Origin of the sequence: Streptosporangium sp. NPDC051023, assembly GCF_040689595.1 — a bacterium.
In the GTDB taxonomy this organism is placed as follows: Bacteria; Actinomycetota; Actinomycetes; order Streptosporangiales; family Streptosporangiaceae; genus Streptosporangium.
Window position 1 is genome coordinate 1 of record NZ_JBFBCE010000033.1, and the last position, 55,015, is coordinate 55,015.

The following is a 55,015-nucleotide window of genomic DNA, read 5'->3' on the forward strand; positions in this document are numbered from 1 at the left end:
GAACAGCATCATCGACAGGCTGCGGTCGACCGGCTGTACGGCGCGGACCGGGTCTAACGCGCCGGGTCGAACTCGGCGGGATAGACCGTCGTGCTGATCAGCCTGCCGAACCCGTCAAGCGTGAAATGGGCGAGAACCTGCTGGGACTCGTCGAGCCCGAACAGCACGCCCCGCGAACGGGCGCTGCGGATGTCGCGGTGGTCGGCGACCGTCACCGCCGCGCAGGGGAGCGCCTTCTCCCGCCAGGCGAACAGGAAGATGCCGGGGCGCAGTTCGTAGGCGGTGCACTCGTCGGTGTCCGCGAGCCCTTCCTCCGAACCGGCCAGGCACTGCCAGGTGTACTGTCGCGGCCCGAGGTAGATGTGCTCGTACACGCGGTCGTGGCCGTACTCCCACAGCACACGACGGCCGGTGAGCGCGGTGGACAGCGCGGGTGGAAGCATGGTCGACTCGATGCCTTCGATCCGCGCCGTCGCGAAGCGCTGCCGGACCCGAGGCAGGCCCGGTGCGGGGTCGCCGATCAGGGTGATCACCGACAGTGCGTGCCCGCTCGTGAAGTCGAGCGCGAGGCTTACGGACTCCGTCGGCGTCTGCGTGTGGTGGAACTGCACGTAGAAGAGATTGTCCGCGATCCGGAACGCCTCATAGCGGCCCTTTCCTGAGGCCGAGACGTCGTCTCCGCGCCCCGGGCTACGCGTCCACGTGACGGTGTCCGCGCCGAAACGGTGTGTGATGCGGGTGCCGTGGTCGTCGTAGAGCACGACCACGCGGCCGACGAGGGCGGAGGGCGGATCGGTTCTGGTGAGGCCGATGTCCGCGGCCCCGAGAAGTCCGTGGATGGGTCGACGGATCAAGGCTTCGGAAAGATCGCTAATCATGGTTCTCCTCACCGGAGGAAGACGAGGCGAGGGCAAGCGAGAACGCCACGGGCGCAGATGAGGCAGCGCCTGTGACTCCCGCTCGGCTCATCAAGATTGATTCCGCCCGCAGCGGCGGACTCTGGTCTGTCAGTAAGCGCGCGGCTATACGCCGATCGTTAGGTGCAATGCTGGTCGCGTGGAGCGGGATGAACGAGGCGGAGACGGCGTGGTGGAACTCGGCGAAGTCATGGGCGAACGCCGTGGTGACGTGGCCGATCCGCGTCTCTTGAACAGTATCGTTCAAGACTTACCTCCCTTGCCTCATGGGCAAAGCTTGCCGATCCCATATCGCATCTCGACAGGTTAGGTGCTGTCAAGGTGCCTGGAGCCGACACCGGATCGGGCGATCGCCGCACGTCCGATGATCGACGCCAGGCTTCGAAGCGCGCCGGGCGACCGCTACCGAGGTGGGCGGAGCCGCTCACGGGCGCTGATGTACTCCGCGACGATCTGCTCGATGATCTCGGCCGCCGGGAGCACCGAGTGGATGAGTCCGGCGGACTGGCCCGCCTCGGCCTTGCCCCAGGTGACGTCGCCATGCAGTGCGGCGTCCCTCAGCGTCGCGGTCTGAAACGCCTTGCGGCGCACGTCGAGGTCCGCGTCGGACTCTTCGAGTTCGGTCATGCGGGCGGTGAACTCGTTCGCGAGCGCACGGGTGACGACGAGCCCGCGTCCGACGGCACGGGTGCCGTCGACGGTCGCTGCGAGGACGGCGGCCTTGTAGTTCGGGTGGACGGTCGCCTCGTGGCTGGCGAGGAATCGGGTGCCGAACTGCGCGGCGTCGGCCCCGAGGGCGAGCATCGCGGCGAGGCCCGCGCCGTCGGCGACGCCGCCGGAGGCGATGACGGGGATGTCGGGGACCTCGGTGACGACGGCGCGCACGAGGACCTGCGTGGTGACCATGGCGGGTGGCGGGTGGCCGCCCGCTTCTGCGCCGACGACGATGAGTCCGTCGACGCCCGCCGTCGCGGCCTTGTGGGCGTGCTCGGTGCTGGCGACGACGTGCAGGCACGTGGTGCCGACGTCGCGGAAGCGCTCGAGGTAGCGCTGCGTCCCGCCCTGGGCTGCGATCAGGACCGGAGGTCTGTGCCGGAGGAGGACGTCGATCACCTCGTCGGCACCCTGCCGGTAGAGGGGAAGGTTGACGGCCCACGGCCGGTCGGTCCCGGCGGCCATCTCGTCGAGCGTGCGCGTGAGGTCGACGAGCCGCATCGGGCCCGCGGCGACGACGCCGAGTCCACCGGCCCGGCTCACGGCGAGCGGCAGGGCGGAACTGGACGAGGCCCAGGACATGCCGCCCTGAATGATCGGCAGGTCGATTCCGAGCAGGCGGGTGACCGAGGTGGAGATCACGCTCCCACCTCGCTGCGCTCCTGCTCGAGCAGCTTGCGCGCGTGGGCCGCGAGCTGGTTCTTCTGCACCTTCGAGCTCGCGGTCATCCCGATGTCCTCGAACCCCTCCACGATGCGGAGGTGACGGGGGACCTTGAACCCGGCGAGGTGCGCGCGGGACCAGTCGAGCAACTCCTCCTCGGTGGTGTCACCGGGCTCGGTGAGCACGACGAACGCGAAGGGAACCTCGATCAACCGCTCGTCGGGGACCCCGACCACGGAGGCCTGATGGACGCGGGGATGGCGGTGCAGGGCATCCTCGATGTCGGCGGGTGCGACGTTCTCCCCACCGACTCTGATGATGTCCTTGGTGCGTCCGACGAAGTGCAGGCGCCCGGCCGCGTCGAGGATGCCGATGTCGCCGGTGAACAGCCATCCGTCGGCGTCGATGGTGGCGGCGGTCTGCTCGGCGTCGTCGAGGTAGCCCCGCATGACGTTCCAGCCGCGGACGAGGATCGAGCCAGGCTCGTCGGGGGCGCAGTCACGACTGTCGTCGAGGGCGCGGATCCGGACCTCGACACCCGGCTGGATACGCATCGCGCCGGAGGCCCGTACGGCCTCGTCCTCCCACCAGGCGGACAACGAGACGTTGGGGGAGGCCTCGGACAGGCCGTAGGCGGCGACACACTCGGCGGCGCCGAGTTCGTCGATCACGCGTCGGATCACGGTGGGGGACGCCGCGACCCAGGCTCCCCGCAGGTGCAGCGTCCGCCGGGCGCGGTCGGGGTGGTTGAGCAGCATCAGCGCGATGGTGTCGTTGCCGGAGAAGTGCGTGCACCGTTCCGCCTCGAACAATCGCAGCGCCTCGGCGGGCTCGAAGCGGGGCATGGTCACCAGTGTGGTGGCGTGCTGGATCGATGCGAGCACCGAGAGCGTGCTCCCCGCGACGTGGAAGAACGGCCGCGCACTGTGGTAGCGATCGCCCGGGCGCAGGCCGAGGCGTACCCCGGCGAAGAAGGCGTCGGCGCACATGCCGCGATGGGTGAGCAGCACACCCTTCGGTCGCGAGGTGGTGCCGGACGTGTACTGGACCAGCAGGATGTCGTCCGGACCGGCGGCGGGCGGCACGGCGCCCACGTCGCTCCCCGCGTCGATGAAGTCCGACCACGCGGTCGCCCAGTCGGGGACGTTGTCGCCGAGCACGACGACCGACGTGAGCTCGGGCAGGGCCGGGCAGGTCGGGGTCCCGGCGTGACCGATGCCGAGCTCACGCAGCATCGTGATGAAATCCACGCGCAGGACCCGGTCCGCCACGAACAGGGTGGAGATGCGGGCGTGGTGCAGCGTGTACTCCACCTCGCCGGCGGTGAACCGGGTGTTCACCGGAACGGTGACGGCCCCGACGCTCCCGAGGGCGACGAACAGGGCGACCCAGCGCGGCTCGTTGCCGAGGCAGACGCCGACCCGGTCACCGTGCCCGATGCCGGCGGCGGTGAGAGCCGCGCGGATGCGGGCGACCTCCCGGGCCAGCTCGGCGTAGGTGATTCGGTCATCGGCGGTGACTATCGCCTCGACATCGGGAGCGAGCAGCGCGGCGCGGTCCAGCGCCTCGTGCGCGGTGACAGGACACGCCGTTCTGAGATCCATCAAGCTTTCTCCGTCCCGGATCCGGTGCGCCGGACCTGTGGTCCGCCCTGGGCGACGTACGCGCAGACCGTGATCGCGTCGGCCATCGAGCCACCTCCTCGTACTGGCTCTAGGAGTACGCAAATCTGTTGACGTTGTCAACACCCTAGAAATTGTTTGTGTGGTCGCGTTCCTGGTGCTCCACGTCCAGTGCGAGGTCGGCGAGCTTGTCGAGCGCGCGCACCAGCACCTCTCGCTCCTCCGGGGACAGGACGGCGAGGAACGTCGCATCGCGCTCGTTCGCCGCGCGTATGAGGCCGCGGTAGACCTCTATGCCCGTCTCGGTGAGCGCCAGCTGGGATGTCCGTCCGGACCCCGCGGTCCGGTTGACCAAGCCCCGTTCTGTCAGCTTGGTCACGACGCGGCTCATCTGCGCTTTGTCGAGGCCCGCGCGCCGGGCCAGCCGGTTCTGGGTGAGCGTCGGATCGGACGCGATCAGGGCGATCGCCCGCCACTCGCCGAGGGTGACATCGAACTCGCGGCGGTAGCGCAGGGCCGCACTGCGGGAGAGGGCCGCCGATGTGCGTGACAGGCGATAGGACAGCAACTCGGCGATGGGGACGAGATCCCCGACGTTCGCGTGCTCGGGCATGGAGAGAGCGTAATGGGCCAGGGGACTGTGTTGCATCATCAACAACTAGCGGATCCGCTGCGATCGCTGGGTGATCGCTACGGACGCGGGCGCGTTGGCGGCTTCCTCTACCGGGCCGCATACAAGCCTTCCCCATTCGCCCGTTTCACCGAAGTCGGTGCCTTCGCCTCGGTCTGCTCCACCTCATCCTGGACGGGAAAGTCTTCGACACCGATGCCGCCAGAAGACCACCAGCATGAAAGGCGAGAAGATCGATGCCTGGTATGCGGGAAAGACCGCTGATTTCGGTGGCAATATTCAAGCTTTGTTCGCCCCAGGAGGGTTGCCGTTGTGGACCTCGGATGTGGAACCCGGGAACGTAGCCGACATCGTCGCCGCTCGCAGGCATGTCCTGCCCGCCGCCTACCCCTATGCCCGCACCATGCCGGTCCTCGCCGATCCCGGCCATGAAGGCGCAGGTCATGGCGTGCACACCCCGTTCAACCTGGCTTCAACAGATCAACATGCCGTCTACCCGTGCTCTGTTAAGTCCGGACGTAGAGATTGAGTGCATGCCCGGCTCCAGTGCTACTGGCGTGCCTGGTCCAACGCGCCCCCGCCCCCTGAACTCCAACGCCTACTCGCCACCGTCGGAGCCGGGCACGCCCTCAACCTCTACATTCAGATTTAATAGACCACCGGTAACCTCAGTCGGTCTTCGCCCGCTCAAGCACCTCTTTCAGCGAGTCGGCCTTGGCCAAGACGTCGATGGCGGTCTCGCGGACCCATCCACCGATCGACATGACGGTGGGGAGGTCTCCGTAGTCGTCGGTCACGCTGTCCCACAGTGGTTCGCGCGGGTCGGATGGGAACTGTCAACGGTCATGAGCGTGTCGGACGGGCGATCGGGACTTCATCGTCCGGATGATCGGCCCACTCGCACGCGCTGCAGATCTTCTCCAATCACGACGGTGCCGTCGTAGTCTCGCCTGATCGTCGACCGCCAGCGCCCGACCGGGAGCTTCGGCGGCGTGGGCGAGGTGATCGAGAGCGGCACGATGTGCGACAGGGCGACGGTGTGCGCTCCGGCCCTCGCGGCGATACCACCGATCTCGGTGATATCGGTGTGACAGCCCCGCAAACCGGTCACCATGAATTCCGCCATGCCGTGGTCCAGCATGCTCTGGCCGTCCATGATCTCGTGCACCAGCACGTCGGTGTTTCGGGCCAGCTCCACGAGGTTGTCGCTCGGCGTGGTGTCGCCCGAGAATGTGACGCTGCCGTGGTCGGTGTCGAACCGGAAGCCGAACGCCGGGAAGGGCCAGTAGTGGGTGACCAGGGTGGCACTCACTCGCACGCGATCGTCCTCGTACACGGTGAAAGGACGCATCCGGGGCGGCGCCGGAAGATCGGCCGACGCGTTCACCCGAAGGTCGTGCGGCACGACGATGTCCCGGATATCCGGCCCGAGCCGGGCCCGGATTCCCTGGCTGTTCGTCGTGGTGGCGAATCCGGACAGCACTCCGTTGTGGACATCGGTCATGCCCGGGTGCGGGTTGTCCGGTTGGATCAGCTCCACCCCCGGCATCGGCACCCCGGGCGGCAGGCCCAGCGACGGCGGACCGTAGACGTGCAGCTGACCGGGATAGCCGTAGTCGTGTCCGGGCAGTGATCGTCCGAACAGGATCAGCGGGAGGTAGTCGGAGAAGTGGTCGGCGTGGAAGTGGGTCACGAACAACGCCCGCAGCATCGCATGGGTCACCCCGGCCGCATACATTTGCCGGACCACGCCGCTACCGCAGTCGACCACGTACGCCGCACCGTCGACCACCACGACCTGGGAGGTCATCTGCCGGTCCGTCATGGGGACCGGACCACCGCCGGTACCCAGCAGCACCACGCTCGTACCGGACCAATCCTGCTTGCCCGGCCCTGGCTTGGCCGAGTCCGCGTTCGCCGCGGCGGGGGTGAGCACGGCACCGGCCAAACCGGCCACACTCGCCCCGCCGAGCGCACCGATGCCCTTGAGCACGCTGCGCCGCGAGCTGCCCGATCCGGACGTCTCGCAGCAGGAGGATATGGGGAGTTTCGTCATGAGACCACTTCCTTCGACAGCGGCACCGATGCCGCCTCTGATACGCGGAAAGGGCACGAGCGATCGTGCTAACGCGCTGGTTGCCGCCGACTCTGCGCCGCGTCGTTGATGGTTTGCCCGTTGGCGTGCACCATGCCGGTGCGCGACCCGGCAGCCGGCTCGAGTTTCCCGTGCCATGGACCCGGTGTGGATGGCCGCGGACAGTCCGTACGCGGTGCGCCGGCCAACTCGACGGCCTCCTCGTCGGTACCGAGGTCTTCACATCCGGCTTGAGTAGTGCGGTGTTACCCGAGCACGAGCGCGGGTGCGACGGAACGCGTCGCGAGCATGAGCGGGGCGTTTGAGCACTCCGGCACGTGTGGTGAACGACGCCCGCACCCAATCCCACTGCGCGGCAGTACGGCGTCCGCACGTCCGACATCGGACGGATCGATCGGGCGGCCGCTCGTACCGAGGCGTTCGCCGGTAGTGACCTCGACGATGGCGGTGCTCCCTGCCGAGTCCTCCCGCCAGCAGCCAGAGTAGAGCCGACCATTCCACACGCTGGGATCTAGAAGCTGCACGTCACACTCCGTTTCCGAACACAGGGCGCCCTCGGACGCCGACTGTGCCCGCCGACGTTACGTGCCACAGACCACGGAGCACCTCACTCGCCGTGTACTAATCTCAGGCCGGATGATGCGACACCGTGTCTGACAAGGAGGAGGGCACGGCGCTGGACGACGCGGTCCAACACCTCGCGAGGCCAACGCCTTTTGCGCCGCGCGAAATCCCACGCCGTGCTTTTGCCGCAGGGGTGTCAACGGCCAAGTGCGCGTCACGGCGGATCGCCGCGTATGGCTCGGCCTTCGACAAGCGAGGCACCGAGACTCCTCGCGCTCCTCAGCGCCTCGATAGTCGCACCGCAACCAGTTGAGCGCTGTCAAAACTCAGCAACATGGCCCAGCGGTCTATGCGATCGCTGCCACAGCTGACCTGCAAACGCTGTCGCACCTCACGTACAGAGCCAGGTGTCCTTTCAGCCAGTGAGAGCAAAAGGGCTGGCCGGAGCTTTCACGGAGAGAAAGCTGTCGGTCAGTGCTGCGAGATCGATCGGATAGACCACCTGGTCGGCGGTTCGCAGGGCCCGTCAGCACCCACCGCTCCCCGGCCGGGATCTATCGCTCTGGGGGCGTGGGCGCAGATGACGTGGGGGCGTCGAGGATCCGATGGCCCGGTCCCGTCGGCCATGCGCACTTCTCTCACCTAGGTGACCGTTTGATGATTCCGGTGCCATTCCCCTTACCAGTTTTCCGCTGTGCCGGGAAGGGGACAGATCACTCACCAAAAGGAAACGAATTTATTATTCCTGACTTTCTGCGGTGATTGTCGATCCGAGGGTGTTTGTCGGTGGCCCGTGTTTATATTTCCCGTAGGCCGACGCGCCGCAAACATCATCGGTTGACCTTCAGGGAGTTGCCATGCCTCCAGGCAAGTATTACCGGCGGGGACATTGGGTAAGTAAACCAAGACCGAAAAGCGCACAGATGTCCGGGTGGGCGATTCTGGCAGTCCTCGCCGCCTTGGTGTGGTTCGCCACCCTGGGATCCGGCGCAGACGAAAACACGCCGCAGAAGCCGTCACAGGTCTCGAAGACCGCGGCCCCAGCCCAGGTCCCGGAAGCCGAGCAGCCCGCGGAACCGGGCGACGAACTCCCTCCAGAGCCGACCGAGGCGCCGTGAGACGCCGGAGACTTCCCGTGCGTCTTTCCCGGCCACGGATGCCGGCCAACTCGATGGAATGGTGCGCCGCCGCGGTGGTCGCGGTGGTCGCGGGATCTTTCGTGGTCCGGGGAATTCAGACCGCCGTCGACCTGATTCTCAGCCGCTGGTACATCGGCGTTCCGGTGGGACTCTGCGCCCTTGTGGCGATCACAGTGTGGGCGTGGTGGGGCGTCACCGCCCTTCGCCGCCGGGCCGATCGCCTGCGTGGGGTGCGGTTGACGCTGTCCACGCTGGACGCGATGTCCCCCATCGCTTTCGAGTGGGCGGTGCGCGACCTCATGGTGCGCGATGGCATCGCCGCCCGGCACGTGGGACAGCGAGGAGACAAGGCGGCCGACGTCATCGGCCGTGACCTCAGCGGATACGTCATCGTCGCGCAGTGCAAACACACCACCACAGCGGCCAAGGTCGGCGCCCGGGTCATCTACGAGGTCAACGGGACGGCCCATCCCGTGCACAAGGCGGACGTCGCGGTGGTGGTCACCAACGGATCCTTCACCCGCGACGCGCGGCGGAGTGCTGACGACTTCCAGATCCACCTGATCGGCAGGGAGGAACTGCACCGCTGGGCCGGTGGAGCAGTGTCCCTGCAGGGGTTGTTGAGGCTGACCACCCCGCTGCGGCGCTGGCGACGCCTGCGCCGTACCCCCTCCCTCCTGATCCGCCACGGCTCCACGCCGGAGCGCACCCCTCGCGCGCAGCGGTAGATCCTCCGAAGCGGTTCAGCACGAGGCGATGCGATCCTGCTGGGTCCCCCGGCGGAACACCCCCGCACGGGGATGTTCCGTGTCGGCTGTGGTGCACCGACCACCACACCAGGTCGGCCCCGCGCCTGCGGGAGTCGCAGGCAGGCGGGTCGTGGTTCCCCGTGAGTCCCCGTGGATGACCGGGGCTCCCCGCCTGATCTGGTTGCTGCTCAAGAGCCTGATCCCGGTCTTGAGCCTGAAGGGCGAGCCCATGGTCACGACAGAATCAAACGAATGATCGACATTGTCGGTCAGGTGGGGTGTTAGGAGGCGAACTCGGCGGCGTGGTCGGCTGCCCATTCGGCGAAGGTCCGGCCGGGATGTCCGGTGAGCTTTTGGACCACGTCGGTCAGGGGCACGGGTTTTCCGTCGGTGGACTTCCAGTAGTCGAGGATGCTGTCGGCGAAGTTGGGCGGGAGGTGTTCGGCCATCGCTTCCTTCCATTCCGCGGGGGTGACCTGTTCGACAGTGATGGGCTGGCCGACGGCTTTTGCGAGTTGGTCGAGTTGCTCGGCGAACGTCAGGGTCTCCGGTCCGGTCAGGTCGTACACTCCGCCGTGGTGCCGGGGCTGAGTGAGGACGGTGTACGCGGCCTCTGCGATGTCCCGTTCGTGGATGGGGTCGTTGTAGGCGCCGGGGTAGGGCAGGCGGACAGGTTTCCCCGTCTTGATCGCCCAGGCCCAGCCGGTGGCGTTGGCGGCGAACGATCCCGGCCGGAGGATGGTCGCGGTGATCGGCGAGGCCTGGACGGCTCGTTCGGCGTCCAGATGGGACTTGGCCATCGCTGAGGTCTCGGCGTCCGGGGAGAGCACGGCGGCGGAGGACAGCAGGACGATGTGCTGCACTCCGGCCCGACCTGCTTCGTCCAGGAATGTGTCGAGGTGGGAAGCCGAGGCGTACAGGAACACCGACCGCACCCCCGCCAGGGCCGACGCGAACGTCGATGGGGCCGTCAGGTCAAGCCTGACGGCAGGGATCCCTTCGGGCAGCGTGAGCTGTGCGGGCTCGGCGGACCCGACCCGGACGGCAAGCCCGGCGTCGGTGACCAGTGAGAGCAGGCGGGTGGCGACCGCGCCGCGGCCTCCGGTGATCAGAATCATGGATTTGTCTCTCCTCAGTGATGGTGCCGAGCGGGCGCGTTGCGTGGCAGCAGCCACACGACGCAGCAGCTCAGCAGAATGGCCCCGGCGATGGTGGCCAGGCTGATGGTCAAGGCGTGAGCCTGGGTGCCGAGGGATGTGAAGTACACGGTCGTGACGGCGGCGGCCCCGATCGCGTTGGCGAGCTGCTGGACGGCGGCGAGTGATCCGCTGCCGCTCCCTGCTTCGTCGAGATCGGTGTCGCCCATGGTGACGTCGTAGACGGTGCCGAAGCAGGTCCCCATCCCGAGCCCGATCACGAAGGCGGTGGGCGCCAGCGCCCAGCCGCTCAGTCCTGTGCCCTGCGCCTGGACCAGGCCGAACAGTAGCCCGGTACCGGCCAGGGTGATCAGCAGCCCGGCGAAGACGAGGTTACGGCCCATGGTGACGATGAGCCGGTAGGAGCTGATGGAGGCGACCACGATTCCCGCCGCGATCGGTGCGATTCCGACGGCTGCGGCACGCATCGGGCTGTAGCCGAGCCCGTCCTGCATGAACAGCGACAACACGTACAGCAGCCCGGACACGGCTGCGAAGAACACCAGGCCGAGCAGCAGCCCAGAGGTGAACCCGCGGTTCTTCAGCAGCGACGGCTGGATGAGCGGCGCGGCGGCGGTGACCTGACGGCGGGCGAACAGAGCGAAGAACAGCACCCCGGCGCCGACGGACAGCAGTGGAAGAAGGGTCCAGCCGCGCCCCGAGCCCTCGATGAGGCCGAACAGCAACCCGAGCATGGCGGCGCCGAGTAGGACCGAGCCGAGTGCGTCCAGACGGGCCGACCGGTCGCCCGCATCGGAGGGCAGTAGCCGGAACGCGGCGACCAGGGCGCCCCCGCCGAGCACGATGTTGATCAGGAACATCGACCGCCAGCCCAGCCCGAACAGGTCGGCGTCGATCAGGAACCCGGCGAGGATCGGCCCGCCGACGGCCGACAGCCCGAGGGCGGGCCCGAAGGTGCTGAAGGCCTTGCCGATCTCGGTGCGCGGGAACACCGCACCGAGAATGCCGAACCCCTGCGGGATCAGCATGGCTCCGAAGGCGCCCTGGAGGAGGCGGAAAAAGATGATCGAGGTCGGGGCGAACGCGAGCCCGCACCCCACCGAGGCGACTGTGAACCCGCAGAGCCCGATGAGGAACAGACGGCGGCGCCCGAACCGGTCCCCGAGGCGTCCGCCGACAACCAGCAGCACACCCAGGGCCAGCGCATAGCCGGTGCCGAGCCACTGCATGAGGGACGCGCCTCCGCGCAGGTCGGCGGCGATGGTCGGGGCGGCGATGTTGGTGATCGTCGCGTCCAGGAGATCGAGGATCGAGGCGGCGAGGATCACGGCCAGGACGGCCCAGCGCCGGGCGGAGGGAGCCCCCACGGCGGTGGGACTGGCATGGGTGGACATGGAGGACAACTTTCCGAAGCAGGAACGAACGTCGCTCGTAACGAACAACGTTCGTTGCGGACGATAGATGTCGAACGTTGTTCGTGTCAAACGTTGTTCGTTATAGGCTGGCCGTATGCGCGCACCAGTGAGCCGCCGGGCCCGCCCCGCCAAGGCCCCCCTGAGCCGGGAAGTGATCGTCCGCACCGGCCTGAAGGTCCTCGACCGTGACGGCCTCGACGCCCTGACCATGCGTCGCGTCGGCCAGGAGCTCGACACCGGTGCCGCCTCGCTCTACGTGTACGTGAAGAACCGCGAAGACCTGATGGACGCGATGCTGGATACAGCCCTCGCCGACGTCCCACTCCCGGCCGAAGGCCCTTGGCAGCAGCAGGTCGAGGAGCTGGTGGTCTCCGCGACCGAGGCAATGAGCCGCCATGAGGGCTTGGCCCTGGTCGCGCTGGGCGGTATCCCCTCCGGGGAGCACGCCCTGCGCATCCTCGACCGGCTGCTGGCCCTGCTCAAGGACGGCGGACTGGACGACATGACCGCCGCCTGGGCCGTCGACCTGCTCTACCTGTACATCACCGCGGGCGCTGCCGAGCAGGGCGCCTACAACACCACCGACCGCACCCAGGGGCAGCACCTCGCGGACGCCGAACGGCTGTACGCCGAGCTGCCCGCCGACCGCTACCCGATGATCACCGCACTGCGCGGCCCGCTCCTGTCCGCAGGCGACCGCGAACGCTGGGGCCTTCAGGTCCTGCTCAACGGCATCCTGAACACCCCGGCCGGCGGCTTCACACCGGCCGACACCTGAACTTCACACCGGCCGACATTCGACACGCTTGATCAGGAGGACCGGGAGACGGCGGCGTTCTACGTCGACCTGCTGGCCGAGCGTGGCGTTCTGCTGGATGAGCCCTACACCCGTCAGCTCCATGGCAAGCCGCGTGAGCTGCGTTTCCATCTCGATAGGGAAGCGGTCCGGATCACCTATTGGATCGCACCGGGTCGGCGGATCGTCATGCTGACGGTGTTCCGCAAGCAGCGGATGCGCGAGTCCGCCGAGATTGAGCGGGCGTGGCGAGCCATGCAGCGGTGTATCGCTGAGGCTCACACGGCAGACGAGGAGTGAGCGGTATGGGCGAGCGCAAGAGCTGGGGCGCCAAGCGGGCTGAGATCATGAACCGTCCGGGGGCCGGAGCGGCGTACGAGGCCGCCCGGATCCGGTTCGAGCTGGGGGAGGCGGTACGGCTGCGCCGTGAGCAGCTCGGTCTGACCCAGAGCGAGCTGGCCGAGCGTACGGGGTTGAAGCAGCCGGCGGTGGCACGGTTTGAGGCAGGCGGGACGATGCCGACCATCCCGATGCTGGAACGGCTCGCGGAGGCCCTGGAGATGCGACTGAGCGTCCAGTTTCAGCCTCTGCGCGAAGCAAGCTGATCGCCAGAGACGCTTCCAGCCTACAGATCGCCGAAGCAAGACCGAAGGACACTGAAAACAATCAAGGCCCAGGTAGGAAAATCGTCCCTGAGCTGGGCCTTCGCTCTTGGAGCGGGTGACGGGAATCGAACCCGCGCTGTCAGCATGGGAAGTCTCTATCGTGCCTGGCTGTTGAGCTAGGAAGCCGCTGACGTGAGGCGGTGGGCGGCCACCGCACAGGTCTCCGCCTCTCGCCCGGCGCAGGCATCCGGGGTGCCGAGGATAGCGACATCCCCGCCGTGTACGGCGTGCTGCTCGCCGAACTCGTCCCCCTCGACCTGGCCTACATCCACCTTGAGGCCACCACCGACGAGGACGTGCCGGTCGAACTGCGCAAGGCCCGGCACGCTCATCGTCAACCCGTCCTCCCCGATGAGCCCGCGGCAAACGGACAAGGCGGCCGCTGATCAATGGCTGGGGCTCGGCGCCGATCTGATCAGCTTCGGCCGCGCCTTCATCGCCAACCCCGACCTCGTGGAACGACTGTGTCAGGAGCTGCCGATCGCGCCTCACGACGAGTCCACGTGATACGAGGGCGGTGGCGCCGGCTATCTCACCTACACCGCCTACCGGCACACAGCCTGAAAACAGCCGGGACGATCCGGCGAAGAACGCGATGCCGGTCGCACTCCTGTCTGGTCGCGCCGGTCACCCGGCTCCAGGGCGTGCTCGAAGACGTTGCGCAGGAACTCCTCGCGGTGCACGTCGCCAGCCGCGGCCTGGAACAGTGCCTTGAAGGTCGCCGGGTCCTCGTGAGGCCAAGGCTGACAGCGGTCGCACACTATGGCGCACCGGGGGGCTTGTGGCAAGACCCGGGTCGTGCTGCAGAATCTCCGACCGAAGCAAGAACCCGCGGAAATGAGGAGAGTCATGATCTCGGCTGAGGAACGATATCGGAAGCGTCGTATTGAGGTCGACGGGCTTGAAATGGCATACGTCGAGGAGGGAGAAGGTGATCCGATCGTCTTTCTTCACGGCAACCCGACTTCGTCGTACGTATGGCGGAATGTAATTCCGTATCTGGCGGATAAAGGGCGCTGCATCGCCCCGGACCTGATCGGGATGGGCGATTCCGCGAAACTTCCGGCCAGCGGGCCGGGCTCATACCGCTTCGTCGAACATCGTCGCTATCTCGATGTGTTCCTTCAGGCCCTCGGCGTACGTGAGCGGGTGGTCATGGTGCTGCAGGACTGGGGTTCGGCCCTGGGTTTCGATTGGGCGTACCGTCAGCCTTCCGCACTCCGGGGTATCGCCTACATGGAGGCGTTCGTGGCCCCGATCCCCTCGTGGAGCGACTGGCCGGAGCCTGCGGTTGCGCTCTTCCAGGCGATTCGCTCCACTGCGGGTGAAGAGATGGTCCTCGACCAAAACTTCTTCGTCGACGACGTTTTGCCTGCACAGATGCTGCGAGGGCTGTCGGAGGCGGAGATGGCCGTCTACCGTCGTCCCTACACGGAACCGGGCGAGTCACGCCGACCGACGCTGACTTGGCCGCGCGAGGTTCCCGTCGCGGGCGAACCACGCGATGTTCACGATGTCATCACGCGTTATGCGGAATGGCTCGCCAAGTCTTCGGTTCCCAAGCTGTTCATCGAGGCGGTTCCAGGAACGATGTTTGAAACACACCGGGCCATCGCCCGGTCGTGGCCGAATCAGGCACACATCACGATCACGGGTGGCCACATGGTTCAAGAAGACGCTCCCGATCAAATCGGGGCGGCCATCGCCTCCTGGCTGCGAGACCTCTCCTGAAAGGGGCGGTGGTGCCCGGGCTCCGAGGCGACCTGGTGCTGGTGGAGGGCGCCCCGATCACGGACATCACCGCTACCCGGTACCGGAAGATGGCAACCTCCAGGTCCGGGGGGACGATGTTCTGGGACAGGGTGACGGCGAACCGTTCGAAGATCCAGTCGTCCTGATCGGCGCCCTTTATCTCGTGAATCTTACGGAACTCGGCCAGCAGCGCGTCGGGGTCGGTCGGCAGTGCGGCCGGCAGGGCATAGGTGTTCTCCGGCGCCTGCCCTCCTGGGGCGGAGGTCTGCAGCCTGCCGTTCACCTTGTAGCCGACCCGCTTGCCGTCGGCTCGCGTCCAGAACTCGTTGACCGTGTTCAGCAGCGGCGTCTGCGGGGTGAGGTGCTTGCCCATGTACTCCTTGCCGAAGCTCTGCGCCCGGTTCTCGGTGTAGATCCACTGATCGTCGCGGGGCGGCGTGAGGGTCTTGTTCTGTACGGTCGTCGCGATTCTGGTGAGCACCACCTGCGCGTTGGCGGCGGGGATCGTGGGCTCCCCCCCGCCTGTCGTCTGTACCAGGGTCGTCACCGTCGCGATCACCAGCGCCGACGCGGCCACGGCCAGCGCCCGCACCGCCCATCTGTGCCTCGGGCGCCGCCTCGTAGCTCGCGCCATGAGGGCGTCCCTGGCCGCCGACCTGGCGGCGGGGCCGGGAGGCTCCGGCCGGTCCCAAGCCTCACGCAGCATCTCCACGTCGTTCATCGCGCGTCCTTTCCCGTGACGGCCTGGATCTTCTTACGGGCCCGGTGCAGTCGCGACCGGGCCGTACCCGCCGGAATGCCCAGCGCCCTGCCCGCCTCCTCCGAGGTGAGCTCGGCCCAGGCGACCAGGAGCAGCACATCCCTGTCACCGTCGGCGATCTCGGCCAGGGCCCGGGCGAGCTGCGGCTTGCGGGCGCCCGCGTCCACCTCTCCCGCGACCCGGTCGGTGTGCTCCTCCGCGGGATCCTCCATGCCGGCCCTGGCCGGCGCCCGGTACTGGCGTACCTCGGCACGGCGGTGCCGGGCGATCACGTTGGACGCTATGCCGTACAGCCAGGGCCGGGCGTCATCGCGTGAGATGTCGTAGCCGGTGCGCTTGTCGAAGGCGATCAGGAACGTCTCCGCGGCCACGTCGTCGGCCAGGCCGGTGCCCAGCCTGCGGGTGGCGTAGCCGTGGATCTCCGTGTAGTAGTGGTCGAAGATGGCGGAGAAGCGCTCGGGCTCCCGCCAGGACTGCTCGATGATCACGGCGTCCGCGGTTTGCGCGGGCAACGCCCGTGTCATCGCGGTCACCTCTCGGTCCTAGGGTTCACGCCTCTCCTTCACCGATGCCCCCGTAAGTTGTTCATAACGGGACATGACCTGGGCGAGGAGGAGGATCGGGTCGTCGTCAACCCGCTGTTGATGCTTGCCGAGGAGCCAGTTTCAGCTGGTCAGATGGCATGCCAAAGAGGATTCAGAAGATCGTTTTCGTGTGGTGTGCCCATGGTATGCCCATGAAGATCGAAAGCCTGAGCGGTGATCAAGGGATCGCCTGGTCAGTCTGGACGAGGGAGGGGAGCGGGTGACAGGAATCGAATCCGCGCTGTCAGCTTGGGAATCGGCTGCTGATATTGGTGGGCTGAGTTGGCAAAAGAGGGGGCGGGTAGACGGGGCATGGTTCCCTGTGAGTCTCCGTGAGTGACCAGGCTTCCCTGCCTGTTCTGGCACGGATCTGGCACGAAACCTCGATGTCGAGAAGTCTCCGACACCGACGGAGGTCGAGATCCGTTCAAACCGTGGAAGTGGAGCGCCGCTGCTTCAAACCGCGTACCTTGATCGTCTTTTGGGCGACGCCTAGGCTTTCATGCCATGGAGATGGGGAGGTCGGACCGTGACCGTCGGCCGTGGCGCGACCGGGTGGTCAGGCGTCGTGCGATCACAGCCCTGCTGATGGGGGCGACGGGGTTGGCCGTTCTGGGCACAGTGCTCGTCGTCTTACCGGGTGGGTTGGTCGACTACGACCTCGCCGGGGCGAGTGTCGCTGCGCAGGACCGGCTGAAAGCGGTGAACGATGTCCGTACGACGCTTGTGCAGGCCGTCGGCGGCATGGTCCTGCTGTTCGGTGCGTACGCCACCTGGCGGCAACTGCGAGTCAGCCAGGACGGCTTGCGCGCCACCCAGGAGGGCTACGTCACCGACAGGTTCAGCCGGGCCGTCGACCAACTCGGCAGTGACAAGCTGGAGACACGCATCGGCGGATTGCACGCGCTGTGGCGGATCGCGGAGCACTCCGCTCGCGACCGTGAGGCCGTCATCTCCATCAAGGCCGCCTACCTGCGTACACACCTGCCGTGGCCGCCCAAAGGGCCGGAAGCGCCGGCGGCGGACACGCCCATCAACGACATCGTGCCACTGGAGGCCCGCGCCGCCGACGCCCAGGTGGCGCTGACCGGCCTCGGCGTGCTGTGCCAGTACCGGGAGCAGCCCTGGGTCAACCTCAGCGTCACCGACTTGCGCCGGGCTGACTGCGACGGGCTCTTGCTACCCGGGGTCAACCTGGATCGCTCCTGCATGGAGGCGGCGGGCCTGTACCATGCCAACCTGACGCAGGCCTCCCTCGTCTCGGTCAACCTGCGGCACGCCGACCTCAAGACCGCGATCCTGCGCCGTGCCCGCTTCGCTCTGGCCGACCTGCGAGGCGCACGGCTGGTCGAAACCAACTTACGCGACGCGGACTTCACCGAGGCTGATCTGCGCGAGGCGAACCTGCGCAAGGCCGACGCGGGCGGCACTGTCTTCCGCCGCGCCGACCTGCGCCTGGCCGACCTGCGTGGCACCGACTTGAGCACGGCCGACCTTCTCCAGGCACGTCTGACCGGCGCGGTGGCCAGCGAGCACACTCGCTGGCCCATCGGCTTCGACCACTTGGCCGCCGGCGTCGTCGTCACCGAGGATCCTGGCCCCGAACCCGTGCCCCTGCTCCAGCCGCCGGGGATAACGACACAGCACCCGCCCCTACAATCCACACCGTGACCGAGGGGCGCGGGTGAAGACCGGGGGGAAGATCCTGGCCGGCGCTGCTCCTCCTCTGTCCCTGTTATCTCCGTGGTGCCCCTGTCGCGCAGCGGGCGCAGGTCTGCCCGATCACCAGCGGTAGGCAGCCCGGCTTCGCGCACAATCGGACGGCCCCGTCCAGGTTCGCGTTGAGCCGATCCAGGGGACGATCGACAACTCCAATGCCTTGTCTCCTCACAGTGGTCGACGGCTTCGTTGCCCGGCCCAAGCGGTGGCAGCCGTGTCGTGCCTGTCAGGAAGAGTGAACTTCAGGGGCAGGCCAGGCACCATCTTCGGTGAACTGCGATCCCCAGTAGAACGGGTTCACGTCGCGAAGAGTGCGAACGCCCCACCCCGTCATGTTGGAGTCGTCGGGCACACCGACTTGTACGTCAGGCCCCCACAAGGCCAAGCGCTCCTGGCAGATGCCGCACGGAGGAAGGACGAGGACGCGGTCACGTCCGGAGGCCCGATAAACGCACACGGAGGCAATGATCTTCTTGTTGAGCGTGTAAGCCTGGCAGATGGCGCCAGTCTCATGACATAGAGACACTCCGCCATTGAGATTGTCCAAGCCGACGCTGGTGAGGATCCGTCCATCCTCCAAGTAGACGGCTGCGGCACCACCCGGCTCATCAGCCGGCCATCGCCGATTCATCTGTGCGATGGCTGCGTCTACAAGGTTTTGATCAAGCTGCATGCAGGCATGGTGCCAGATCAAGGCGGTCAGATCCTTGCCGCCCTGGGCTCGGAACCGCTCCTGGCCCGGGCCTCCTTGCCTGGAGCGGGTGACGGGAATCGAATCGGACAGGTAAGAGGGTTCTCACCTGTGGGTTTGCTGTTTTCGCTGTTCACGGCGATCGGGTTGGAGCGGGTTCTGCGGGGTTCTGCCGACTCTTGTCGACTCGGTGTGCCCACGTGGGCACACCGATGATCTTTATGTGGACGCTCAGGCTTGAAGCCGAATCAAGGCGGTTCCTTTCCCCGCCGTCGCGGAGCTTCTGTCCGGTAAGGGCGAGCAAGCATGACGTGGCCGGCATGAGCGCTGCCGTGCGGCTGTGGCAGACGCCGGAGTTGATGGGGTGACCCAGGGGCGATGGAGTGTATCCATGAACGAGATAGACCTTGACGGGAACACCCCACAGGCGCGGGGCCGGCGTGGCTGGACGAGTCACCTCGCGTGAAAGGAGTTGCCTGGTCAACCCTTGGGGAAGGAGCGTGGAGCACGCGGCGGGCGGAGGTGGATTCGTGATCCGGAGGAGGTCTTGTCCCGGCGCAGCCGGACCGCGTAGGCGAGCGCTGATCCGGCGAAGAGCACGCCGGTGACCAGCAGCCAGCGGCCCAGGTACGGGCTCGTGTCCAGTGCCGTCGACCTGTGGTAGTTGCCTTCGGCCAACCCCAGGATGAGGGGGAACCAGATGAGCAGCAGCAGCCCGGACAGCGCGGTGGGCACGCGCAGGTAGTTGGTCCACGGCGGCCACGGGACGGGACCCGGCGGCCGGCGGCGGCGCCACGGGCGCCGCCGCGCGGTGATGTCGGCGAGGGTGTACAGCGGGTACAGCAGGAGGTCGTGGATGATCGCGGCGCCGACGAACCACACCAGGAAACCGGCCCAGATGCCGGCGGCGACGACGCGGCTCGCGGCGTACCCGGCCAGGGCGAAGCAGGCGATCAGGGCGAGCAGGTGCAACGGGTCGGCACCGTAGCGGGTGGCCATCCGCCGACGCATGCTGTGGATCCGGGAAAGCGTGGCCATCCTCACGCCGCCGCAGGGTGGAAACTGAGCTTGCGGACCCACTTCGTGTTGTGAACGCCGGGGGCGTTCGGGACGATGATCCGGGCCGGATAACCGTGATCGAGGGACAGGTCGGCGCCGTTGACCCGCAACGCGAGCAGGGAGCGGGGGTCGGCCACCTGGCCCGTGCTCAGCGACGCCTGGCCGAAGGCGCCCCCACGTTCCAGGGACTCGACGAACACCTCCACGGTGCCGGGCGCCGCCCCCGCCAGCCGGGCGAGGTCGGCCAGCCGTACGCCGGTCCAGGTCTGCTCGGTCGACCAGCCCTCCACACAGGCGATCGGCAGCGCGTAGGTGTGTAACCGCATCGCCAGCAGTTGTGCACGGCTCAGATATGTGGGGCGCGGTCCGGTCAGCTCCAGCCGCCAGCCCGGGCCGGTGTCGGCCGGATCGATGCTCATGGCAGCGGCTGCCTTGTTCACCTGGAAGTCGTTGGGGCCAGAGCCGTAGGCGCGTCCATGGGGGGCCAGTAGCGCGGTGCGGCGCAGCGGCCCGTCCATGGTCTGGCCGACGGACAGGCCAAGAGTGATCAGTGAGGCGCCGCCGACGAAGGCGAGCAGGCCTCGCCGTGACATGGTGGGTGCCTCCGGGGCCGGGGGAACCAGGCCGTCGGGATCGGGAGGTTCCGGCCGGGTGCCGTCCAGGCCGGTCCGCAGCTCGTCGAGTAGGCGCCGCGACCGCAGCGACCGGATCATCTTCGGCAGCTTGAAGGCGACGTGGACGGCGAACGCCGCGAGGAAGATCCACGCCCCGTACAGATGCGCGGGGTAGAAGGAGAACGGGAAAACGTAGAAGAGCTGGATGTTCAGGATGCCGGTGACGAACTCGAACACCACGCCGCCGACCAGGAGCAGTAGGCTGGCGCGCTCCACCGCTTCGGCGAGGGAGCGTGCCGGTGGCCAGGTGAACAGTTTCGGAATCACCGACCACAGCTTGGCCAGCAGTACCGCGACCAACGTCAGTCCCAAGACGACGTGGACTCCTTGCGTGACCCGGTACAGCCATGCCGGATGCGTGGGCCAGTCGAACAGGTAGAAGCCCAGCCATCCTCGTTCGGGAGTCGTCTCGTTGCCCGGCAGCCGCGGCTCGTAGGCGGCGTAGGACACCAGCCCCGTGATCGCGATGATCGGGATCCCTGCCAGCAGCACCAGGCCGAATATCGACGTCAGCCACGGACCGCGCAGCGGGCTGCGCCAGAACTCCGGCCGGAACGGGCCCGGTGGTGGATGTTCCCGTAGCCAGGCGGCGGCGTCTCGTCTCGGACGCGCGGTTTTGCGGCTCGTCCTCGCGGCGGCCTCGCGGTTGTGATGAGTGTCCCCTCGGGACGGCCGATCTGACACCGAATCACCCCGAAATCAGCGTCTGCCGAAAGCATTCCTGCACTCAGGCCGGTGGCCCAACGTCGGGTTAATAGTGCTATTTGTCGAAAATGTCCCCTTTGGGTAGCGTAGCTGATCGCTTTCGATCACTCTCGGACCGTCGTGCCGGGTAGCGGCTCCGATGCCCGCCCAGGCTGTCGACATGGTCCCCGGCGGTCACCCGAGCAGGCGGGTGATCTCCGCGCAGGAGCCCCGGTCCACGGGAAGCCACAGTGTCGAGGGCCGTGGTCCCCCACCGATCGGGCGGAACACCTCGTCTGGGACGCCCGCCAGCAGTCTTTGGGGACAGCGGCGATAGTTCCGCGTCAGGTCGGGTGGGAAGCCCTGGAGATCGGCGGATTGCTCGACGACGATCGCGGTGAATCGCCGTTCGGCCACCGCGCGGGCGATACTGCGTTCGAGCTGTGCCCGGGGAACGCCGCCGGTACCGCGCAGAACATCGGCGATGGCGGCTCGGTGGGCCACGGGCGCGAGCCCGGCCAGCACGTTCAGGCCAGGGTCGGAGAAGACCGCGACCGGCCCGTCGAAACCACCCAGCCACACGCTGAGCCGGTCGCCCACACGGCGGTCGGCGGCGTCAGGGACCATCCGGTCCGCGGTGAGAACCCCCACGGCCAGGGCGGCGATCTGTGCCAGGACCAGTGTGCCCGCGGCCGCCGCCCGGCCTGGACTCACCGTCGAGCAGCCCATCCCGACGCCGGCGAGCAACGCCACCGCCGCGTAGACCGGGAGCATGTTGTTCACCGCACCACCCGTGTGCAGGAGACCGGCGTAGCCTTCCGCGGCCAGCGCGAGGCAGCTCAGGCCGATGAGCAGCGGAATCCGCCGTACCGCGAGCAGGACCGCCCCGAGCGCGATGCCGAGGGTGGGTAACAGGTACCAGGTCCAGAACCCGATGAACGCGGTGTGCTCAAGAGGGTGCTGAGTAAGGAGTGCGAAGACGTAGAACACGTACCAGCCGTGACTGGTCATGCCCCACCAGAGCGTGGTCAGGGCCACCATCCCCACGAACGTCACCGCCAGCACCCCTCCCAGACGGCGCCGGGGGCCGCACAGCAGTGCCACGGTGATCGCCCCCGCCTGGGCGAGCGCGCTCTGTTTGGTGAGGAAGGCGGCCGCGAGCAGTAGCCCGGCGGCCACCGCGCCGCCTGGCCCGCGCATCCACCGGGCCGCGTACAGCCCGGCGAGGCTGAGAAAAAGGAACAGTGAGTCCACCCGGGCGAAGTCGAGCCAGGTGCCGGCGGCGAAGTAGGTCGCGGCGTAGAGTCCCGCCGCGGCCACCCCGGCGGCCAGGTCCCCGGTCTCGCGCTGGACCAGTCGGGCGAGAAGGACGAAGCAACCGGCAGAGGCGGCCAGCGAGACCAGCCGGAGTGGGAGATAGGAGACCCCCAGTACGCTCGCCAGGGCCGCCGAGACGGCGAAGTACAGCGGGGGGTAGGCGTCGGGCACGTAGTCGACCGTGGGAGAGGAGTACAGCGGCAGGCCGGTGAGCAGCCGTTCCACCTCGACCAGGGAGTTGCCCTCCAGCCACTCCAGGGCGTACGGATAGCCCATCCGGCTGACGGCGGTGACGACGCACGCGACGATCGCGATGAGTCCCGCGGCCGCGGCGAGCATGATCGGAAGCCGTGCCACACCTGCCGGGCCGAGCCGCTCTCCGAGACGACCACTCTGGAACCCGTGGGAGTGCGGCCGGGTGCTCACGGCGGGGCTTCGGCTCTGTCCGGAGGGGGTGGGAAGACATTCACGGCCACACCGGTCACGTTATCGGCGAAGTCCCCGGCGACAGGGGCGGCGCGCTGCAAGAGGCGGTCTCGACCCGGTCAAGGCCGCCTCTCCGGGACATCCCGCGCGGCGACTTCGAGTTTTCGTTACATGGAAAATTACCTGAGTAAAGTCCACGCCACCATCAAGATCGCCCAGGAGCACACCGCGTTCGGGTGTCGCGGCGATCCTCTGATCAGCTCTGGCGGTGGGCGGGGCGCCTCGGGTGCTCGAAGACAGCCGTCGGAGACGGGGCTTCGCGCATGTCTGTGATGTCGCCCGCGCCACCACGGCGGCATCCGGTCCCCATCCCGAGGCACCCTCTGATCGTGGACATGAACTGGATGTTTCCCGGAAATTAGATGACCACGCCATGAGTTCTCGGTATGTCCCGCAGCTCTAGCGTCGAACCATGAGGATGGATGTGGTGCCGCCCTGCCCGGGCGGGGAGGCGGCCCTGCCGCGGGGGCTCGGGCGGACGCCGGGCGGTTTCCGCCTACGCCGGACCACGGCCCGCCGGGGCGAGGCATGAGCGGGCTCGCGGCCGGGCAGTACGGCCGGAACCCGCTTTCTCATCTCTGGGCGGGATCGTCCCGGGCACAGATCCTGGTGATCGCCAAGGAGCCGGTACCCGGGAGGGTCAAAACCCGGCTGACCCCGCCCTTCACCCCGCGTGAGGCCGCGGCGCTGGCCGCCGCGGCGCTGGAGGACACGCTACGGACGGTCGCCCGCGTACCGGCCGCCCGCCACGTGCTCGTGCTCGACGGCGTTCCGGGAGCGTGGCTCCCCGAGGGCTTCACGGTGCTGCCGCAGCGTGGATCCGGGCTGGACCAGCGGCTCGCGGCGGCCTTCGACGACGCCCACCACCTCCTGCCCGTCCCCACTGTGCTCATCGGCATGGACACCCCGCAGGTCACACCGGGAACGCTGGCCCTGGCGCTGTCCCAGCTCGGCATCCACGACGCGGTGTTCGGGCCGGCGACGGACGGCGGGTTCTGGCTGCTCGGCTTGCGCGTCCCCGACCCGGCGCTGCTGCTCGGCGTTCCGATGTCGGAGCCGACCACCGGTGAGATCCAGTTGCGGAGGCTCAGAGAGGCCGGGTTGAGCGTCGCCCCGATGCCGTGCCTGACCGACGTGGACAGCGCGGCGGACGCGTCCGCCGTGGCCGCTCTCGCCCCACGATCTCTCTTCGCCGTCACACTCGCCAGGATGGGCCGCTTCATCGATCGGTCGATTCTGTGAGGCGGGTTCCAGGGGGCGTGGCGGAGATCGAACCCACCGGCTCCAGGGCCTCGGAGTGCTTGAACGTTCTGGTCAGCGCAGACCGGCGAACCAACGGCCGTGCTCGAACCACTGCTCCACAGACGTGAAGCCGCTGGCGCGGGCGAGGCGGGTGATGTCGTTGACGGAGACCACGGCCCAGCCGAACCAGTCGCCGACCCTGCCGGGACGGCGCAGGCGGACCCGGTCGACGCGGCTGACGGTGGTCGGGCCTTCCACTTCGACCAGCGCCTCACCACCCGGACGCAGCAGCTGCCGTACCCTGCGCAGCAGGGCGTGGGGATGGCCGCCGATGCCGATGTTGCCGTCTGCCAGCAGGGCACTGGACCATCGGCCGCTCCAGGGGAGGTCGTCGAAGACGTCGCCGAGCAGGGCGACACCCCCTGCTCCGCGGGTCAGACGGACGGCCTGCGGCGTGATGTCGACGCCGAGGGCCGGTACGCCACGGCGGGCGAGTTCGGCGGTCAGCCGTCCGGGACCGGAGCCGATGTCGAGGGTCAGGCCTGAGCAGCGGGCGAGCATCGCCTCGTCGCCGGGGATCGGCTCGAACCAGTGCGCGGTCTCCAGGGCGGTCCGGGTGCCGTCGACGTACTCGATCTCGGCGTTCAGACCGGTGAGGGCGGCGGAGTAGATCTCGCCCCTCATCGCAACGCCCCGGCGGGCATCGCGCGCAGGGCGGCGGCGAACCGGGTGCCCGGCGCCTGGGCCGCCACCCGGTGGGCGTCGCCGGCGGTGTCCACGTCGGTGAGTTCGGGCAGGTGGCGGATCCGCAGGCCGGCCAGCCGCTCCAGCTGGGACCGGCCGGTCGTGGGACGGGACATGGGTACGCCCAGCAGGAAGGCGGGGTCGGGGGCGCGCAGGCCGAGGAGCCAGTAGCCGCCGTCGCAGGCGGGGCCGTACACCGCGTCGTGGTCGGACAGGGCGTCGGCGGCGACGCGCAGGAGAGATGAGGGCACCTGCGGGGTGTCCATGCCGATGAGTATCGCGGGCCCGGGACACAGCCGGTGAGCGTCGGCGAAGGCGGCGGCGAGGCGTTCGTCCAGGCCGTCGCCACGTTGCGGGATCACCGCGAAGCCGGAGGGCAGCCAGAGGCCGGGCAGCCCCTCCAGAGCGAGCACACGCTGGGTCGCGGGAGTGACGGCCACGGTGTTCAGGGTGTCGGCGAGCGCGGCCTCGGCCAGCCGGGCGGCCTGGGCGGGGGTGTACGGCGGTGTCAGCCGGGTCTTGACCCGTCCGGGGACGGGCTCCTTCGCGATGACGATGATCTGCGTCACGATATGACCGTAGAACCGACAGCCTCGATCAACCCTTACGAGGTCGTTACGTCCAACGCTCGGACAGTCGCGGTGTGAGCGCGGGATGGCACGCTGAACGGCGTGAGTCGGTATGTTCTCGGTGGCACACTGCCGGCGCTGGTCGCTGTGCTGGTCCGGATGACGCACGGGAAGCCTGACCTGCTGTGGTGGTACGCGGCCGGATGGGCGCTGTTCGCGGCGGCGCTCTGGCTGGCGCGTGGGCTGTCCGGGCGCCGGCTGGCCTTCTGGGTGGTGGCCGGGGGGATCGCCGTGTCCGCCACGGGACTGGTCGCGCCGCCGAGCACCAGCACCGATTCCTACCGCTACGCCTGGGACGGGCGGGTGCAGGCGGCGGGGTTCTCGCCCTACGACTACGCGCCCGCCGATCCCGCGCTCGCCGCCCTGCGCGACCCGTGGCTCTTTCCGGCCGACGGCGGCACCCTGATCAACCGTCCCGCGGTGCATACCGTCTACCCGCCGCTCGCCCAGGTCTACTTCCTCGCCGTGCACGGGTTGTCGCCCGACGGGGTCCGGCACAAGGCGTTGCAGGTCGGTGGCGCGTTGCTGTCGGTGGCCGTGCTGCTCGCGCTGCGGCGGCGGTGGGGGGATCGGACGGCCGCGTACTGGGCGTGGTGTCCGGCGGTTCCCGTGGAGGCGGTGAACAACGCCCACGTCGACGTCCTCGGCGTGCTGCTGGTGGTGCTGGCCTTCTCCGTGACCGGGGGACGTGGCTGGGGGCGCGGCGCGTTGCTCGGCGCCGCAGTGGCGGTCAAGCTGCTGCCCGTACTCGCCCTGCCCGGCGCACTGGCCGGCGTGCTGCGCGGCGGGATCGACCGGCGGCGGATCCTCACAGCCCTGATGCCCGCCGGGCTGGTGGTCGTGCTGGCCTACCTGCCATACACGCTTGGTTCACGGGCCTCCGTGCTGGGCTACCTGTTCGGCTACCTCCAGGAGGAGGGGTATGAGGATCCGGGGGCGCGCGAGCGGTACGGCGTGCTGCGGCTGGCCGTGCCGGACTCATGGGCTCCCGTCGTGGTGGTGCTCGTCATGGCCGCCCTCGTCGCGTACGTGCTGCGACGAGGGGACCCCGACCGTCCTTGGGACGGCGCGCTGCTGGTCAGCGGGTCGCTGCTGCTGCTTCTCACACCCGGTTACTCGTGGTACGCGCTCCTGGTGGTCGCGCTGGCGGCCATGGCCGGGCGCTGGGAGTGGCTGGGCGTCGCGGCGGCCGGGGCGGTCGCCTACCTGGGCGGGCCGGCCACGCTCTCCTACGCCCTGGCAGCCGGGCTCGTGGTTCTTACGGCCTGCGAACGTCAGCGCGGCAGAGCTTCTACCGAGGTGACGCCGCCACTACCGTCGGTCAGATGAGAGTGATGGTCACCGGCTCGGCCGGTTTCATCGGAGGTCACGTGGCCGAGGCCTTCCGGGCGGCCGGGCACGAGGTGGTCGGGCTCGACCTGCGAACCGGCGGCGACATCAGGGACGCCTCCGTCCTCGACGGGTCGCTGCCGGGCGTGGATCTGGTCGCCCATCAGGCTGCCAAGGTCGGCCTCGGGGTGAACGTCGCCGACCTGCCCGGCTACGCCTCGGTCAACGTGTACGGCACCGCGGTCCTCCTGGCGGCGATGGCCCGGCATGGCGTCGGCCGGCTGGTGCTGGCCTCCTCCATGGTGGTCTACGGCGAGGGCGTCTACGACTGCGCCGAACACGGGCAGGTCAGGCCGGGGCCGCGCTCGACGGCCGATCTCGACAGAGGCGTGTTCGAGCCGCCCTGCCCACGCTGCGGCATGCCGCTGCGCCCCGCGGCGATCGGCGAGGAGGCACCGCCCGATCCCCGCAACGCCTACGCCACCACCAAGCTCGCCCAGGAGCACCTGGCCGCCAACTGGGCCAGGGAGACCGGGGGAGGAGCGGTGGCCCTGCGCTACCACAACGTGTACGGCCCCCGCATGCCGCGCGACACCCCGTACTCAGGGGTCGCGGCCATCTTCCGCTCCCAGTTGGAGGCCGGGCTGGCTCCCAGGGTGTTCGAGGACGGGTGCCAGCGCCGTGACTTCGTCCATGTCCGCGACGTCGCCGCCGCCAACCTGGCCGCCGCCCGCGCCCCGCTCGTCCCGGGCGCGCTGGCCGCCTACAACGTGGCCAGCGGCGCACCGCGCACCATCGGGGAACTGGCGGCGGCCCTGGCCGCCGAACGTGGCGGCCCCGCCCCGGTCGTCACCGGCGAGTACCGTCTCGGAGACGTCCGACACATCGTCGCCTGCCCCGACAGGGCCCGCGCCGAGATCGGCTTCCACGCCGCCGTCGACTTCGAGACGGGCGTCAGGGAGTTCGCCACCGCCCCGCTGGGGGCGACGCCGTGACGGTCGACGTGGTCCTGCCGTGCCTGAACGAGGCGGCCGCGCTGCCCTGGGTGCTCGACCGCATGCCCGAGGGGTACCGGCCGGTCGTGGTCGACAACGGCTCCACCGACGACTCGGCCGAGATCGCCCTCTCCCTTGGCGCGCACCTGGTACGGGAGCCGCAACGCGGGTTCGGCGCGGCCTGTCACGCCGGGCTCCTGGCGGCCACCGCCGACGTGGTGTGCTTCATGGACGCCGACGCCTCCCTGGACCCCCGCCAGCTTCCCCGCGTCACCGCTCCGGTCCTGGCCGGGCAGAGCGATCTCGTACTCGGCCGGCGCAGGCCACGGGATCGCGGGGCCTGGCCGCTGCACGCCCGGATGGGCAACGCCGTGCTCGCCCGGAGCCTGCGCCGCCGCACCGGGGCCGCCGTGCACGACCTCGGGCCGATGCGTGCCTGCTCCCGGGCAGGGCTCCTGGCCCTCCGGCTCGCCGACAGGCGCTTCGGCTACCCGCTGGAGATGGTGCTGCGGGCCGCCGCGGCCGGCTGGCACATCACCGAGGTCGACGTCGACTACCTCCGGCGCGACGGACGATCCAAGGTGACCGGCACCGTACGGGGGACCATGCGCGCCGTCGCCGACATGCGGCGGGTCATGGCGGACCGGGACGCGCCGCATGGCACCGCCTGAGAACTTTCGCGCCCGCCAGCCGTGGTGGCGCCGTGATCGGCGGACGTACGCGGCCGCTCGTCCCACGGTGGCCACGGTTCGCCGAAGTCACACTCTTTCGTGCGCCGAGAAACGCAATGAACGGCCGTCCTCGTTCCCACTCCCGTCGTGGGCTCAAGGCCGGTGCCGGTTTCGCGTGGCCGGAGGGTGCACCGCCTGAGCGGTGTGATCGGACCGTGAGAAGAACCGGGCAGCCGTCTACCGCGGATCGTCGTGGACCTCGCGGATCTCACCCTTGTCGACTCCTCTCTACGATCCTTGCCTTCTCCGGCTCCATGATCATTGATAGGTTGGGGGAAGGTGAGCCGGGAAGACTGGTCGGCAGTCCGTTTTGTCGATCTCCAAGGACTGTCATGCGCGCTCGTGATCTGGTCACCGACTTCCCGACGGTCTCCCTGGACTCCCAGGTCCTCGAGGCCGCCCGGTTACTGGCGGCTCATGACCTGCCCGGGTTGATCGTCGTCGACGCCGACGGCTCGCCGTTCAGCATCCTGCCCGGCACCCAGGTGCTGCGCCTGGCCGTTCCGGGCTACTGCCAGGACGACCCGGCGTTGGCGCGGGTGGTGGACGAGGCGCACGCCGACACCTTCCTGCGCTCCCTGGCCGGGCGGACCGTGCGTGAGTGCCTGCCCGCCAACCCGCGGGAACTGCCGATCACCGATCCGGACGCCACCGCGCTGGAGATCGCCGCGCTGATGGCGCGCACCCACAGTCCGCTGGTGGCGGTCGTGGACGGAGGTCGCCTGCGGGGAGCGGTCACGCTGCAGGCGCTCATGGACCGGATGCTCGCTCTGTGACGGCGCTCGCCTGGCTGTCGGTGGCGGTCTTCCTCGGTGCGTACGCGCTGATCGCCACCGAGTGGGTCCACCGGGTCGCCGCCGCGCTGGGCGGGGCGGGGATCATGCTGTTGATCCACGCCACCGACTCGGGATCGGCGTTCTTCTCCGAGCACACCGGCATCGACTGGAACGTCATCTTCCTGCTGCTGGGCATGATGGTCATCGTCGGGGTGCTCAAGCAGACCGGTGTCTTCGAGTACCTGGCGATCTGGGCGGCCAAACGAGCGAGGGGACGCCCCTTCCGGCTGATGGTGTTGCTGGTCGTCATCACCGCGTCCGCCTCGGCGCTGCTGGACAACGTCACCACCGTGCTGCTCATCGCCCCGGTGACGTTCCTGGTCTGCGAGCGGCTCGCCCTGCCGGTCGTCCCGTTCCTGATCGCCGAGGCGATGGCCTCCAACATCGGCGGCACCGCCACCCTGGTCGGCGACCCGCCCAACATCATCATCGCCAGCCGGGGCGGCCTGACCTTCAACGACTTCCTCGTCCACATGGCGCCCATGGTGCTGCTGCTGGTCCTGGTCTTCGTCGGCCTGTGCCGGGTCATGTTCCGCAAGACGTTCGTCTACGACCCCGAGCGGGCCGCCGAGATCATGGCCCTGGACGAGCGGGAGGCGATCGCCGACCGGACGCTGCTGTGGCAGAGCCTGGCCGTGCTGGCCCTGGTCCTGGCCGCCTTCGTCCTGCATCCGGTCCTGCACTACGAGCCGTCGGTCGTGGCGATCCTCGGCGCGGGTGTCCTGGTGGCCGTCACCAAGGTCACCACCGAGGAGGCCATCGCCGAGGTGGAATGGCCCACCCTGGTGTTCTTCGCGGGGCTGTTCGTCATGGTCGGGGCCCTGGTCGAGACCGGCGTCATCGGCCGGATCTCCGAACTCGCGGTGAACGCGACCGGCGGGCGGCTCGGGCTGGCCACGATGGGTCTGCTGTGGATCTCGACCGGCCTGTCGGCGATCGTGGACAACATCCCCTACGTCGCCACCATGAGTCCGATCGTCGCCGACCTGGTGCAGGCGAGCGGCGGCAACGACCATGCCCGGGTGCTGTGGTGGGCGCTGGCCTTCGGCGCCGACCTCGGCGGCAACGCCACCGCCGTCGGCGCGGCGGCCAACGTCGTCGTCATCGGCATCGCCGCCCGCAACCGCACCCCGATCAGCTTCTGGGACTTCACCAAGTACGGCCTGGTCGTCACCCTCACCACCGTCGTGTTGGTGACGCCGTACCTGTGGCTGCGCTACCTCATCTGAGCATCAGAGCGTCAAGGATCCGTCAGGTTCGCGGGAGTTTCTGTGTGAAACCTGTATACGCTCTCGCTCCGCGCCTGCTGTTACGGTAACGCGCGGTGCGCCGGGAAGTCTGGTCGGTAACGTCATATCGGGCCGGCTTCGAGAAGGTGTCCATGCCGGGGCTCCGGCGCTGGTCGTGGCCATGGTCGGCGTCAGCGGAATCAGCTGGAGCCTGCTCGCGCGGGGTAGTCGGCTCAGCCGCCGGGAGTCGGTCCTCCTGTCCGTGCTCTACGGTGCGCTGCTCCCGTTGAGCATTTCGACAGGACCCTAGTCCGCCGAACGGGGAGGTTCGGCGGAGGTGTTTCGCTCGCTCTGCCAGCGGTCCATGAGCCGGGGCAGCTCGCGCATCAGGAGCCCGTGGAAGTCGCGCATCTCCCGCAGGCGTCGCTCGGCGTGCCCGCCCGGTTCGGCCTGTGCCAGGCCCTTCTCCGCGGCCTGGAGCATGGCCGCGATCATGGTGTTCTGCTGCGAGTGCATCGCGGCCCAGGCACCTGGCGGCAGCCGGTAGTGTCCCCGGCGGCAGTGGCACGACCGGCGCGGCACTGGCCTCGGGGCGCCCTCAGGTGGTCTGTCCCTTCGTCGTCGACCAGCCGTTCTGGGCCAGCGCATGCACGCCGCCGGGGTGGCTCCCGCCCCGCAGCAGCAACGCCGCCTGACCGCGGAGGGCTTGGCCGAAGCGGTTCGCCGGGCCGTCACCGACCGCGTCATCGCCGAACGGGCCGAGCGGCTCGCGCAGAGGATTCGTGCTGAGAACGGCGCAGCTCAGGCCGTCGACATTCTGAAAGGGGTACTGACATGAGCCTCGCTCCCGCTTCCGGACCGCACCTGGCCGACCTGGTCTGTCGACCGCTCGCGCCCGCGACGCCTGTCAGGCCGACCTCTGGGCAGGTCGATGCCAAACCTGACCTGATGCGCGTGGAGTTCTCCTCTGGCGCTGACTGTTCGCCGAGGTAAGTACCAGGCGCGAGCACCGCCGGATCTGTGCCGAGTTCGCGTCACTTCTCGATCGCGGTGAGGTGCTCCACCGCGCTTTCGACGGGGGGCGGAGCCGGAGCCTCCTGTCCGAATCTGTGATCTTGAGAATGCGGGCCAGCCGGTGGTGAGCGCCGCCGATCACCAGCTGTCCCGCTGCGGCCTCGATCGTTTTCAGCGCCGCCGCGAGAACGCTCAGTCCAGTGGAGTTACAGAAGGTGAGGTTCTGGGCGTCGACAACGACGCGTGGCGGTGTGCGGAGTGCGGTCGCCTCGTCGACAAGCCGTCGGCCCGCGGAGGTGAGACACATGAGGTTTTCGCGGCGGTTACTCGGGTTGACCCTGCGGACGATCAGGTTTGAGGCCGTCAGACGATCGGCCATCCGCATCGCCGTGGAGGGGTTGACGTTGAGCAGCTCCGCCATCGTGACGAGCTTGGTTTCGCCGTGACCGGCCAGTACGACCAGCATGCGGGACTGCGGCAGCGTCACCCGATCCTCCACCGAGCTCAGCGATCGGGCGGCGATCGCCACCAGCAGCCGCGAACCGGTGAGGACCGCCGAGGTGACAGCGTCGAGGTCCATGCCGTTCATCCGGGCCGCCTGATGCTCCGTCATGAGCGCTGTTCTACACCGCCCTCCAAGCGGGAGCCGTCAACGAGGTCTTTCACCGCCTGCCGACTGTGGCGAGACATGCCGGGCCCCGCGGGCCCGCAGGCCGCTCGGGCGAGGACGACCCAACCGGATGGTCAAGGGGGGGCGGCGGACTGCTACGCCTGGTTGCTGCACTCCGGTTTGATCGGCTCCGGTGTGACCGCCGATGGCTGGTGGCCGAGGCGTCCGATGCGTAGGCGGACCTGGTGAATCGGTAGGGCTTGGTTTTCCCGTCCTTGCGGACGCGGGTTTCCATGTGTGCCACGGAGCCAGTTTCAGCTGGTCAGAGGGCGTGCCAAAGGGAATTCGGGAGATCATTCGGCGGACGTGAGCCCATGAAGATCGAAAGCCTGACCGGTGATCAAGGGATTACCTGGTCAGGCTGGGTGAAGGAGTGGAGCGGGTGACGGGAATCGAACCCGCGCTGTCAGCTTGGGAATCGGCTGCTGGTGTTGGTGGTCTGAGCTGGGAAAACAAGGGTGAAGGTAGGCGGGGTGCGGTTCCCCGTGAGTCCCCGTGGATGACCGGGGTTCCCCGCCCGTTCTGGCACGGATCTGGCATGCGATCAACGCCGCCGGGAGGATCTGGACAAGCAACCAAGATCGAGAAGTGGAAGTGGGGTAGGGCTGGTATTCATTTCCGCCACGGGTTACCATCGAGTGCATATACTATTGATGGTATGTCTCGGTGGGGGATTGATCTAGAGCCGGAGGTGGAGTCTTGGCTGGACGGACTTTCCTTTCCGCTCTACCAGCGGGTTATGCGGAACGTAGACGACTACCTCGTCACTGGTGGCATCCCTGATGGGGATCACGTGAAGAAGCTGAAGGATGCCGAAGGTGTGCACGAGCTGCGTGTTGCTCTCGACCGCACGACCTGGCGGTTGACCTTTTGGAAGCCGTCCAACAAGGTGATCGTGGTCCTGACGGTCTTTCGCAAGACACAGGATGGGACGCAGCCCGCCGACATCGATCGAGCGATCGCTGCCAAGAAGCGGTGTGAGGCAGAGCACGACCTGACCACCACGCACGTGTTCGAGAGGAGCGCATGATGGGTCACAGCCGTTGGGAAACCTACAAGGCGAAGCGTCTGCGCGAGATGGAAGCGGATGCGCAGCCCCACTCCGAATACGAGCAGGCGGGCCGCGACCTGGAGCTCGGAGACCAGTTGCGTGAGATCCGTAAGCGCCGAGGCTTGTCTCAGAAGGTCGTAGCGGAGCGCTCCGGGATGTCCCAACCCGCCCTGTCTCGTATCGAGGGCGGTGGCGGCATTCCGGATATAGCGACACTGCTGCGCCTCGGTGCGGCAATGGGGGTTCGGTTCCGCGTCGAGCTCGTCGTCGACGACGACACCACTGAAATCGAGCCTCTAACGGTGCATCACCGACAGCTCGCGACCGCATAAGTTACAGACGGCCACTTCGAGGGCTCAGTCCGCAGGCTTCCGCTGCTCCTTCCCGGTAGCGGTCTTCAGCCGCGGCAGGCTTGCTCGGGAGTCGTCAGCGCCAGGGGAACGAGGAAGGCCCAGCTCTAGATCACATTCTTGAGGTGGGCCTTTGACGTTGGAGCGGGTGACGGGAATCAGACTCGCGCTGTCAGCTTGGGAATCGGCTGCTGGCGTTGGTGGTCTGAGCTGGAGAAACGGGAGTGTAGGTAGGCGAGGCGCGGTTCCCCGTGACTCCCCGTGAGTGACCAGGGTTCCCCGTCTGTTCTGGCACGGATCTGGCACAAAATCTCGACATCGAGAGATCTTCGACACCTGCCATAGGCAGAGGTCTATGGCCTGCGGCAAAGCTGTTGCGCGATGTTGCGGCTGCTTGCGGAACCGCAAGCGTAGACTCGTGGTCATGAGCGCTGGGCATGCGCATGAGGAACTTCATCACCTGGTGGATCGGCTTTCTCCCGACCAGGCGCGTCGTCTCCTGCGCTTGGTGAAGACCGATCCGGAGCTGTCTGAGGCGGCGGACGACGAACCGTCCAGGCCGGTCCGGCGGCGTCGGCTGTCGATCGCCGGAATCGGCGCGTCCGGGGAGGGGAATCTGCCCGAACGGGTCGAAGATCTGCTGGCGGAGCGGTTCAATCGCTCAGTGTGACCATCACACTCCTGGACAACCGGCCCTTTGATCGCTGTCGTCGATCGAGACGACAAGCACCATGCCTCGTGCTTACGGCTCCTTGAGGAGTTGGAGGGGCCGCTGCTCCTGCCGTCGACGATCTTGATCGAAGCCGGGTGGACGATCAACAGGCATATGGGGCCTGCTGTACACGCGCAGTTCCTTGATCTCGTCACCGAAGAGTTCGAGCTGGTTGACCTGCTTCCCGCTGATGTGCGGCGCATGGACGAACTCGTCCGGCTTTATAGGGATGCTCGTCTCGACCCGGCTGACGTGTCCGTGGTCGCCATCGCGGAGCGCTTGGGCATCACGCAGATTGCGACGATCGACCGGCGGGACTTCAGCCTGATTCGGCCTCGGCATGTGCCAGCGTTCAGACTGCTGCCAGAGGTGCTGGCTTGAGAAATGTTGGAGCGGGTGACGGGAATCGAACCCGCGCTGTCAGCTTGGGAAGCTGATGTTCTGCCATTGAACTACACCCGCAGCGGTTAACCGCGTCCCCTACTGTAGCGGAAACTTCGGGGGCTCTGGTCGTTCGTGGGGAGAGTTTCCCGACCTTCGGGGAGTCACGACGTTGGTAGGTTGCCTCACGTGCTGCTTTCCGATCGTGACATCCTTACCGAGATCGAGTCCGGCAGGGTCAAGCTTGACCCCTTCCAGCCGGAGATGGTCCAGCCGTCGAGCGTCGACGTGCGGCTGGACCGTTATTTCAGGGTCTTCGAGAACCATCGGTACCCGCATATCGACCCGGCGATCGAGCAGTCCGACCTCACGCGGCTGGTTGAGCCCGAGGGGGACGAGCCGTTCATCCTTCACCCCGGGGAGTTCGTCCTGGCGAGCACCTATGAGGTGATCACTCTTCCGGACGACATCGCCTCCCGGCTTGAGGGGAAGAGCTCGCTGGGCAGGCTGGGGCTGCTCACCCACTCGACCGCCGGTTTCATCGATCCCGGGTTCAGTGGTCACGTCACGCTGGAGCTCTCCAATGTCGCGACGTTGCCGATCAAGCTCTGGCCCGGGATGAAGATCGGTCAGCTGTGCATGTTCCGGCTCAGCTCGCCCGCCGAGCATCCTTACGGCTCGGAGAAGTACGGCTCGCGCTACCAGGGGCAGCGGGGGCCGACGCCGAGTCGTTCGTATCTGAACTTCCACCGGACCCCGATCTGAGGGGATGCCCCGAGATCCCAAGGTTCCGAGCCGCCGAGGCCCCGAGATCTCAAGGTCCCGAGGCCCCGAGATCCCGAGCCGAGGTCATGCGCGGGGAAATCTCGTGTGGAGGGGCGGTTGCGGGGGAGAGAAGTGACGTGAGGGACGTCGCCGTACCAGGGTTCGCGGTGTGCGGTGACGGAAATCACCGTGGTGAGTTTCTGAGGAGGCCGGGGGCCTTCAGCAGGAACCCGCCGGGGTGTCATCGGGGGGAGGGGGACGGGGCGCCGGAGGGATGGGACGGCGCTCGTTTTCCAGGGGAGACCGGGGGTTTTGGGGCGGGGGGAAGCATGATGCCCGCGCTCGGGGAAGCCGATGTCCGGGGCTGGTGGGACAGGTGGGACGGATGCCCGGAACGGCGATAACACGCTGATCACTGTCGCCGCCAGAGGCTCCATAGATGACCAGTTTCGGCGTAACATGGGCCAAAACCAGCATAACGGTCATCGAAAAGATGCGCCCAAGGCTCCCTCAACCCGCGTGTTGCCAGGTATACGCCGGGTAGCGACAACTGGAAGAGTAGGCGTCTAGCGGGTGAAGTTCGCATTTCCGCTGGTAACCCGTACCCTTCTCTGCGGACCATCCCCGCACATCTGGAGAACGACGTGCGCCTGCGTCTCACGCCCAGTGAGGACAGCTACTACGAACTGTTCGCCGACTCGGCGAACAACCTCGTCACAGCTTCCCGTCTGCTGGTAGAGATCATCAGTGACGGATCGGACAGGGAAGCCCTGGCCGAGAAGATGCGCGCTTGTGAGCATGCCGGTGACGAGCGTACCCACGCGATCATGAACCGGCTCAATGAGAGCTTCATCACGCCCTTCGACCGCGAGGACATCTACCGTCTCGCGTCGAACCTCGACGACGTGATGGACTACATGGAGGCCGCCGCCGACCTCATCGTCCTCTACCAGATCGACCACCTCCCCAAGGAGGTCGTCCGTCAGGTCGAGGTTCTGGAACGTGCCGCGGAGCTGACCGCTGAGGCCATGCCCCGGCTGCGTTCGATGAGGAACCTCAACGAGTACTGGATCGAGATCAACCGGCTGGAGAACCAGGCCGACCAGGTCTATCGCCGCCTTCTCGCCAAACTCTTCGGCGGCGAGTACGACGCGTTGACCGTCCTCAAGATGAAGGAGGTCATCGACCAGCTCGAGATGGCCGCCGACGCCTTCGAGCACGTGGCCAACACGATCGAGTCGATCGCGGTCAAGGAAAGCTAACTAAGTGAATCTCACGCTCGCACTCGTCATCGGCGTGGTGGTCGTGGCGTTGGCGTTCGACTACACCAACGGCTTCCACGACGCGGCCAACGCGATCGCGACCTCGGTCTCGACGCGCGCGCTGACGCCGAGGGCAGCCCTGTTCATGGCCGCGGCCATGAACTTCCTGGGCGCCCATCTCGGCACGCAGGTGGCGGCGACCGTCGGCAAAGGCATCATCGACGCCCCGAAGGGCACTCACGGCCTGGTGATCGTGGGGTCGGGGCTGGTCGGCGCGATCGTCTGGAATCTCGTCACCTGGTACTTCGGCCTTCCCTCCTCCAGCAGCCACGCTCTCATCGGCGGCCTGGTCGGTTCGGCGCTCGCCTCGTCGAGCGTCGTCCACTGGAACGGTGTGGTGGACAAGGTCGTCATCCCGATGATCCTGTCGCCGGTGATCGGCTTCTTCCTGGCGGCGATCATCATGATCGCCATCCTATGGGGTTTCCGCCGTTCCCAGCCCGCCAAGACCAACCGGGGCTTCCGGCACGCGCAGACGGTCTCGGCCGCCGCCATGGCCCTCGGTCACGGCCTGCAGGACGCGCAGAAGACCATGGGAGTGATCTTCCTGGCGCTCGTGGTCGGCGGGTTCCAGAACGAAGGGGACGCGATCCCGCAGTGGGTCATCCTCTCCGCGGCGACGGCCATCTCGCTGGGCACCTACGCCGGTGGCTGGCGGATCATGCGGACGCTCGGCCGCCGGATCATCGCGCTCACCCCGCCGCAGGGGTTCGCCGCGGAGACCGCCGCGGCAAGCGTGCTCTATGTCGCGGCCATCGGTTTCGGCGCTCCCGTCTCGACCACCCACACGATCACCAGCGCGATCATGGGAGTCGGTGCGACCAAGCGCCTGTCCGCGGTGCGCTGGGGCGTCGCGGGCAACATCGTGACCGCCTGGATCCTCACGATCCCGGCCGCCGCGCTGGTCGCCGCGCTGGCCTACTACGGGCTCCACTGGATGATCGAGTAAACGCGGGAACGTCCGTTCAGCGCGATGTGAACGCCGGTCGGGGGGTGCCCCGACCGGCGTTTCTCGTTTCACCCCCGGTTTCGCCACACGGCTCACCCCCGGTTTCGCCACACGGCGTTATTTCCGGTACATCACGTCGACATCCCAGCGGGTGAAGCCCAGCTTCTCGTACACGTGGATCGCGGCGGTGTTGCTCTCGTCGACGTACAGCATCACCTGGGCCAGGCCCCGGGAACGCAGGTGCGTCAAGCCCGCGAGGGTGAGCGCCTTGCCCAGGCCGCCGCCCTGTTCCGCGGGATCGACACCGACGACGTAGACCTCGCCGATCGGCTCGTGCCCGTGGCCGCCGTCGCCGTGCACCTTGGTCCAGTGGAAGCCCACCAGCCGCGTGCCGTCGGTGTCCGCCGGATGACCGGCTTCCGGGGCCTGCCGCTCCGCACCGGCTTCCGGGGCCTGCCGCTCCGCGAGGAAGAACCCCGCGGGGTCGAACCACGGCTCCTGCTCACGCCGTCTCAGGTCCTCCATGGTCCACGCCCCCTGCTCGGGGTGGTCGGCGAAGGCCTTGGCGTTGAGGGCGACCCAGGCCTTCTCGTCGGCGGAGCCCGGTTCGAAGGTGCGCAGCCGTACGCCTTCGGGAAGCTCGAAGGTGGGGATCGCGGCGAACAGGGAGCGGCGCATCTGCCACAGCGACCTGACCTTGGTGAACCCCGCCGACCTGGCGAGGGCCTCGGCGCCGGGGTGGCCTCCGTGCGCCCACAGGCGCAGCCGTCCCCCCGTCTGCTCCAGTACGGCCCGCAGCAGGTGCCCCCCGTGCCCTTGTCCCCGGAACGCGGGATGGATCACCAGTTCCCCGCTCGGGTCCTCGATCGGGTCGGTCGGGTCCACGTGTGCGTAGCCCGCGAGGTCGTCCCCGACATACAGGAGTACGGCTCTCGCCCGCTCGTCGCCGCCGTAGCGCAGGTGCAGCATCACGTGTTCGTTGAGCGGTCTGACCCCGTCCGCCGCCGTCGCGGCCTCGACCACCGAGAGGACGGCGGCCACGTGTTGTTCGTCGAGTCGTCCTCTGTGTTCCACACGCACGTTCATGTTCTGGACTTTAGGCGGCCCCCGATTTCAACGGACGATCGGGGACTGGCAAAACCCGCCATCCTTCGGTCCGGTGAATCGTTACCTCTAGGACATTTCTTGCATAGGTAGCCACTTTAATGTCGTGGTTCATGATGTCTCGTACCTTCCAGCGCTTGGCCATGGCCGGGATCCTCGCCGGAGCCGGGATCGTGCTCGCGGTGGGGCCCGCGGCGGCGGGCAACAAGCCCTCCCAGCCCGCCAAGACCGTGCCGGTCCGCCTGCTCTCCCTCAACGACTTCCACGGCAATCTCGAACCTCCGACCGGTTCCTCCGGCCGCATGGTCGACGAGACCGGCGCGACCGTCGAGGCCGGTGGCGCCGCCTACGTGGCCACCTACCTCAAGCAGCTCTCCGACAAGAACACGCTGAAGGTCGCCCAGGGTGACCTGATCGGGGCCAGCCCGCTGCTCTCCGCGGCCTACCACGATGAGCCGTCCGTCGAGTTCCTCGGCAAGGTGGGCGTCACCGCCTCCGCCGTCGGCAACCACGAGTTCGACGAGGGGTACGGCGAGCTCAGGCGCATCATGTACGGCGGCTGCCACTCGGTTGACGGCTGCTCGCCCGCGGGCCCCTGGAAGGGCGCGAAGTACGCCTACCTCGGCGCCAACGTGATCTTCAAGGGATCGAACGGCACCGCGCGGAAGGCGGAGCAGGAGGCGCTCGCCGCGCTCAGTGGCCAGACCGGCGGCCAGAGCACCGGTTCGCTGCGCGCCCTGCTGAAGGGCTACGGCATCCCCGCGCTGCCCCCGGTCGCCATCCGCTGGATCAACGGCGTGCCGATCGGCTTCATCGGCCTGGTCACCCAGACCACTCCGAACATCGTCACCTCGGAGGGCATCAAGGACCTGCAGTTCATCGACGAGGTCAAGGCCGCGAACGTCGCCTCCAAGCTCCTCAAGCTGGTCGGCGTCAAGGCGCAGGTCGTGCTGGTGCACGAGGGCGACCAGGTCACCGCGGGCCAGTCGCCGGACGCCTGCAGCGCCCAGCCGGGCGCGGGCAACCGGATCGCCACCCAGGTCGACCCCGAGATCGACATGATCCTCAGCGGTCACTCCCACCAGGCCTACCTGTGCAAGGTGACCGACCCCAGCGGCGGCACGCGCCTGTACAGCCAGGGCGGCTCCTTCGGCCGCGTGATCACCAAGGTCGACTTCCAGGTGGACGTCCGCACCCGCGACGTCGTGCGGTCCTCGGTCGTCGCCGACAACCAGGTCGTGACCCGCACGGTCACCCCGGACCCGGAGATCGCCGCGTTCGTCCAGACGTGGAAGGACCGCGTCGCGCCGGTGGCCAACAAGCCGATCGGCAAGATCACCGCGGACATCCCCAACGCCGCGTCCCCGTCCGGCGAGTCGCCCCTGGGCAACCTCATCGCCGACGGCCAGCTCGCCTCGGCCAAGACCGGCGGCAACGCCCAGATCGCCCTGATGAACCCGGGCGGCGTGCGGGCGAGCCTCACCTACACGGGTTCGCCCGCCGGTGAGGGCGACGGCGTGGTGACGTACGGCGAGGCCTTCACGGTGCAGCCGTTCAACAACCTCGTGCAGGTGGTCACCCTCACCGGTGCGCAGCTCAAGACCGTTCTGGAGCAGCAGTTCACCGGCGGCCCCAACGCGCAGCCCTTCACCAAGATCCTGCAGCCCTCCTCGAACCTCACCTACACCTACAGCACGAGTGCCGCGTGGGGCTCGAAGGTCTCCAACATCAAGATCGACGGTGCCGCTGTGACGGACGCCCAGAGCATCCGGGTCGCCGCGAACAACTTCCTCGTCGGTGGCGGTGACGCGTTCGCCGGGTTCAAGGACGGCACGAACCTGTGGAGTGGCCCGCTCGACATCGACGCCTTCGCCGCCTACTTCGCCGCGAACCCGTCGATCACGCCCCCGGTCCCCAACCACATCACCGTCGTTCCCTGATCGCGCGGTAGCCGTACGGCCCCGGCCGGCGCGGCGTACAGCCGAGCACGAAGAAGCACAGAGGAGCGCGAGCCCGGTTCCGCGTCAGTGGCGGGCGGGCTCGCGCTCCTCGGCGGTCTCGGTGCCGCGCTCGGGGACGAAGCGGTAGCCGACGTTGCGCACGGTGCCGATCAGCGATTCGTACTCGGCGCCGAGCTTGGCGCGCAGCCGTCGGACGTGGACGTCGACGGTCCTGGTGCCGCCGAAGTAGTCGTAGCCCCAGACCTCCTGCAGAAGCTGGGCGCGGGTGAAGACACGGCCGGGGTGCTGCGCCAGGTACTTCAGGAGCTCGAACTCCTTGAAGGTCAGGTCCAGCGCGCGGCCGCGGAGCCGGGCGGTGTACGTGGCCTCGTCGATCGACAGGTCACCGCTGCGGATCTCGTCGGGAACCTCCTCCGCGGCGGACAGGTTCAGCCTGCCGATGGACATCCGCAGCCGGGCCTCCAGCTCGGCGGGACCCGCGCTGTCCAGGATGACGTCGTCCGCGCCCCATTCGGCGGTCATCGCGGCCAGGCCGCCCTCGGTGACGATCACCAGAAGGGGACAGGTGATGCCCGTGGTCCGCAGCAGCCTGCACAGGCCCTTGGCATGGGCGAGCTCGCGGCGCGCGTCGACCAGGACGGCGTCGGCGGGCGGGGTGTCGATCAGCGCCGACCCCTCCGCAGGAGCGACCCGGACCGAGTGCAGCAGCAGCCCCAACGCCGGAAGCACCTCAGAGGAGGGCTCAAGGGCGTTGGTGAGCAGCAGGAGATTGCTCACGATGCCTCCTTCCCGCGTCATGCCGGCCGATGGGCCGTACAAACACGTAAGGACCCGGGGGCTACGTCGCCCAGGTCCCGTGTAGGTGAGGATAGCCGACGAGGGTGAAGCGTCCACGGAGTGTCCACCTGATGAACATCGCTTTCCCTCGTGGATTCACCGTAACAGCACGGTGACCGTATGTGTGCGTGAGGGGTTGATCTGGAGATGGCGAGGGGCACGATTCGCTACTGGGCGGCGGCGAAGGACGCCTCGGGAGTCGCCGAGGAGCCTTTCGAGGCGGCGACGCTGGCCGAGTTGATGACGAATGTCACACGAGGGCGGGCGGAGTTGGCCCGTGTGGTCCGGCGGTCCTCCTTCCTGGTGGACGGGCATCCCGTGGGCAAACGGGCGCACGAGGCGGTCGTTCTCGCCGACGGGGTGACGGTCGAGGTGCTTCCCCCGTTCGCGGGAGGGTGACGACGGGCCGCGGGGCGGGAGTGCGCTCTCCCGGCGGGAGTGCCGTGATGTGTTTCTCCGGGTCACGTGACGTGTTTCTCCGGTTTACGGGGAGACCTGTCGGTGGCTCAGGCCTGAGGCGAGTGGATTTCATGATTGGTGTGGCGTTTTGGACAGCATTGCCGGGGGATGTGCTGCGGTGGCACCCTGGCTGAACCGAAGCACGGAACAGGGAGCCAACCGAGGCGCTGAACAGGGAGTCAGATGCGTAAGCTGGCCGCTTTTCTGATTTTGCTGCTCGTTCTCGGTGTGATCCTGGACAGGGTGGCCGTCACCGGGGTGCAGCGGGAGATCGCCACACAGGCGACCGCGAGATACGACCTCGAGAATCCGCCCGAGGTGACCATCCAAGGGATCCCGTTCCTGACCCAGGCGATCGCGGGGAGATACGACGAGGTCAAAGTCGCCGCGGGCCCGATGAGTCTCAGCGGGATCCAGCTCTCCGGCGTCGACTTCACCCTGTACGGCGTCACCGCCTCGCTGTCGGACCTGGTGCTTCACCCAGAAAGGGCGCAGATCCGCGCCGAGCGCGTCGCGGGCACCGTGGTGGTCCCGCTGCAGACGCTGAACCAGCGGGCGCCACGCGGGATCAAGATCGAGGTCGACGGCGACGCCCTGGCCGTCAACGGGCAGATCACCGTGCTGGGGCAGAAGGTGCCGGTCAAGGCCGACCTGAAGATCGACGTGGCCGAGGGGGAGGTACGGTTCACGCCGGGGAAGGTCACGCTGGGCGGCGGCATCCCGGTGCCCGATCCCGAACGGTTCATCACCTACCGGATCCCGATCAAGAACCTCCCGTTCAATCTGAAGGTGACCGGAGTGAGCGTCGTGCCCCAGGGGATAAAGATCTCCGGCGAGGCGGCCGACGTTCCTCTCCGCGGCTGAACCGGTTGCGCGGTTGAATGGCCCGGTGGGGCCTGGCCCGCGTCGGTGAGGCGCGGCCGGTGGTCCGCTCTTCTGGGCGGCCCCGACCGCCTCGCACCGCCCTGTTCCGCGCAGCCTGTCCGGCCGGATCGTGACCGTGAGCCGGACCCCGACCGAACAACCGAGCCGTGACTGAACCGAAGCGCTCCGCCGTACGTCGTGAGGATGTGAGCCAAGCCGGAACCGCCGATGAGCAGCTCGTCAGAGCGCTTTTCGACGAGCACGGCGGGCCACTCTACGGTTACGTTCTGCGGCTGACGGGTGACCCGGGGAGAGCGGAGGATGTCGTGCAGGAGACGCTGCTGCGGGCGTGGCGGCATCCTGACGCGCTCGGCGGGCGTCCCATCCGCGCGTGGCTGTTCACGGTGGCCCGCAATCTCGTCGTCGACCAGCACAGGGCACGCAAGGCACGTCCGCCGGAGATAGGGGACGAGGCGCTGGCCGTCGTGCCCGCCGACGACGAGTTGGAACGGGCCGTCGAGTCGTGGGCGGTCGCGGAGGCGCTGGCCACGCTGAGGCCGGAGCACCGTGAGGTGCTCGCCGAGGTCTACTACCAGGGAAAGTCGGTCAAGGAAGCCGCAGAGGCGCTCGGTATCCCTGCCGGAACGGTGAAGTCGCGCACGTATTACGCGCTTCGGGCGCTCAAGCTGGCGCTGGAGGAGCGGGGGCTCGCGCCATGATGATGACCTGTGACGATATGCGGATGTCGCTCGGGGTTTACGTGCTCGGGGCGCTGGAGCCCGAGGAGTGCGTGCTCGTCGAGGCGCACCTCGCCGAGTGCGACGGCTGCCGCGCCGAGTTCGAGGAGCTGACCGGGGTCGCCGGGTTCCTCGGCAAGGTGTCGGAGGAGGACGTGGCGCAGGCGGCCAGCCCGCCCCACGCGGTCCTGGAGCGGCTGCTCAGCGCGAGTGCCAAGAGGCGCAGGATGACCAGGGTGCTGCTCTCGCTGGCGGCCTCGGTCCTGGTGGTCGGGCTCGGCGGGACCATGTGGGCGGCGATGCGGCCCTCGGAGAACGCCGGTGACCTGGCGCTGCCCACGTCCGTCTCGGCCTCGGCCGGTGGCGAGAGCGGCTACGCGCAGAGCGCGCCGAAGGAGAAGAGCGACCGCTACGCCGTCGCCCCCCCCTCCGCTGCTCCCTCGGGCGGGGCCTCCGACGAGGCCCGGATCATGGACGTTCCGGATGGGCAGAAGAAGTTCGAGGGCAGGAACCAGTCCGTCCACGCGACGGTGACCATGAGCGAGGGGGAGGGGACGACGACCGTCAAGGTCGTGCTCTCCGGAGTCGCGGCGGGCACCCCCTGCAAGCTGGACGTGATCGGCGCGGGCGGGGTGCGGCAGACGGCGGCGAACTGGGTCGTCAACAAGCCCGCCTACGAGAGGTCGGGGCCCTTCACGGGAACCACCACGATCCCGTTCAGGAGCATCTCCAGGTTCGAGATCACCACGGCGGAGGGCCGGGTGCTGGTCGGCGTCCGCGTTCCCTGATGTTCCCTGATGTTCCCTGATGTTCCCTGAAACGACTCCGACCGATACCGCCACCGGCGGCCCGCGCGCTCCGGGCGGGGCGCGCGGGAGCCGGTGACACGCCGGGAGCGGGTGAAGGCTCTGTCGGGGGGCAGGGCCTGCCGCTCTCGACCCCACCCCCGGCCTTGGCGGAGGCCGGGGGCAGGGGACGGGCGGGAATGGCCGGGCACGGCCGGGTGTTGTCGTGCTCTGTGACCGGATTGGCAGTGGTGCTCGTCACATTGGCTGTGGCCACGCTGGTCGGTGTGGTCGTACGGCGGCGCAACGGCGTGCCGCGTGACGTTGGGGGCGGCGTGGAGCGACTGACATCCGGTGACCTCGACACCTCCCTGGGAGAGCGGGCGACGCTGGTGCAGTTCTCCAGCGCCTTCTGCCAGCCGTGCCGGGCGACCCGCAGGATCCTGTCCGAGGTGACGGACATTGTGCCGGGAGTGGCGCATGTGGAGATCGATGCGGAGTCCCGGCTCGACCTCGTTCGCTCGATGAACATTCTGCGCACCCCGACTGTACTGATCCTTGACGCGTCAGGGCGTGTTGTGAAACGTGCCTCCGGGCAGCCACGTAAGGCCGATGTGATCGGGGCCCTCGGCCTCGCCATTGGTGAGTGAACGGGGCAGCATACCGCCCGTTGAGCAATTTTGTCTCACAAGTTGGACAGGGATGTGACAGACGATGGAGCGCCGGGGTAGTGTCTTGGGCATGAACCCCACGACAGAGCTGCTGACGAAGCGGCGCGCGGTTGATTTTTGCCGCGTGACCACCGCGCTCTGTCGTCTTTCCTAAAGGGCGATCTCAAGCGGCCTTTGAGCCGCACCGATCTGTATAACCCTTCAGGAGCATCGAGCGATGCACGTTGATCCCCGAGCCCTTCGCTTCTCCGCGGCTTTGACGACTGTTGTCCTCGCTCTCGTTCTCGTGACGAGCAGCGGGTTGCTACTGGCCGCCCAGGCCGTGGTGTTCGCGCTAGGTCTTTTCGGCGCCTCGCCGTACGGGATGATATTCAAAGGGATAGTGAAGAGTCCTCCCCCGGAGTTGGAGGACGCAGCCCCGCCGAGTTTCGCGCAGGGACTGGGTCTCTTCTTCGCTCTGGTGGGTTTGGTCGGTTACATCACACAGATCACGCCGCTGGCCCTCGGCGCCACCGCTGCGGCCCTGTTCGCCGCCTTTCTCAATGCCGCTTTTGGTTTCTGCCTCGGCTGCGAGATGTTCCTGATCATTCGCCGTCTACTGCCCGCCGCAAGTTAATCCCGGAGGATTCCAATGAGCCGCTCCGCCGTCCTGGTGGACGCTGACTGGGTCGAGGCCAACCTCGACGCCGATGGCATCGTCCTCGTCGAGGTCGACGAAGACGCCAGTGCCTATGACAAGGGCCACATCCGTGGCGCTGTGAAGATCGATTGGAAGCAGGACCTCCAGGACCCCGTCCGCCGCGACTTCGTGGACCGTGAGGGCTTCCAGGCGCTGCTGTCCGCCCGGGGCATCGGCAACGACGACACCGTGGTCCTCTACGGTGGCAACAACAACTGGTTCGCCTCCTACGCGTACTGGTACTTCAAGCTCTACGGCCACGAGAACGTCAAGCTCCTCGACGGCGGCCGTAAGAAGTGGGAGCTCGACTCCCGCGAGCTGGTCAAGGACGTTCCCGCGCGTCCCGCGACGAACTACCAGGCCAAGGAGCAGGACCTGTCGATCCGCTCCTTCCGTGACGACGTCGTCGCCGCGATCGGCAAGCTCAACCTGGTCGACGTGCGCTCGCCCGACGAGTTCACCGGCAAGCTGCTCGCCCCCGCGCACCTCCCGCAGGAGCAGGCCCAGCGCGCGGGCCACGTGCCGACCGCCCGCAACATCCCGTGGTCGAAGGCCGCCAACGACGACGGCACCTTCAAGTCCGATGAGGAGCTGAAGGCCCTCTACGAGGGTGAGGGCGTCGACTTCAGCAAGGCCACCATCGCCTACTGCCGCATCGGCGAGCGCTCGGCCCACTCGTGGTTCGTTCTGCACGAGCTTCTCGACCAGGCCAGCGTCACCAACTACGACGGTTCGTGGACCGAGTACGGCTCGCTCGTGGGCGTGCCGATCGAACTGGGAGAGGCCCGATAATGACTCAGGGATGCGCAGCTCCGGAACAGACGATTGCCCTTCCGGCCGGGATCGACCTTTCGACCCAGGCCGTCATCCAGGGAGTGGTCTCCGGCACGGGTACGGCTTACGCCCGTCTGCTGGACCACTCCGGCGAGTTCACCGGCGAGGTCGTGGTGTCCGAAGAGGGCATCTTCCGCTTCTTCGCCGCTCCCGGTGAGTGGACCGTTCGCATCATCGCGGGCGGCGGCGTCACCAAGGACATCCCCGCCCAGGCTCGCCTGGGCGAGGTCACGCAGCTCGCCGTGGCTGTCTGACCCGTTCACCGAAGAAGAGAGAGCCGGCTTCCCGTCCAGGGGGGGCCGGCTCTCTCCTTTTCCCGGGGCCTTCCGGCCTTTCACCGGCCTTCTGCGGCCTTCTGGGGCCTTTCTGGGCTGGACCGGGTTCCGGGCGCGTCGCGTGGATCAGGTTCCTGCGCGTTCCGCCACCCGGCGGAGCGCGCCGGTGTAGTCGGGGTCGGGGGACATGGCCGCCGCCAGGCGCAGGTGGGGCAGGGCCTCGGCGTGGCGATTGGACCGCTCCAGAGTCCTGCCGAGCAGGAACCTTGCGTAGTGGTCGCCGGGGGCTCGCTCGAGCAGGGACTCCAGCGTCTCCCGCGCCCGGCCGAGCTGGGCCGAGCCGAAGTAGGCGCGGGCGGCCAGCATGCGCACCGCGGAGTCGTCGCCGTGCCCGTCCAGCAGCGGGCGCAGCATCTCCAGGGCGCCGAGAGGGTCACGGGCGTCCAGCAGGGACTCGGCGTGGCGAAGGCGCCTCACCTCGTCGGGAAGCTCGCGCTCGGGGACGGCGTGCCGTACGAGGTCTCGCAGCACCTCCGGCGGCTGGGCGCCGGAGACCGCGGAGCCGCCGACCACGAAGGTCGGAGAGGTGACGATGCCGATGGCCTTGCCCCGCAGGAGCTGGAAGCGGACCTCGGCCGTTCCCCGCCCTGAGGCGAGCGCCTCGCTCATGCCGTCCAGACCGGCCTCGGTGGCGAGGGCCACCAGGGTCGCGTGGTCGCCGAGGTTGGCCGCCTCGGTGAAGTGGGCGCGCAGAAGCCGTTCCACGACGGCGTCCTGCAGGACCGGGCCGCCTCGCTCGTGGGCGAGGGCGATCACCCGGTGGGCGTCGAAGGTGTTCGGCCGCCAGACGGCGCCCCAGCGCGGGCCGAGCCTCTCCTGCGCCGCGACGCCCGCGACGCGGTCGCGGTTTTCCGCGGGCGTGAGGGCCGGGTGACAGGCACGCAGGGCGCCCTCGGCGACCGGGTCGCGCAGCGCCGCGTCCAGGGGCTCCGCCTCGGCCGGGGCCATCGGGTCGATCTGGTAGGGACGCCAGACGACCTCCACGTCCTCGCCGAACCCCGCCTTCTCCAGGCGCTGCCTGCCGATGTAGGCCCAGGCGCAGACCATGTCCGCCCAGACTTCGATGCGCTTCATGACCGATGCAACAAACGACACCTGTCGTTTATTCGACAGGTGTCGTTTAATCTTGTGGAGTGCCCGAAGACGATCCGAGAATCCGCAGGACCCGTGCCCGGCTGCGCTCGGCGGTCCTGCGGCTGGCCGTCGAGCGTGACCCCGAGTCGATCACCGTCGCGGAGATAGCCAGGGCGGCCGAGGTCAACCGGGCCACGGTCTACCTCCACTACCGTGACCGCGACGATCTCGTGCTGGACGCGATGGAGACGGCGATCGGCGAGCTGGCGGCCCAGGCGGCGCGGTGTCCCTACCGCGAGCCGGGGCCGGTTCCCGCGTCGCTGGTCGCGCTGTTCGACCACGTCGGCACCCGGGCCCCGCTGTACCGGCGGATGCTCGGCCCGCACGGCAGCGCCCGCTTCTGTGCGCGCCTGCGCGAGGTGCTGGCCGCTGAGCTGCGCGCTCCGTTCGCGACGGGCTCCCGGCCGCCCGGCCACGACGACGTGCCCCCGGAGGTGCACGCCCACTACGTTGCGGGCGCGCTGGTCGGGGTCGTGACCTACTGGCTCGGGGAGCACCCGCCCCGCCCGGCCGAGGAGATCGCGGCGTCCGTGTGGGGCCTCGTCCGCGCCTGAGAGGGGTTCTTGAGAGGCCTGAGAGGGGTTTCTGAGAGGAAGGACGGGCGTTCCCTCCGGTGGTTCTCGTGGCGGGCGGAGTCCGGGGCCGTGACGGTGCCGTGACGGTGCCGTGACGGGGTGGGCGGCGGGTGCCGGGGTGGTTCGATCGGGCTGCGGTCCGCCGAGGGAATCGCTAGCATCCATCAGGTGTCCGGAACGCCTGTTATGTCCCCGCCGTTGCCATCGCCGCGAGCCGCGGGCTCGGCGCAGGGCGCGCTCACGGCGTACTCCCTGCCCCTGCACGCTCTCAGGATCCTGGGCGCGTGCGGCGTCTCGCTGGTGTTGTGGTTCTCCGCGGGACGGGCGATCCGCGCCGCCCTGTTGTGGACGGCCACCGAGGTGTCGCACGGGGACTACCGCCAGGTGCGGCTCGTCATCACGATGCTGCTCTTCACGTTGATCGTGCTGAACGAGCTCGTCGTCATGATCGGCATGCTGTACTCCGTGCGTGGCGCGCTCAGGGAGATCCAGGTACGGCGGGCGGGAGACGAGGCGGACGAGAGCCTGTTCGACGCGCTGAACCGGGCCACGCTCGTCTTCGCCACGATCTACATGGCCTGGAGCTTCCACGTGGAGGACGCCAGGCAGTTCGTCGCCCTCGACCGGACGCACAACATCGGCGAGGACCTCTTCTCCAGATCGCTCACCGGTGAGAAGATCACGACCGCCACCGGCCTGACGGACCTGGACCTCCGGCTCTCGATCGCGATCACGGTCGTGGCCTACGGGCTCAAAACGCTGTTCGGGTGGTGGCACACGAACGACAAGGTCAAGGGAAGCGGCATACTCACGACCTTCTTCGAGCTGGCCTTCGCCTTCTACGGCGTCAACGCGATGTTCACCCTTGTCTCCGCGCGCTCGGACTGGCTGTCGAGCCGGGTCGTCATGACCACCTTCCACGGCTGGATCGAGCAGGCGGAGGGAGGTGTCCCCGGCTGGAAGGAGGTGACGGCGGCCATCGGAGAGGTCTGGCCGTACATCGTCTCTGCCCTGGTCGAGCCGCTGACGTGGCTGACGGTCGCCGCGCTCGTCTACGGCGCGTTCGCCGAGGACACTCGCGCGGTCGTGCGGGGAACGCGGCTGGACGCCGTGGCCGACCGGGTCGAGCAGGCCCACACCCTGACCCGCACCACCATGACGCGGGCCACGACCGGGTTCCAGGAGCGCTGGGTTCCGCCCGCCAACGCCTTCCGGCTCGCCGTACGCGGAGGCGCCGCCCTCTTCGGGATGTTCTGCCTGTGCTACGTGCTCATCCGGGTGGGAACCGACTACGCCGACCAGGGCGTGCGGATGCTGGTCGGCAACGAGGAGCCCTACATCTGGGTGTTCCTCGGCAATCCCGTCGAGATCATCAGGCAACTCGTCGTCAAGGTGCTGACCGTCTGCCTTCTCGCGGCCACGTTCGACATCGCGGCCACCCGCAGCCGCGAGGCGGGAGAGGTGGTCAGCGCCTGAAGCGCAGCACGTCGGCGTTCGACTCGCGGTCCTTCGCGGCCCGCTTCATCATGTCCTGCACCGACTCGTTCTCCAGCGTTCGCACGGAGCTGGGACGCACGTAGACCTCGATCTGGGCGGAGAGCGCTTTGGGCACCATGCTGATCAGGTTGTAGTGGTAGGGCGTGCCGACCTTGTGGTCCTTGGCCTCAAGAGGCATGTCGTCGTCGACGACCTCCGCCTTCCAGGTGCGCCCATCAGGAGCCTTGACCTCGACTTCGGGGGAGGCACGCCTGATCACCCCCTCGGGATCGAGGGAGACCCGGGTGAGCTTGATCTTCAGCCACTGGCGGTCGGCCGCGATCGGGCGGGCGTTGGGCAGGTTGTCCACCGCTTCCACGCCCACCTGCCAGGACACGTGCTTGAACGTCGCGGTCGCGCCCGCCGCGAAGGTGTGGATCAGATCGGCGGGCCGCGCCTCACGGTAGGTGTTGTACCCGTCCCACGTGGGAATCGCGATGGCCACCGCCAGGGCCAGGACGGCGCCCGCGACGCGCAGCGCCGTACGGTCTCGCCTGGTCTGTGGCGGATCGGCGGCGGGCGGGGTAGGCGGGGTAGGTGTCTGGGCCGGGGCGGGCGGGGTGGCCGGGGCAGGTGGCGTGGGGGAGGGCTGGAAGGGCTCCTGCGTCATCGCGAGGGGCTGCATGGCGGGGATGGACGGCCGGGGCAGAGGGGAGGCGGGAACGGCGGGAAACGGCTGTGTCGAGGCTCCGGGAGGTTCGTTCCGGGAAGCGGCCGGAGGCCAGACCTGCCGGTCGGAGAAATCATGGCGCGTCTCGGGAAGCCAGGGGACGCCGGCCGCGGGCCTCTGCCCCGGCACCGCCGCGCCGGGAAAGGACGCAGGGCCGCCCACGCCGACATGGCCAGGGGGCGGCGCGGCGTGACCTGGGACCGGTGTGGCGTGGCCTGGAGACGGTGCGGCGTGACTCGGGGCCGGTGTCGCGTGGCCTGGGGGCGGTGTGGCGTGGCCTGGAGGAGGTGCCGTGTGGTTTGAGGGCGGTGTGGCGTGGCCTGGAGACGGTGCTGTGTGGTTTGAGGGCGGTGTGATGGGGCCGGGGGGCGGTGTGGCGTGGTTTGAGGGCGGTACGGCGTGGCGGGGGGACGAGGCGGGGAGGGACTCCGGCAGGCCGCCAGGACGCGCCTGGCGTGCCTCGGGAGCGGCCGGGGCGGCCGGTGGCTGGGGCCAGGTTCCCTGCGACCATGAGACGCCCTGCTGGTGAGCGGGCGACGGGGAGGCGTGTCCGGACGGAGGCGAGGGAAGCGGGGAGGCGTGTCCGGGCGGGGGCGCGGGAAGCGGGCCTTCCTCGGAGGCGAACCAGTCAGGTGATCTGTCGTCTTCGGGATGCGGCGTGCCCGTCACTTCTTGTTCCCCAACGGATAGACGTCCTTCGCCTCGGACACCAGACGGGCCGCGGCGGCCTCGTCGAGGCCGAGATCGATCTCCACCTCCGGTGCGGAGGGCTCGGTGATGGCTCCCCCCGCCGAGCTGACCACGATACGGGCTCCGGCCAGTTCGGAGGCCGGAAGCTCGAAGACGGCGGGGCCGGAAACCCACCAGCCTGGCTGGACGAAGAACTGCTTGATGGTCTGGGTCTCGTTCACCCTGTCCGTCGCGCTGTAGCGGCGGCCGCTCTGTGTCAGGATCTCCTGCGAGACGATCCGCTGCGGCTCCCAGGTCGACTGGGCGGCCAGGTCGACCACGAGGAAGATCGCCGTGGTCGTCGCCCTCTGCGGTTTGCCGTTGGTTCCCGTTGTCTCGATCGCCTTCGCCGCGTGCACGGCCTTCGCCTGGACCCAGACGCGCGAGGCCTTCACCTCGTCTCCGAGACCGCCGGTCCAGGTGAGCGGGGCGCCACGGTCGTCACGCGTGTACGCGAAGGTCTGCGCCCACACCGCCGTCGCCGCGAGCGCGACTCCGGCGAGCAGGCCGCCCAGCTTGCGCCATCGGCTCGGCGGGGCGGGGGCCCTGCGGCGCCGGCGGGCCGGCGTCCTGGTGCGTTCCGGGGCGACGGTTCCCATCAGGTGGTTTCCTTCTGCCGGACCGGGAGGGTGACCTGCGCGGCGACGGTCGGCGGTCCTTCCGGGTCGTCCTTGACGAGCACCCAGCCGAAGTTCTGGGTGAAGCCCTCGTTGAACTCGAAGGTGCCCACGTCGAGCTTCACCTGCTTGGGAGGGTGCTGGCCCCCGGTGAGCTCGTACCTGACCACGACGGTCGAGGTGACCCCGGGGTGCAGTTGCCTGCCCGGGACGCTGTCGCCCGAGACGGAGGTGAGCGGGCCGTACGGGCTCTTGATCTCTGGCGTCATCTTGAGCAGGCCCGCACCGAAGGAGAGCCCTTCCTTCTTCTCGTACCAGGGGAAGCCGACCTGCGCGGTTTCCTCACCGGTGTTGGTGACCTCCATCACGAGCTCCAGGAAGCGTTTGCCCGTCCCGCCGAACGGGTCGGCCTGGAAGACGGTGCGAGACTCGACGAACTTGGTCGTGAACTCGCCCTGGTTCAGGCTCGCGCCGGGGCCGAGCTGTTTGGGAGGCTCTTTGGGGGCTTCGGCGAGACCGCCGAAGGCCGCGGTGACTCCCAGACCGGTGGCCACCACCAGAGCGGCTATCGGGACTGCGACCGGGCGCCGTCGCCTGTTTTCGCCACCGGGGGGAGACGTCATGACAAAGGATGGTAATCGCTTACCTTCACCCCATCCGACTCATTCATCCCTTAAGTAGCGGTGAACATGGGGAAAATACAGCAGATTGGCGGGAACGCTGCCCGAATCGGAGGTCCAACTCTTACGCTGTCTCCGAGGCGGCGAGAGCCCTATGGCGGAGGTTCCGTGGCGGACGTGCATCCCGAGCATGCGCAGCTCCAGGCGGACCGGATCTACCTGGGCTGGCAGTATGCCTTGCTGCACCCGGATCCTGGTCCTGCTCCCCGACGACCGTCCCCGGCGGACGACGGCGTGGCCGTCGTCGACGACCCGGCCGACGCCGAGTGGATGCGCAGGGAGCGGCTCAACGAGGCCCTGCTGAACCGGCCGGTGAAGATCTTCAGGGTGTTCATGACCGCGCTCGCGGTGCTGATCCTCGTCCTCGGGGTCACGGAGCTGCTGAGGTGGTCGTTCGCCGCCGCGGGACTGGTCGCGGCCGGCGGGGTCGCGGTCTTCTGCAGCTACGCCATCCACCAGGGCGACCGGGCGGTCAGGCACCGGATCCGCGAGCGCCAGGCGGTCGGTGACCGGCAGCGTGAGGAGCGCGACAGGGAGCTGTTCCAGGCGCAGGAGGAGCACGCGGAACGCTACCGGGAGTGGGCGGAGAAGAAGGAGCGCTACGAGCGGCAGCTCACCTGGTACGCCGTGACCGTGCCGGACGAGATCGACCGGATCGACGTGGCGGGCGGCACGCTGCCCGGCTGGTCCGCGCTGATCACCCTGCTCGGGGCGACCCGCCTCTACAGCGGCGGACACCTGACCGTGCTCGACCTGTCCGAGGGCGCGATCGCCAAGGACCTGATAGAGCTGGCGCGCAGGGGCGGCGATGACCCGCTGGTCTGGGTGCTCCCCGGCGACCTGCCCCGGCTCGACCTGGGCGCGACGTTGCCCCCGGAGGCCTTCGCCGACGTGCTCGCCCACGTGGTGAGCGTCAGCGAGGAGCACCGCACGACCAGGGACCTGTCGTTCGACAACGCGATCCTGGAGCGGGTGCTCGAGGTTCTCGGCGAGAACGCCACGATCAACCAGGTCACCGCCGCCCTGCGGGCCCTGGCCCAGGTCGGCGACCCGCGCGACGATCTCCTGAGCGGCCTGATCACCGCGAGCCAGCTTGAGCGGATCGGCACGCTGTTCGGCCGCGGGGTCAGCGACCGGGTGGTGATCGAGCGCGCCTGGGCGTTGGAGTCGCAGCTGCGCAAGCTGGAGACGCTCGGCTCCGAGGCCGTACGGCTGCCGCCCGCGCGCCTGCGGGTGGTGTCCATGGACCGGCAGGCGGGCGTGTTCGGCAACCGCGTCCTGGGCACCTACGTGGCCACCGCGCTCACCCACATCCTGCGCCAGTCGCCCGCCTCCGAGCGGCCGTGGTACCACACGATCATCGTCGCGGGCGCGGACAAGCTCCGCGGTGACGTGCTCGACCGGCTGATGGACGCCTGCGAGACCTCCAGGACCGGCCTGGTTCTCACCTACCGCGCGCTCACCCCGACCGTGCGCGAGCGCCTGGGGCGGGGGCACGCGGCGGTGACGTTCATGCGCCTGGGCAACGCGGAGGACGCCAGGATCGCCAGCGAGCACGTCGGCACCGAGCACCGCCTCGAGCTCGCCCAGCTCACCGAGACGATCAGCGCCGCGGGCGCCGGGACCGACGGCGGCTACGTCTCGACCGTCGGCCAGGCGGACGAGGGCGAGGACGCGCGGGACGTGAGCGGCACCGACCTCAAGGAGGACATCACCGAGTCGACCGAGTGGGGCCGCCAGGCGACCAAGGCGATGGGGGAGACCGAGCGGGTCCTGCACCGTTCCAGGGAGTTCCTCGTCGAGCCCCACCAGCTCCAGCAGCTGCCGACCACGTCGGTCATCGTCACCGACGCGACCGCCCAGGGCCGGAGGGTCCGCCTCGCCGATGCGAACCCGGCCATCCTGACCTTCCCCAAGACCACGCTCGGGGAGTTCGACGAGATCAAGGAAGCCGTGCTCGAGCGCGCGGAGGAGGCCCGGCGCCACGAGCCCAGCCTCTTCGAGGA

The 55,015-nt window shown here is 68.3% G+C and carries 60 protein-coding genes and 1 tRNA gene (1 of these 61 cut by a window edge); 35 read left to right on the top strand and 26 right to left on the bottom strand.

Annotated elements, in window-relative coordinates; translation table 11 throughout:
- Positions 1-53 precede the first annotated feature (53 nt).
- From AB0395_RS22275 to AB0395_RS22290, 4 genes are all read right to left on the bottom strand, one after another.
- Entirely contained in the window at positions 54-878 is an 825-nt protein-coding gene (locus tag AB0395_RS22275) for a MoaF C-terminal domain-containing protein (RefSeq protein WP_366283259.1), read from the bottom strand.
- 441 nt (positions 879-1,319) lie between these two features.
- A complete protein-coding gene (locus AB0395_RS22280) occupies positions 1,320-2,273 on the bottom strand; it encodes a nitronate monooxygenase (RefSeq protein WP_366283261.1) in 954 nt (317 codons plus the stop codon).
- Positions 2,270-3,898 carry an AMP-binding protein gene (locus AB0395_RS22285; RefSeq protein WP_366283263.1) on the bottom strand — a complete coding sequence of 543 codons (1,629 nt, stop codon included), beginning with the start codon at positions 3,896-3,898 and terminating at the stop codon, positions 2,270-2,272. Before AB0395_RS22285 ends, AB0395_RS22280 begins: the two co-directional genes overlap by 4 nt.
- A gap of 145 nt (positions 3,899-4,043) precedes the next feature.
- Complete coding sequence (locus tag AB0395_RS22290) at positions 4,044-4,529, bottom strand: MarR family transcriptional regulator (protein ID WP_366283264.1); 486 nt, start codon at positions 4,527-4,529, stop codon at positions 4,044-4,046.
- Between the two features lie 235 nt (positions 4,530-4,764).
- Here AB0395_RS22290 and AB0395_RS22295 point away from each other — a divergent pair, with 235 nt between their 5' ends.
- Entirely contained in the window at positions 4,765-5,076 is a 312-nt protein-coding gene (locus tag AB0395_RS22295; protein ID WP_366283266.1) for a hypothetical protein, read from the top strand.
- A gap of 139 nt (positions 5,077-5,215) precedes the next feature.
- Here AB0395_RS22295 and AB0395_RS22300 read toward each other — a convergent pair whose 3' ends face one another.
- Positions 5,216-5,344, bottom strand: coding sequence for a hypothetical protein (locus AB0395_RS22300; protein WP_366283268.1), 129 nt, complete (start codon positions 5,342-5,344; stop codon positions 5,216-5,218).
- Between the two features lie 77 nt (positions 5,345-5,421).
- Positions 5,422-6,603, bottom strand: a complete 1,182-nt coding sequence (locus tag AB0395_RS22305; protein ID WP_366283270.1) for an MBL fold metallo-hydrolase — start codon at positions 6,601-6,603, stop codon at positions 5,422-5,424.
- Between the two features lie 1,738 nt (positions 6,604-8,341).
- Between AB0395_RS22305 and AB0395_RS22310 the strand changes: the two genes are divergently transcribed.
- Positions 8,342-9,073, top strand: a complete 732-nt coding sequence (locus tag AB0395_RS22310) for a restriction endonuclease (RefSeq protein WP_366283272.1) — start codon at positions 8,342-8,344, stop codon at positions 9,071-9,073.
- Positions 9,074-9,375: 302 nt separating this feature from the next.
- Here the strand turns inward: AB0395_RS22310 and AB0395_RS22315 are convergent, their stop codons facing one another.
- Positions 9,376-10,212, bottom strand: a complete 837-nt coding sequence (locus AB0395_RS22315; RefSeq protein ID WP_366283273.1) for an NAD(P)H-binding protein — start codon at positions 10,210-10,212, stop codon at positions 9,376-9,378.
- A gap of 14 nt (positions 10,213-10,226) precedes the next feature.
- Positions 10,227-11,645: an MFS transporter gene (locus tag AB0395_RS22320; RefSeq protein WP_366283275.1), complete on the bottom strand. Its 1,419-nt coding sequence runs from the start codon at positions 11,643-11,645 to the stop codon at positions 10,227-10,229.
- 115 nt (positions 11,646-11,760) lie between these two features.
- On the opposite strand from AB0395_RS22320, the gene AB0395_RS22325 reads away from it, so the two are divergent.
- From AB0395_RS22325 to AB0395_RS22335, 3 genes are all read left to right on the top strand, one after another.
- Positions 11,761-12,444, top strand: coding sequence for a TetR/AcrR family transcriptional regulator C-terminal domain-containing protein (locus tag AB0395_RS22325; RefSeq protein ID WP_366283276.1), 684 nt, complete (start codon positions 11,761-11,763; stop codon positions 12,442-12,444).
- A gap of 72 nt (positions 12,445-12,516) precedes the next feature.
- Complete coding sequence (locus tag AB0395_RS22330) at positions 12,517-12,762, top strand: type II toxin-antitoxin system RelE/ParE family toxin (RefSeq protein WP_366283421.1); 246 nt, start codon at positions 12,517-12,519, stop codon at positions 12,760-12,762.
- A 5-nt stretch (positions 12,763-12,767) separates the two neighbouring features.
- Positions 12,768-13,067 carry a helix-turn-helix transcriptional regulator gene (locus AB0395_RS22335; RefSeq protein ID WP_366283278.1) on the top strand — a complete coding sequence of 100 codons (300 nt, stop codon included), beginning with the start codon at positions 12,768-12,770 and terminating at the stop codon, positions 13,065-13,067.
- A gap of 176 nt (positions 13,068-13,243) precedes the next feature.
- Here the strand turns inward: AB0395_RS22335 and AB0395_RS22340 are convergent, their stop codons facing one another.
- Positions 13,244-13,465, bottom strand: a complete 222-nt coding sequence (locus AB0395_RS22340) for a hypothetical protein (protein WP_366283280.1) — start codon at positions 13,463-13,465, stop codon at positions 13,244-13,246.
- 13 nt (positions 13,466-13,478) lie between these two features.
- Between AB0395_RS22340 and AB0395_RS22345 the strand changes: the two genes are divergently transcribed.
- Both AB0395_RS22345 and AB0395_RS22350 read left to right on the top strand, forming a co-directional pair.
- Positions 13,479-13,634, top strand: coding sequence for a hypothetical protein (locus tag AB0395_RS22345; protein WP_366283282.1), 156 nt, complete (start codon positions 13,479-13,481; stop codon positions 13,632-13,634).
- Between the two features lie 342 nt (positions 13,635-13,976).
- The gene (locus tag AB0395_RS22350) at positions 13,977-14,858 is read left to right on the top strand and encodes a haloalkane dehalogenase (RefSeq protein WP_366283284.1); all 882 of its coding nucleotides are present in this window, start codon (positions 13,977-13,979) and stop codon (positions 14,856-14,858) included.
- On the opposite strand, the gene AB0395_RS22355 is transcribed toward AB0395_RS22350, so the two are convergent.
- Entirely contained in the window at positions 14,776-15,600 is an 825-nt protein-coding gene (locus AB0395_RS22355) for a CU044_5270 family protein (RefSeq protein WP_366283285.1), read from the bottom strand. The two genes, AB0395_RS22350 and AB0395_RS22355, sit on opposite strands and share 83 nt — an antisense overlap.
- The gene (locus AB0395_RS22360; RefSeq protein ID WP_366283287.1) at positions 15,597-16,163 is read right to left on the bottom strand and encodes an RNA polymerase sigma factor; all 567 of its coding nucleotides are present in this window, start codon (positions 16,161-16,163) and stop codon (positions 15,597-15,599) included. The genes AB0395_RS22355 and AB0395_RS22360 overlap by 4 nt, the downstream gene beginning before the upstream one ends.
- A 567-nt stretch (positions 16,164-16,730) precedes the next feature.
- Between AB0395_RS22360 and AB0395_RS22365 the strand changes: the two genes are divergently transcribed.
- Positions 16,731-17,894 (top strand): pentapeptide repeat-containing protein, encoded by a 1,164-nt coding sequence (locus AB0395_RS22365; protein ID WP_366283289.1) that lies wholly within the window; start codon positions 16,731-16,733, stop codon positions 17,892-17,894.
- A 274-nt stretch (positions 17,895-18,168) separates the two neighbouring features.
- On the opposite strand, the gene AB0395_RS22370 is transcribed toward AB0395_RS22365, so the two are convergent.
- From AB0395_RS22370 to AB0395_RS22385, 4 genes are all read right to left on the bottom strand, one after another.
- Positions 18,169-18,615 (bottom strand): cytidine deaminase, encoded by a 447-nt coding sequence (locus AB0395_RS22370; RefSeq protein ID WP_366283291.1) that lies wholly within the window; start codon positions 18,613-18,615, stop codon positions 18,169-18,171.
- Between the two features lie 498 nt (positions 18,616-19,113).
- Positions 19,114-19,644: a hypothetical protein gene (locus AB0395_RS22375; protein WP_366283293.1), complete on the bottom strand. Its 531-nt coding sequence runs from the start codon at positions 19,642-19,644 to the stop codon at positions 19,114-19,116.
- 29 nt (positions 19,645-19,673) lie between these two features.
- Positions 19,674-20,858, bottom strand: a complete 1,185-nt coding sequence (locus AB0395_RS22380) for a molybdopterin-dependent oxidoreductase (RefSeq protein ID WP_366283295.1) — start codon at positions 20,856-20,858, stop codon at positions 19,674-19,676.
- Between the two features lie 387 nt (positions 20,859-21,245).
- Entirely contained in the window at positions 21,246-22,793 is a 1,548-nt protein-coding gene (locus AB0395_RS22385) for a glycosyltransferase family 39 protein (RefSeq protein WP_366283297.1), read from the bottom strand.
- A 588-nt stretch (positions 22,794-23,381) separates the two neighbouring features.
- Between AB0395_RS22385 and AB0395_RS22390 the strand changes: the two genes are divergently transcribed.
- Complete coding sequence (locus tag AB0395_RS22390) at positions 23,382-24,095, top strand: TIGR04282 family arsenosugar biosynthesis glycosyltransferase (protein ID WP_366283299.1); 714 nt, start codon at positions 23,382-23,384, stop codon at positions 24,093-24,095.
- A gap of 72 nt (positions 24,096-24,167) precedes the next feature.
- Here the strand turns inward: AB0395_RS22390 and AB0395_RS22395 are convergent, their stop codons facing one another.
- Together AB0395_RS22395 and AB0395_RS22400 are read right to left on the bottom strand one after the other, a co-directional pair.
- A complete protein-coding gene (locus tag AB0395_RS22395; RefSeq protein ID WP_366283301.1) occupies positions 24,168-24,779 on the bottom strand; it encodes a class I SAM-dependent methyltransferase in 612 nt (203 codons plus the stop codon).
- Complete coding sequence (locus AB0395_RS22400) at positions 24,776-25,408, bottom strand: TIGR04282 family arsenosugar biosynthesis glycosyltransferase (RefSeq protein ID WP_366283303.1); 633 nt, start codon at positions 25,406-25,408, stop codon at positions 24,776-24,778. Before AB0395_RS22400 ends, AB0395_RS22395 begins: the two co-directional genes overlap by 4 nt.
- A 102-nt stretch (positions 25,409-25,510) precedes the next feature.
- On the opposite strand from AB0395_RS22400, the gene AB0395_RS22405 reads away from it, so the two are divergent.
- The 5 genes from AB0395_RS22405 (at position 25,511) to AB0395_RS22425 (ending at position 30,588) form a co-directional block, all read left to right on the top strand.
- Complete coding sequence (locus AB0395_RS22405; protein ID WP_366283305.1) at positions 25,511-26,797, top strand: glycosyltransferase 87 family protein; 1,287 nt, start codon at positions 25,511-25,513, stop codon at positions 26,795-26,797.
- Positions 26,794-27,792: an NAD-dependent epimerase/dehydratase family protein gene (locus AB0395_RS22410; RefSeq protein WP_366283306.1), complete on the top strand. Its 999-nt coding sequence runs from the start codon at positions 26,794-26,796 to the stop codon at positions 27,790-27,792. Before AB0395_RS22405 ends, AB0395_RS22410 begins: the two co-directional genes overlap by 4 nt.
- Positions 27,789-28,463, top strand: a complete 675-nt coding sequence (locus tag AB0395_RS22415; protein ID WP_366283308.1) for a glycosyltransferase family 2 protein — start codon at positions 27,789-27,791, stop codon at positions 28,461-28,463. Before AB0395_RS22410 ends, AB0395_RS22415 begins: the two co-directional genes overlap by 4 nt.
- Positions 28,464-28,855: 392 nt before the next feature.
- A complete protein-coding gene (locus AB0395_RS22420) occupies positions 28,856-29,299 on the top strand; it encodes a CBS domain-containing protein (protein WP_366283310.1) in 444 nt (147 codons plus the stop codon).
- Positions 29,296-30,588: an ArsB/NhaD family transporter gene (locus AB0395_RS22425; RefSeq protein ID WP_366283312.1), complete on the top strand. Its 1,293-nt coding sequence runs from the start codon at positions 29,296-29,298 to the stop codon at positions 30,586-30,588. The genes AB0395_RS22420 and AB0395_RS22425 overlap by 4 nt, the downstream gene beginning before the upstream one ends.
- Before the next feature lie 306 nt (positions 30,589-30,894).
- Here AB0395_RS22425 and AB0395_RS22430 read toward each other — a convergent pair whose 3' ends face one another.
- Complete coding sequence (locus AB0395_RS22430; protein WP_366283314.1) at positions 30,895-31,104, bottom strand: hypothetical protein; 210 nt, start codon at positions 31,102-31,104, stop codon at positions 30,895-30,897.
- 130 nt (positions 31,105-31,234) lie between these two features.
- On the opposite strand from AB0395_RS22430, the gene AB0395_RS22435 reads away from it, so the two are divergent.
- A complete protein-coding gene (locus AB0395_RS22435; RefSeq protein WP_366283316.1) occupies positions 31,235-31,426 on the top strand; it encodes a hypothetical protein in 192 nt (63 codons plus the stop codon).
- A 69-nt stretch (positions 31,427-31,495) separates the two neighbouring features.
- Here the strand turns inward: AB0395_RS22435 and AB0395_RS22440 are convergent, their stop codons facing one another.
- The gene (locus AB0395_RS22440; protein WP_366283318.1) at positions 31,496-32,215 is read right to left on the bottom strand and encodes a MarR family transcriptional regulator; all 720 of its coding nucleotides are present in this window, start codon (positions 32,213-32,215) and stop codon (positions 31,496-31,498) included.
- Between the two features lie 715 nt (positions 32,216-32,930).
- Here AB0395_RS22440 and AB0395_RS22445 point away from each other — a divergent pair.
- The 4 genes from AB0395_RS22445 to AB0395_RS22460 all read left to right on the top strand — a co-directional run bounded on the left by AB0395_RS22445 (position 32,931) and on the right by AB0395_RS22460 (position 34,766).
- Positions 32,931-33,302: a type II toxin-antitoxin system RelE/ParE family toxin gene (locus AB0395_RS22445; protein ID WP_366283319.1), complete on the top strand. Its 372-nt coding sequence runs from the start codon at positions 32,931-32,933 to the stop codon at positions 33,300-33,302.
- A complete protein-coding gene (locus AB0395_RS22450; protein ID WP_366283321.1) occupies positions 33,299-33,655 on the top strand; it encodes a helix-turn-helix transcriptional regulator in 357 nt (118 codons plus the stop codon). Before AB0395_RS22445 ends, AB0395_RS22450 begins: the two co-directional genes overlap by 4 nt.
- 436 nt (positions 33,656-34,091) lie before the next feature.
- A complete protein-coding gene (locus AB0395_RS22455; RefSeq protein WP_366283323.1) occupies positions 34,092-34,343 on the top strand; it encodes a hypothetical protein in 252 nt (83 codons plus the stop codon).
- 27 nt (positions 34,344-34,370) lie between these two features.
- Entirely contained in the window at positions 34,371-34,766 is a 396-nt protein-coding gene (locus AB0395_RS22460; protein WP_366283324.1) for a PIN domain-containing protein, read from the top strand.
- Between the two features lie 7 nt (positions 34,767-34,773).
- Here the strand turns inward: AB0395_RS22460 and AB0395_RS22465 are convergent.
- Positions 34,774-34,847: transfer RNA gene (locus AB0395_RS22465), tRNA-Gly, on the bottom strand.
- Between the two features lie 108 nt (positions 34,848-34,955).
- On the opposite strand from AB0395_RS22465, the gene dcd reads away from it, so the two are divergent.
- From dcd to AB0395_RS22480, 3 genes are all read left to right on the top strand, one after another.
- A complete protein-coding gene (gene dcd / locus AB0395_RS22470) occupies positions 34,956-35,531 on the top strand; it encodes a dCTP deaminase (RefSeq protein WP_366283325.1) in 576 nt (191 codons plus the stop codon).
- A gap of 644 nt (positions 35,532-36,175) precedes the next feature.
- Positions 36,176-36,793 carry a DUF47 family protein gene (locus tag AB0395_RS22475; protein ID WP_366283327.1) on the top strand — a complete coding sequence of 206 codons (618 nt, stop codon included), beginning with the start codon at positions 36,176-36,178 and terminating at the stop codon, positions 36,791-36,793.
- A 4-nt stretch (positions 36,794-36,797) separates the two neighbouring features.
- Positions 36,798-37,802 carry an inorganic phosphate transporter gene (locus AB0395_RS22480; protein WP_366283329.1) on the top strand — a complete coding sequence of 335 codons (1,005 nt, stop codon included), beginning with the start codon at positions 36,798-36,800 and terminating at the stop codon, positions 37,800-37,802.
- A 117-nt stretch (positions 37,803-37,919) separates the two neighbouring features.
- Here the strand turns inward: AB0395_RS22480 and mshD are convergent, their stop codons facing one another.
- Positions 37,920-38,888, bottom strand: a complete 969-nt coding sequence (gene mshD / locus AB0395_RS22485; protein WP_366283331.1) for a mycothiol synthase — start codon at positions 38,886-38,888, stop codon at positions 37,920-37,922.
- A 131-nt stretch (positions 38,889-39,019) separates the two neighbouring features.
- Here mshD and AB0395_RS22490 point away from each other — a divergent pair, with 131 nt between their 5' ends.
- Entirely contained in the window at positions 39,020-40,846 is a 1,827-nt protein-coding gene (locus AB0395_RS22490; RefSeq protein ID WP_366283333.1) for a bifunctional metallophosphatase/5'-nucleotidase, read from the top strand.
- Between the two features lie 84 nt (positions 40,847-40,930).
- On the opposite strand, the gene AB0395_RS22495 is transcribed toward AB0395_RS22490, so the two are convergent.
- A complete protein-coding gene (locus AB0395_RS22495; RefSeq protein WP_366283334.1) occupies positions 40,931-41,644 on the bottom strand; it encodes a response regulator transcription factor in 714 nt (237 codons plus the stop codon).
- A gap of 207 nt (positions 41,645-41,851) precedes the next feature.
- Between AB0395_RS22495 and AB0395_RS22500 the strand changes: the two genes are divergently transcribed.
- From AB0395_RS22500 to AB0395_RS22540, 9 genes are all read left to right on the top strand, one after another.
- Positions 41,852-42,103: a MoaD/ThiS family protein gene (locus tag AB0395_RS22500; protein ID WP_366283336.1), complete on the top strand. Its 252-nt coding sequence runs from the start codon at positions 41,852-41,854 to the stop codon at positions 42,101-42,103.
- Between the two features lie 243 nt (positions 42,104-42,346).
- Positions 42,347-43,027 carry a DUF2993 domain-containing protein gene (locus tag AB0395_RS22505; RefSeq protein WP_366283338.1) on the top strand — a complete coding sequence of 227 codons (681 nt, stop codon included), beginning with the start codon at positions 42,347-42,349 and terminating at the stop codon, positions 43,025-43,027.
- A 206-nt stretch (positions 43,028-43,233) separates the two neighbouring features.
- Complete coding sequence (locus AB0395_RS22510; protein WP_366283422.1) at positions 43,234-43,746, top strand: sigma-70 family RNA polymerase sigma factor; 513 nt, start codon at positions 43,234-43,236, stop codon at positions 43,744-43,746.
- A 17-nt stretch (positions 43,747-43,763) separates the two neighbouring features.
- Positions 43,764-44,552 (top strand): zf-HC2 domain-containing protein, encoded by a 789-nt coding sequence (locus AB0395_RS22515; RefSeq protein WP_366283424.1) that lies wholly within the window; start codon positions 43,764-43,766, stop codon positions 44,550-44,552.
- Positions 44,553-44,860: 308 nt separating this feature from the next.
- Entirely contained in the window at positions 44,861-45,199 is a 339-nt protein-coding gene (locus tag AB0395_RS22520) for a thioredoxin family protein (protein WP_366283425.1), read from the top strand.
- A 91-nt stretch (positions 45,200-45,290) separates the two neighbouring features.
- On the top strand, positions 45,291-45,374 hold the full coding sequence (locus tag AB0395_RS22525) for a putative leader peptide (RefSeq protein WP_366283426.1): 84 nt from the start codon (positions 45,291-45,293) through the stop codon (positions 45,372-45,374).
- A 63-nt stretch (positions 45,375-45,437) separates the two neighbouring features.
- Positions 45,438-45,836 carry a DUF4395 domain-containing protein gene (locus AB0395_RS22530; RefSeq protein ID WP_366283340.1) on the top strand — a complete coding sequence of 133 codons (399 nt, stop codon included), beginning with the start codon at positions 45,438-45,440 and terminating at the stop codon, positions 45,834-45,836.
- Positions 45,837-45,851: 15 nt separating this feature from the next.
- The gene (locus tag AB0395_RS22535; protein WP_366283342.1) at positions 45,852-46,691 is read left to right on the top strand and encodes a sulfurtransferase; all 840 of its coding nucleotides are present in this window, start codon (positions 45,852-45,854) and stop codon (positions 46,689-46,691) included.
- Entirely contained in the window at positions 46,691-46,987 is a 297-nt protein-coding gene (locus tag AB0395_RS22540) for a DUF1416 domain-containing protein (RefSeq protein WP_352014620.1), read from the top strand. The genes AB0395_RS22535 and AB0395_RS22540 overlap by 1 nt, the downstream gene beginning before the upstream one ends.
- A 147-nt stretch (positions 46,988-47,134) precedes the next feature.
- Here AB0395_RS22540 and AB0395_RS22545 read toward each other — a convergent pair whose 3' ends face one another.
- A complete protein-coding gene (locus AB0395_RS22545; RefSeq protein ID WP_366283343.1) occupies positions 47,135-48,142 on the bottom strand; it encodes a DsbA family oxidoreductase in 1,008 nt (335 codons plus the stop codon).
- A 59-nt stretch (positions 48,143-48,201) separates the two neighbouring features.
- Between AB0395_RS22545 and AB0395_RS22550 the strand changes: the two genes are divergently transcribed.
- Both AB0395_RS22550 and AB0395_RS22555 read left to right on the top strand, forming a co-directional pair.
- Positions 48,202-48,756, top strand: a complete 555-nt coding sequence (locus AB0395_RS22550) for a TetR/AcrR family transcriptional regulator (protein WP_366283345.1) — start codon at positions 48,202-48,204, stop codon at positions 48,754-48,756.
- 219 nt (positions 48,757-48,975) lie between these two features.
- On the top strand, positions 48,976-50,253 hold the full coding sequence (locus AB0395_RS22555; RefSeq protein WP_366283346.1) for a hypothetical protein: 1,278 nt from the start codon (positions 48,976-48,978) through the stop codon (positions 50,251-50,253).
- On the opposite strand, the gene AB0395_RS22560 is transcribed toward AB0395_RS22555, so the two are convergent.
- The 3 genes from AB0395_RS22560 to AB0395_RS22570 all read right to left on the bottom strand — a co-directional run bounded on the left by AB0395_RS22560 (position 50,243) and on the right by AB0395_RS22570 (position 52,952).
- Positions 50,243-50,938 carry a hypothetical protein gene (locus AB0395_RS22560; RefSeq protein ID WP_366283348.1) on the bottom strand — a complete coding sequence of 232 codons (696 nt, stop codon included), beginning with the start codon at positions 50,936-50,938 and terminating at the stop codon, positions 50,243-50,245. The two genes, AB0395_RS22555 and AB0395_RS22560, sit on opposite strands and share 11 nt — an antisense overlap.
- Before the next feature lie 710 nt (positions 50,939-51,648).
- The gene (locus tag AB0395_RS22565; RefSeq protein WP_366283349.1) at positions 51,649-52,311 is read right to left on the bottom strand and encodes a hypothetical protein; all 663 of its coding nucleotides are present in this window, start codon (positions 52,309-52,311) and stop codon (positions 51,649-51,651) included.
- A complete protein-coding gene (locus AB0395_RS22570; RefSeq protein WP_366283351.1) occupies positions 52,311-52,952 on the bottom strand; it encodes a hypothetical protein in 642 nt (213 codons plus the stop codon). Before AB0395_RS22570 ends, AB0395_RS22565 begins: the two co-directional genes overlap by 1 nt.
- Before the next feature lie 165 nt (positions 52,953-53,117).
- On the opposite strand from AB0395_RS22570, the gene AB0395_RS22575 reads away from it, so the two are divergent.
- A protein-coding gene (locus AB0395_RS22575) for a hypothetical protein (RefSeq protein ID WP_366283352.1) crosses the window boundary here: on the top strand, positions 53,118-55,015 show its 5' portion. 58 nt of this gene lie beyond the right edge of the window; the window shows 1,898 of its 1,956 coding nt (coding positions 1-1,898); its start codon is at positions 53,118-53,120; its stop codon lies off the right edge, out of view.

Bases quoted from the DNA above. Each gene is read 5' to 3' on its own strand.
- AB0395_RS22275 (WP_366283259.1), bottom strand. From the start codon at position 878: ATGATTAGCGATCTTTCCGAAGCCTTGATCCGTCGACCCATCCACGGA.
- AB0395_RS22285 (WP_366283263.1), bottom strand. From the start codon at position 3,898: ATGGATCTCAGAACGGCGTGTCCTGTCACCGCGCACGAGGCGCTGGAC.
- AB0395_RS22290 (WP_366283264.1), bottom strand. From the start codon at position 4,529: ATGCCCGAGCACGCGAACGTCGGGGATCTCGTCCCCATCGCCGAGTTG.
- AB0395_RS22295 (WP_366283266.1), top strand. From the start codon at position 4,765: ATGAAAGGCGAGAAGATCGATGCCTGGTATGCGGGAAAGACCGCTGAT.
- AB0395_RS22305 (WP_366283270.1), bottom strand. From the start codon at position 6,603: ATGACGAAACTCCCCATATCCTCCTGCTGCGAGACGTCCGGATCGGGC.
- AB0395_RS22315 (WP_366283273.1), bottom strand. From the start codon at position 10,212: ATGATTCTGATCACCGGAGGCCGCGGCGCGGTCGCCACCCGCCTGCTC.
- AB0395_RS22320 (WP_366283275.1), bottom strand. From the start codon at position 11,645: ATGTCCACCCATGCCAGTCCCACCGCCGTGGGGGCTCCCTCCGCCCGG.
- AB0395_RS22325 (WP_366283276.1), top strand. From the start codon at position 11,761: ATGCGCGCACCAGTGAGCCGCCGGGCCCGCCCCGCCAAGGCCCCCCTG.
- AB0395_RS22335 (WP_366283278.1), top strand. From the start codon at position 12,768: ATGGGCGAGCGCAAGAGCTGGGGCGCCAAGCGGGCTGAGATCATGAAC.
- AB0395_RS22345 (WP_366283282.1), top strand. From the start codon at position 13,479: ATGAGCCCGCGGCAAACGGACAAGGCGGCCGCTGATCAATGGCTGGGG.
- AB0395_RS22350 (WP_366283284.1), top strand. From the start codon at position 13,977: ATGATCTCGGCTGAGGAACGATATCGGAAGCGTCGTATTGAGGTCGAC.
- AB0395_RS22355 (WP_366283285.1), bottom strand. From the start codon at position 15,600: ATGAACGACGTGGAGATGCTGCGTGAGGCTTGGGACCGGCCGGAGCCT.
- AB0395_RS22360 (WP_366283287.1), bottom strand. From the start codon at position 16,163: ATGACACGGGCGTTGCCCGCGCAAACCGCGGACGCCGTGATCATCGAG.
- AB0395_RS22365 (WP_366283289.1), top strand. From the start codon at position 16,731: ATGGAGATGGGGAGGTCGGACCGTGACCGTCGGCCGTGGCGCGACCGG.
- AB0395_RS22370 (WP_366283291.1), bottom strand. From the start codon at position 18,615: ATGCAGCTTGATCAAAACCTTGTAGACGCAGCCATCGCACAGATGAAT.
- AB0395_RS22375 (WP_366283293.1), bottom strand. From the start codon at position 19,644: ATGCGTCGGCGGATGGCCACCCGCTACGGTGCCGACCCGTTGCACCTG.
- AB0395_RS22390 (WP_366283299.1), top strand. From the start codon at position 23,382: ATGAGCGGGCTCGCGGCCGGGCAGTACGGCCGGAACCCGCTTTCTCAT.
- AB0395_RS22395 (WP_366283301.1), bottom strand. From the start codon at position 24,779: ATGAGGGGCGAGATCTACTCCGCCGCCCTCACCGGTCTGAACGCCGAG.
- AB0395_RS22410 (WP_366283306.1), top strand. From the start codon at position 26,794: ATGAGAGTGATGGTCACCGGCTCGGCCGGTTTCATCGGAGGTCACGTG.
- AB0395_RS22420 (WP_366283310.1), top strand. From the start codon at position 28,856: ATGCGCGCTCGTGATCTGGTCACCGACTTCCCGACGGTCTCCCTGGAC.
- AB0395_RS22430 (WP_366283314.1), bottom strand. From the start codon at position 31,104: ATGCACTCGCAGCAGAACACCATGATCGCGGCCATGCTCCAGGCCGCG.
- AB0395_RS22435 (WP_366283316.1), top strand. From the start codon at position 31,235: ATGCACGCCGCCGGGGTGGCTCCCGCCCCGCAGCAGCAACGCCGCCTG.
- AB0395_RS22440 (WP_366283318.1), bottom strand. From the start codon at position 32,215: ATGACGGAGCATCAGGCGGCCCGGATGAACGGCATGGACCTCGACGCT.
- AB0395_RS22445 (WP_366283319.1), top strand. From the start codon at position 32,931: ATGTCTCGGTGGGGGATTGATCTAGAGCCGGAGGTGGAGTCTTGGCTG.
- AB0395_RS22450 (WP_366283321.1), top strand. From the start codon at position 33,299: ATGATGGGTCACAGCCGTTGGGAAACCTACAAGGCGAAGCGTCTGCGC.
- mshD (WP_366283331.1), bottom strand. From the start codon at position 38,888: ATGAACGTGCGTGTGGAACACAGAGGACGACTCGACGAACAACACGTG.
- AB0395_RS22490 (WP_366283333.1), top strand. From the start codon at position 39,020: ATGATGTCTCGTACCTTCCAGCGCTTGGCCATGGCCGGGATCCTCGCC.
- AB0395_RS22500 (WP_366283336.1), top strand. From the start codon at position 41,852: ATGGCGAGGGGCACGATTCGCTACTGGGCGGCGGCGAAGGACGCCTCG.
- AB0395_RS22505 (WP_366283338.1), top strand. From the start codon at position 42,347: ATGCGTAAGCTGGCCGCTTTTCTGATTTTGCTGCTCGTTCTCGGTGTG.
- AB0395_RS22515 (WP_366283424.1), top strand. From the start codon at position 43,764: ATGCGGATGTCGCTCGGGGTTTACGTGCTCGGGGCGCTGGAGCCCGAG.
- AB0395_RS22525 (WP_366283426.1), top strand. From the start codon at position 45,291: ATGAACCCCACGACAGAGCTGCTGACGAAGCGGCGCGCGGTTGATTTT.
- AB0395_RS22530 (WP_366283340.1), top strand. From the start codon at position 45,438: ATGCACGTTGATCCCCGAGCCCTTCGCTTCTCCGCGGCTTTGACGACT.
- AB0395_RS22535 (WP_366283342.1), top strand. From the start codon at position 45,852: ATGAGCCGCTCCGCCGTCCTGGTGGACGCTGACTGGGTCGAGGCCAAC.
- AB0395_RS22540 (WP_352014620.1), top strand. From the start codon at position 46,691: ATGACTCAGGGATGCGCAGCTCCGGAACAGACGATTGCCCTTCCGGCC.
- AB0395_RS22545 (WP_366283343.1), bottom strand. From the start codon at position 48,142: ATGAAGCGCATCGAAGTCTGGGCGGACATGGTCTGCGCCTGGGCCTAC.
- AB0395_RS22560 (WP_366283348.1), bottom strand. From the start codon at position 50,938: ATGCAGCCCCTCGCGATGACGCAGGAGCCCTTCCAGCCCTCCCCCACG.
- AB0395_RS22565 (WP_366283349.1), bottom strand. From the start codon at position 52,311: ATGGGAACCGTCGCCCCGGAACGCACCAGGACGCCGGCCCGCCGGCGC.
- AB0395_RS22570 (WP_366283351.1), bottom strand. From the start codon at position 52,952: ATGACGTCTCCCCCCGGTGGCGAAAACAGGCGACGGCGCCCGGTCGCA.